Here is a 56,569-nt window from a genome sequence, read left to right on the forward strand (position 1 = left end):
AGATAGCCGCGTCGATCATCGAGTCGCCCTTGACGTTGAGGGCGAAGAACGTGCCGTGCCCCACCATCCCGGCGGAGACGGTGAGGTGGTCCTCGACGTTCTGCTCGGCGAGGATCGGTGTGCCGGCCGCGATGTCGCCGAGCACCGGCACGCTGATCGTCCGGTCGGCCGAGGGGCTGCGCACGTCGACGGCGCGCGACCCGTGCGGCTGTCGCCGGAGGAGACCGTGCCGTTCGAGAACCTTGAGGTGGTGGGTCACCGAGGAGGGCGACACGAGCCCGACGGCGGCGCCGATCTCGCGGACGGTCGGAGGGTACCCCCGGTCGCGGATCGACTCGTGGATCACGGCGAGGATGCGCTCCTGCTTCGCGGTGATGGGGCGCTTCGGCCCGTCACCACTGTCGATGCTCATGTGCCGCACCTTACCCGAATATTAGATCAGATGTACTAACCGTGACCGAAAGTGCTCGTTCGGGGGACGGCCAGGGTGGCGGGGAGAGCAGGCGCGCTCCGGATCGCCGGGCTGAGGGTTGCCGCGGTCGCCGCGCCGAGCATCACCGCGGCGAGCCCTCCGATCACCGCGACCGGGCTCAGGACGGTGAGCAGCAGACCCGCGCCGAGCGACGCGACGGGCATGACTCCCCAGGTCAGCGTCGCCCCGGCGCTCATCACCCGGCCCAGCAGGTCGTTCGGGACGACGAGCGTGGCGTAGCTGAGAATGACCACGTTCCACATCGGGCCGACGAAGGCGCAGAGCGCTCCGACGATCCCGAGCCCGATCGGTCCGGGCGCGACGGTGAAGAGTGGGAGCAGCGCGGCCCACACCCAGTTCATGCCGATGATCACGGTGCGCGGGGTGAACAGCCGGTGCAGCCGGGCCGCGGCGAGCGCGCCGGCCAGCCCTCCGGCGCTGTAGATCCCGAGCATCAGCCCGATCTCGCCGGGCCGGGCGCCGTCCCGCTGGGCGAGCACCACGAGGACCAGCACGAGCGCCTGGAACACCAGGTTGCTGACCGCGAGCAACCCGAGTGCCGCGCGCACGAACGGGTGCCGCCACGTCCACCGCAGACCGGTCAGCGCGGCCCGCCAGAGGGGCTCGGCGGGAGCGACGGGCCGGTCCTGCAGGTCGCGCCGGAGGAAGAGCAGGCTCACCGCGGCGATCAGGTAGGAGACCCCGTCGACCAGGAACGGCAGCGCGCGGTCGACGCCGAAGAGCATTCCGCCGAGCGGCGGGCCGGCCAGGGAGCTGCCGCGGCTGCGGGCTTCGTTGTGGGCGATGGCGGTGGGTACGTCGGAACCCGTCACGACCCGGGGCAGCGCCGCCCGTTCCGCCAGCCCGAAGAAGACGAAGCAGAGTCCCTGGACGAACACGACGACGCAGAGCTGCGCCGTGGTCAGCCACCCGGACCAGATCGCGATCGGCACCGTGAGCAGCGTCAGCCCGGCCACGATCTCGCTGATCAGCAGGATGCGCCACCGGTCCCAGCGGTCGACGAGCGGCCCGGCCGGCAGGTTGGCGAGCAGGTGCGGCAGCGCACCGGCGGCCCCGACCAGCCCGGCGTCGGCGGGCGAGCCGGTGGTGGTGAGCACGAGCAGCGGGGTGGCGGTGGCGCTGATCTGCGCGCCGAGGCTGGACACCACCTGCCCACTCCAGAGCAGCGTGAAGTCCCGGTTGCGCCAGAGCGACGTGCTCACGCCGGCTCGTCGGGGGTCGGGAACGCGTGGAACAGCACGGTGATCGGGCGGCTGCCCTCGGGCAGGTCCTCGGGGCGCCGGTGCCACCGGTTGAGCAGTCGAGGTATTCCGCGCCGAACCGGGCGAGCTCGTCGGCGGTGAGGTGGGTGGCGCCGAACGAGTGCTCGGCCGCGGCGGCGAAGTCCCCGTACGCCGCGCGGTTCGTCAGGTACGCGGTGAGGTCTCGGTCGGCGCCGAACTCGACGGCCAGGTCCGCCGAGGTGGCCGGGCCGCGCTGTAAAACAAACTTTCTAGCGGACGAAGAGCAGGAACAGCCCGGCCCAGGTGCACCCGATCATGAAGATCACCATCGGCAGCTCGTCGGCGAGCGTGGCCAGCACCGGCCGGTCCGGCGACTCGGCGAGCGCCCGGTCGTGGGCGACGATCACCCCGAGCACGTGGCCGGCCAGGATCAGCGCGATCTGCGCCGCCGCCATCGCCCCGGGGATCAGGGCCGGGTTCCAGTCCGGCTCCCGGCCGAGCAGCAGCAGTACGCCGCGCGGACCCTCCACCAGCAGCAACGACAGGTAGTGCGCGAGCGTGTATCCGACCGCGATCGGGATCAGCGAGCCGGTCACGTCGAACCGTCCGGCGACCCGCCGGACGGCGACCAGGATGAGCCCGCAGATCAGCACGAGAGCGGCCGTGGCGAGCAGGCCGGGGTGCCCCGCCCGCTGCACGAAAGCCGCCCAGGCCGGCCCGCCGGCGGCGCTGTCGAAGACGGTCGATCCCCACCAGACGGCGAGGAAGGCGGCGGGCGCGGGCGTGGCCAGGCCGGACAGCCACGGCTTCCAGGCCGGCGGGCTCAGACGCCCGGCCAGCGACGAGTACACCTCGAAGCAGTCGGCCCGGGCGAACCACTCCTCGCCGCGCACCACCGCGCCGGCGAGCTGCATCACCCCGTACCCGCAGAGGAATGCGCCGACCGCGACCGGATCGCCCTGATGGGGCACGACGAGCTCGAACCAGACGAACGCCAGCAGGAACGCCGCCGCGGGCCATGACCCCGCGCCCCGGCCGGGCGGAAGCGGCCGCAGGCCGTGCGGTGGCAGACGGAACGGTGGCCGGCAGAGCAAGGCGAAGAGCGTGCGCAGCGGGTTGACCGCCCGCCACACCGGTCCGAGCACGACGCTGACCGGCACCAGACCGACCCAGAGCCAGACGAAGAGCGCGTGCGCCGCCGGGTTGCGATCGCCGGGCGGCCCGAGGAACGCGATGACGACGACGCAGCCGGTCAGAAGCAGGACCGGATAGCGCAGCCAGGCGAGCGGCGCCTCCCGCGGGACACCGCCGTCCAAGCGCGGCCGGCGCCACAGGAACGCCGAGATCAGGAACGACAGGACGACCGTCGCGGCGCCGGCCTGCAGCACCAGGTCGAGGGGCAACGGCAGATCGGCCGAGGAACCGACACCGTGCGCGACGTTCACCGCACCTCGATCTGCACCAGCAGCGTCGACGGATGCGCCTCCACGTCGAACAGCCCGGCCCGCCCGGCCGCGAACAGCACACACGCCGGCTGGCCCGCCTGCACCGGATAGGCCAGGTCATAGCCGTGCACGTGCACCTCCCCCGCCACGTCCGAGGTGACGCCGAGCAGCACGGTGCTGTTCAGCGGAACGGCCACCCGGTGCGGTGCCGGCTCCGCACGTCCGTCACGCAGAGCGACATTGACGGGTACGGCGTCAGGCGCCGCCGATCCACACGACGTCGTCACGGCCCGCACCGGTTCACCGGCGGTGCAGCCGCCGAGCAGCAGCACCCCGATGATCAGCATGGCCGCCGGCTGCCGGGCGAGTTCGCGCAGGACGCCCGCCCCGGCGACCGCGACACCGGCCCCGAGTCCGAGCGCGACGACCACCAGGACACGCTCGGCGACGGCCGGACCGGCGAACGGCAGCACCGGCCGGTGGAACGAGGTGACGTCCGGCAGCACGAACACCGCGGTGAGCGCCGCGCCGCCGCAGACCGCGAGGACACCGGCGGGACGGCCACGCAGGGCGGTCACCGCGCCACCGATGATCAGCGGCCAGGCGAGCAGGTTGATCCCGGCCGCGCTGAGGAACGTCCCGATCAGCGGCGCGGACTCGACGGCCAGGGTGGACCCGGCGACGTGCGCGATCGAGGCGCCGGCCGCGACCAGGCCGCAGACGCAGAGCAGCAGGTCACCGCGGGGAAGCCGGCGGGCGGCCAGGAGCACCGCCGCGATCAGCAGCGCGGTGGCCGCCCACCAGAGCGGCGAGATCGGGCGCTGCTCCCCGGTGAGCACACCGGTGACCATGACGGTCGCACCGCCGCCCGCGGCCTCCGCGGTCCCGCCGCCTACGGTCAGCGGGATCGACCAGTCAACCGTCTCGCCTGCCGCGACCCTGCGGCCGTCGGGGGTGGCGCGCTGGTCGATCCAGGTGAGTGTCGCGCCCGGAGCGACCACCACCCCCGACCCGTCCGCGGTTCTTGTCCCGCCTCCGGCTTTGGCGCCGCCGATCGTGACCGGCGCGCCCGTGCCGTTGCGCAGCCGCAGGCGGGCGCCGTTCTCGATCGCGACCACGGAGAGCCCCGGCACGGCCGGAACCACGGCGACGACCCGGCTCCGCGCGTCGGTCGCGGTGAGCCCGCCCGCATGCGCCGACGCCGGGGCCGGACATGCCAGAAGAATCGTGAAGAAGGCCAGACAGGCGGCGGCGAGGCGGCTCACGACCGTTGCAGGTACTGCACGCTGCGGGCGACGAGCACGGTGCCCACCCCGGTCAGCGCCGTGTACATCAGCAGCCCGGTCACCATGTGGATGTTGAAGCCGGGGCTGCCCTCCACGATCGTCCCCACGGTCAGCACGGCGCCCCAGGTCAGCGGCGGCGCGAGCAGCCCGAGCAGGATCCACCGGGCGTTCACCGGCGTCCCGGTCAGGAGCCGGTTCGCGATCCGGGAGACGACTTCGAGCACCAGCGCGGCGGCCGCGACCGTGAGCGCCGGCCACCACGCGTCCTGCGAGTCGAACATCAGGTGCATGAGCAGGGCCGGAACGGCGATCAGCGCGGTCGGCAGCCCGAGCGGCAGCGGCCAGCGCCGGCCCAGCACGATCAGCGGGAGCAGCAGCAGAACCGTGCTGAACAGGTAGCCGTGCACGAGCTGCGCGTCCGGCGAGAAGATCGGCACCGGGTCGGCGCCGGAGCCGAGGTGCCGGAAGCCGATCGCCGAGGCGTGCAGCGAGTAGATGTGCACCGGCAGCACCGCGAAAAGCACCGAGATCCCGACCAGCCAGCCGCCGCCGGCGCCCAGGGTCCGGCCGGGCACGGTGGCCTGCATCAGCGCCGGGCCCATCGCCACCAGCACCATGCCGAGAATGATGAACTCGTGGCTCGGGCTGACGAAGATCTCCATGTCCCGCTCGATGCCGAACACGTTGTGCCACAGCGTGTCCATGCCGCCGCCGACCAGCAGCGCCGCCATCCCGGCGAGCGGCAGCCGCAGGGCGTTCGGCAGGGCCAGCACCGACGCGTACGTCGGGATGCCGGGCAGCCGCGACCGCATGATCCAGAGCAGGGTGAACCCGGAGGCGGCGATGCCGGAGTAGAGCACGCCGTGCCACGGGGTCCAGAACGTCTCCAGCTCCGGCGTGGTGGCGTGCGCGTACGCGTCTAGCTGCAACCCGATCACCAGCCAGGCGCTGGCGACGACCAGGACCCAGCGTTCCCGCGCGCTGAACGTCACGGTTTCCGGCGACGATGCCGCAGGCGCCTGTTCCACGGACGTTGTCACGGTTTCCTACCCCCATGCGATCGATGTCAGCGACCGCACCCTACATCGCCGCTGTTAAATTCCTCGATCAACCAGCACCGGTCCGCCGGGCAACGCCTCGATCGGCGACCGCGCGCAACGCGGGCACGACCCCCCGCGGCAGGAACAGCACGCACCCCACCAGCAGCAGCGCGTACACCGCGTACGACAGTACGCTCGGCGCGTAGTCCGGCATGCCCGGCATCGTCCCCAGCGTGTTCAGCACCTGGACCAGCACCACGATCAGGACCGCGCCGACGACCGGGCCGGCCAGGGTGCCGAGGCCGCCGACGACGGCCATCACGACGTACTCGATGGAGAGCAGCACCGGGAACGAGCCCGGCGCCAGATATCCCAGATAGAACGCGTAGACCCCACCGGCCAGACCGGCGAACGAGGCGGAGAGGGCGAAGACGACCAGCCGGTACCCGCCGACCGGGACGCCGCTGGCCGCCGCCGCGATCTCGCTGGTCGCGGCGGCGCGCAGGCCGCGACCGGGGCGGGAGGAGACCACGTTGCGCGACACCAGCAGGGCGATGCCGAGAACCAGGAGCGCCAGGTACGCGTACCCGATGTCCTCACGCAGTGAGAAGTCCCCGACCGAGAACCTCGGTATCCCCTGGAGGCCGATCGCGCCGCCCGCCCACTCGGCCTGTGCGAGCAACGACAGCAGGATGAGCTGCACCGCGAGGGTGGCGAACGCGAGGTGGTGGCCGCGCAGCCGGAGCAGCGGGAAGCCGATGAGGACCGCCGCCACGGCAGCGACGATCGGGGCGGCGAGCAGGGCCGGCACGGGTGGGACGCCGTGCACCGCGAGAAGGCCCGCGGTGTAGGCGCCGATCGCGGAGAAGGAGGCCTGTCCGAGCGAGACCTGCCCGGCGTACCCCATCAGTAATGAGACGCCGACGGTGACCGCGGCAGCGAGGGTGAGCAGCACGAACGTCGCGAGGTGCCGTTCCGGTAGCAGCAGCGGGAGGACCAGAGCCGCGACGGCGGCGACGGCGAGCCTCATGACGCGGTGGCCGGGACGGGACCGCTGCGGGCCGACTGGATGATCATGACGGTGAGCATCAGCACGAGCGCGACCTCCACCTGGTAGGCGCCGCCGCCGTAGCCCGCGACGAGCGTCTGCGCGACGCCGAGCAGCAGGCCGCCGGCGAGGGCGACGACGGGACGGGTCAGTCCGCCGAGGACGGCCGCGGCGAAACCGTTGACGATCAGGGCCACGTCGCTGTCGAACGTGACCTGCTGGACGGGTGTGGTGAGCACCCCGGCGAGACCGCCGAGCGCGCCGCCGAGAACGAACGCGTGGAGGCCCATGCGGCGCACGGAGATGCCGACGACCCGCGCGGCGTAGGGGTTGGAGGCGCACGCGGAGAGCGCCTTACCCAGGTCGGTGCGGCTGAAGAACCACGCCAGCACGGCGAAGACCGGACCCGTCACGGCGAGAATGAGCAGGTAGTGCGCCTGCAGCCGGGCGCCTGCCACCTCGGCCACGCCGGGCACGCCCGGGTAGGAGCGGGGCTGATCCCCCCAGATCAACACCTCGATCGCGTACGCGAGGACACCCAGCCCGAGCGTGACGATCAACGATGTTCCGGGACTGGTGCCGGGCCGGCCGATCGCGACGACCCCGACGATCAGCCCGGCCGCCGCGCCGAGCAGCACCCCGCCGGCCTCGGCGACGCCGTGCGGCAGGCCGGCGCCGAGCAGGGAGCTGGTCAGCATGGCGGCGAGCACCGCGAACGCGCCCTGCGCGAAGTTGACCACCCGGGTCACCCGGTAGATCGCCACGAGACCGCTGGCGACCAGCGCGAACCCGGCGCCCAGGCCGAGCCCGGTGACCAGGTAGCCGACGAGGTCGCTCATGACGCCGCCACGTGCCCGCCGAGGTACGCGGCCGTCACCCGGGCATCCCGGGCCAGGTCCGCCGAGGTGCCGTGCAGCGCGATCCGGCCCGCCTCCAGCACGTACGCCCGGTCGCACAGTTCCAGGGCGAGACGCGCGTTCTGCTCGATCAGCAGCACCGCCAGCCCGCGCGACGCGTGCAGCTGCCGGAGGTGGCCGGCGAGCATCGTCACGACCAGCGGCGCGAGGCCGAGGCTCAGCTCGTCGATCACCAGCACGTCGGGCCGGGCCATCAGCGCCCGGCCGATCGCGACCATCTGCTGCTGCCCGCCGGAGAGCGTCCCGGCCCGTCGCCGCCGGAGCCCGCCGAGCTCGGGGAACAGCTCGTAGACGGCGCTGGTGTCCCGGCCGTGCCGTCCGTTGCGCCAGCCGCCGAGCCGCAGGTTGTCGTCGACGCTCAGATCGCCGAACATCTCCCGGCCCTCCGGGACCTGAGCGAGCCGGCCCCGCACGGCGACCGTCCCGGCGTCCGGCTCGAGCAGGCCGGAGAGCGCCTTGACCAGGGTGGACTTGCCGGCGCCGTTGGCGCCGATCAGGGCCACCATCTCCCCCGCGCCGACGGTGAGATCGACGCCGTCCAGGGCGGTCGCCCCGGAGTAGCGCACGGTGAGCCCGCTGACCTCCACGATGTCACTCATGGGCGGTTCCCGTCGTCTGGGCCGTCTCCTCGGTCGTGCCGTCCTTCTCCGTCGTGCCCGTCCGGGTGACGTCGGCCCTCTCCGTCGTGCCCAGGTAGGCCGCGATCACGGCGGGGTCGGCGCGGACCTCGGCCGGTGTCCCCTCGGCGATGACCCGGCCCAGGTCGAGAACGGTGACCCGGTCGGCGAGGCGCATCACGAACGCCACGTCGTGCTCGACGAGCAGCATCGTGAGGCCCTCCGCGCGCAGGTCGCCGATCAGCGTCGCGAGCCGCTCCCGCTCGCCGGCCCGCAAGCCGGACGCCGGCTCGTCGAGCAGCAGCAGCTTCGGTTCCGCGCAGAGCGCCCGGGCCAGCTGCAACGCGCGCTGCTGACCGAGTGGCAACTCCTCGGCGGGCCGGTCCGCCCAGGCGGCGAGGCCGGTCCGCTCCAGGCAGGCCAGCGCGCGGGAGCGGATCAGGCGTTCGTCGCGGCGATGGGCGGGCAGCCGCAGCGCGCCGGCGAGGAAGCCGGCGCGGGTGGTGGCGTGCGCGCCGACCATCACGTTCTCGCAGGCGGTCATCCCGGCGAAGATCCGGGCCGCCTGGAAGACCACGCCGACGCCGAGCCGGGCCCGCCGGTGCGCCGGGAGCCGCTGCACCGGCACGCCGCCGAGGCTGACCGTGCCGGCGTTCGGGGCGAGCTGGCCGCCGATCAGGGCGAACAGCGTCGACTTGCCGGCGCCGTTGGGGCCGATCACGGCGCGCAGCTCGCCCGGCTCGACGCTCAGGCTGACGTCGCGGACGGCGTAGACACCGCCGAACGCCCGGGAGACACCCTTGACGGCGAGTCTCACGAGAACGCGGCCTTGGAGAACTCGGTGGGCACGAACTTCCCGCCCTCGACCGTGTTGATCGAGATGAAGTCCGTGGTGAGGCCGCTGTGGTTGGTGGCGGCGTAGGCGTACGTGCCGTTCGGGGTGGTCAGCGTCAGCGACTCCAGCGCGTCGCGGACCCGCGCCCGGTCGGTGCCGCCGGCCTTCTCGATGGCGGCGGCGAGCAGTTTCACGCCGCTGTAGCCGTCCTGCGCGAACTGCGGCGGCTGATACCCGTGTTTCGCCTGGAAGGACGTGGTCAGCTCGTCGACCGCGGTCTTCAGCTCGCCGGCCGGAAGGTACGAGCCCACCACGCCGACCGAGCCGGCGATGGTCACGCCCTCGGCGGCCGGTCCGGCCGGGTCGAGGAAGAGCTTGCTCGCCTGCGAGCCGGTCAGCATCAGCGGGATGTCCAGGCCCTGTGCCGCGAACTGCTTGGTGAACGCGACGCCGGGCGCCCCGGTGCCCCAGAACATCAGGGCCTGCGCGTCCGAGGCCCGCACGTGGGTGAAGATCGCGCCGAACTCGGTGGCGGTCGTCTGGAACTCCTCCACCGGACCGAGCGTGACGCCGTACTGCTGCGCCTTGGCCTGCAGACCCTTGGCGCCGGCAACCGCGTAGCTGCTCTTCGTGTCGTACGCGACAGCGACCTTGGTGATCTTGCTGGCCTGGTAGTACTTCAGCGCCGCCTCGGCATAGGTCGCCGACGTGGCGGGGACGACGAAGACGTACGGATGAATGGGGTTGATCTGCTCGTCGGCCGGGGTGAGCGAGACGTAGGGGATCTCCTCGCGGTCGACCAGCGGGATCGTCGCGAGCGCCGAATTGCTGAACGGCGACCCGATGATCGCGTCGGAGTCCTCCTTGAGCTCGTTGAAAGCCAGGACGGACTGGTCGGGCAGGCTCTTGTCGTCACGGACGGTCAGCTCGATCGGGCGGCCGCCCAGGCCGCCGCCCGCGTTGATCGCGTCGACGGCGAGCGCGACGGACTTCTGGTTCTCGGTGCCGAGCGGTGAGTAGTTGCCGGTGAGCGAGACGATCTGGCCGATCCGGATCGGATCGTCGCCGCTGTCGCCGCTGCCGGAGGCGCCGCAGCCGGCCAGGGTGACGGCGAGGACGAGGACGAGGACGCTTCGCACGATTGACCTCCTCAGGAGACTTCCGAGGGGTTACGAGACATTGAAGTTAGGCTCTCTCTACACGGCCGTCAATATTTTGCCTAACATCTGCCTCATGCCGCCCAACCCGCAGACGCTGATGCTGATGCTCCTCGGTGACTTCGTCCTCGACCGGAACGTCTGCGTCTTCTCCGGCAGCGTGATCGACGTGTTCGACCGGCTCGGCATCTCGTCGCACGCGACCCGCTCCACACTGGCCCGGATGGTGAACCGCGGGCTGCTGCGCCGCCAGCGCGACGGCCGCCGGATGTACTTCGGGCTCACCGACCGGTCCACCACGATCCTGCACGACGGGCGGACACGGATCTGGCGTACCGGCGCGGTCAACGACGCGTGGGACGGCGACTGGACGCTGCTCTGCTTCTCTCTGCCCGAATCCTGGCAGCGCCAGCGCCACGACCTGCGGTCCCAGCTGGCCTGGGCGGGATTCGGCCCGCTCCAGGGCGGCCTGTGGATCGCGCCCGGCGCGGTGCCGGCGCAGAACATCGTGACAGGCCTGGGCCTGTCCGCCCACGCACGCGTCTTCCACGCCCGCGCCGACTCGCTCACCGACATCGCCGGGATGGTCCGGGACGCGTACGACCTGGCAGGTCTCGCCGCCCGCTACGCCGAGTTCCTGTCCCGGTGGGACGGCCCGGCGCCGTTCGCGGACCCGCTCGCCGCCCGCCTCAGCCTGATCGCCGAGTGGCTCGGAGCGATCCGCCGCGACCCGCGGCTCCCGGTCGAGCACCTGCCACCGGACTGGCCGGCGGTCCGGGCCCAGAAGGTGTTCCGCGAGCTGGAGTCGTCACTGGTGGAGCCGTCCCGCGCGATCGCGGGCCAGTTGCTGGACCTGATCCCGGACAGCGCCCGCCCCGGCGAGTGACCCGTCGCGGCGCCGCCCGCACTCGCTGGCGTTGCTTGTGCTTCCTCCACGCCAGAGCCCCATGCCGTGCAGTCAAGCGATCACGCATGTCGGCAACGCCCGTTCGCGTGATCAAAGCCGCCGGCCCGACGCTGCGAACCGGCCGGTCCGGCTGGTCCGGCCGGTCCGGGCGGCCCGGCTGGTCCGGCTGGTCCGGCCGGTCCGGGCGGCCCGGCTGGTCCGGCTGGTCCGGCCGGCTCTCAGTGCTGTCCACAATGCCGTCGACAGCACTGAGGCCCAGCTCGTCTCGCCCCAATGCCACTCAGCTTAGGTTGATCATTCGATGACGTGCTGCTTCGCTTGCCCGGGTGAAGCGCCGCGGACCGTCGCATCGACCGGCCGCGCCGCATTCGCGGGGCACGGTCCGAGACGCCCGGCGTCAGCGGTGGCGGCGTGGATGAAGCCACACGCAACGTCCATGCCACGGGGATGAGGTCACACGCAACGCCCGTGCGACAGGGATCAGGTCACACGCAACGCTTGTGTGGCGATCCATCAACGCCAGGGCCGGGATGGAAGCACACGAACCGTTTCCGTGCGACCTCATCGCGGCCGGCGTGAGCTTCGGTGTGCCGCGGCCCTCGCGACAGAGCCGTATCGTGAGCCGCCACCCACGCCGGAGCTCACCGTGAGCCGCCACCCACGTACGAGCCCACCGTGAGCCGCCCTACCGTTCACCGCCCGAACGGGAGATCAACCCGGCCACCGCGATGGGTCACCGCGACGGCGCACCGGTGCAGCTATGCGGCATCCTGCGAACAGGCTGGCCGAAGCCCGTACCCCGCGACGAACAGCCGCAGCTCACCCCGAATATCAACTAGCTAAGCGGCATTGCGTCTCGCCGGGCTGGTTGCCAGCGCTGCCGGCCGTCCGGTTTGTCCGCCCTGAGCGCCAGCCGGCATCGGCGTTTCCAAGATCTGCGAGCCTGGGGGCTGCCAGCCAGGGAGCCGGGAGGGCTAAGCGGGCGGCTGCCAGACGGTGGGGTCGGCGGGTGGGTGCTGCGGGGGCGCCGACACGGCTCGGTGGACGATCTCGTAGACCCGGTCGACCGGGATGCCGTGCTTGCGGGCTATCGCTTCGACGGCGTGACCCTCGCCGTACTCGGCGACGATGGTGTCCTCGTCCGGGACGCCCGGCGGCGCGTAGCCCTGAACCGGGTACCCCGGCGACGCATAACCCTGGACCGGGTAGCCCGGCGGCGCATAACCCTGGACCGGGTAGCCCGGCGGCGCATAACCCTGGACCGGGTAGCCCGGCGGCGCATAACCCTGGACCGGATAGGGCGGCGGTGGGGTCGGCTGCTGGTAGTGGGCGATCGACGGCGGGGCGTAGGGAGGCGGCGGCGCGTAGGGAGGCTGCGGGTAGGCAGGTGCCGGGTTTTCCTGGCTCAGCTCCCGCTCCACCACGGCGTAGACCTCATCGACGGTGAGGCCGTAGCGCAGCGCTATGCCCTGGACGTCGTGACCGTCGCCGAACTCGGCGACGATGCGTTCCTCCGTGGTCGGGTATGCCTCGGACACCTCCTCACGCTACCGGAGGAACGCGAGCCCGGCTCAGCGGCCGGTGCCGACCACCACCGGGCCGGTGGGGTCGGTGGTGAGGCGCAGCCGGTCGCTGGGGCGCTCCCAGATGCGGCTCGGGTCGTTGAGCGGGTCCACGTGCCAGAGCAGCACCGGCACGGTCGGCTTCTCCAGCCGGCCGCCCGACACGACGGCCTGCACGCCGGTGGAGAGCGTCGTCGGGCCGGCGGCGAGGGAGCTCAGCGGCACCGGGTCCGGCGGCAGGAGGGCGTCGGCGAGCAGCACCGCGTCCCAGGCGGGGATCAGGAAGTTGCCCAGGTCGTTGGGGCGGCACGACTGGCTCTGCAGTTTCACCGAGGCATCCAGGGTGCAGGCGTCGAGCAGCTGCCGGTCCCGGGCGCCGGCGGCCCGGTCGGCGCACGCGAACGTCTCCCCGGGACGCAGGCCGAGAACCTCGCGGGACCTGTCCATCTGCGCGACGAGCGTGGTGTACATGCCGGGGTCCAGGTCCGAGCAGCCGGGGCCGCCGACGTAGTAGTCGACCGGCCAGTCGGCGTTGCTGACCGCGCGGAGCTGGTAGTTGGCCATGAACCGGCCGACCGAACCGTCCGCGATCACCAGGTTCGGCCGGGCGTGGCCGCAGGCGTCCTTGATCCGCTGGACGAACTCGGCGAACCGGGTCCAGCGGTCGGCGAAGAAGAGGACCGTGTCCTTGTCGCAGCCGACCCCGTCGAGGGTGGCGACGTGCCGGGCGGTCGAGCCGGGCGCCTGCCGGACGGCCGCGAGCAGGTCGTTGACGAGTGACGTCGTGTAAAGGTCGGTCGGCGCCGGCTCGGCGTAGACGTCGAGGCGGAAGCCGTCCGGGAAGCGCTGCCGCAGGCGGGTCACGGTGTCCTGGGCGTACGCCAGGTTCGCCGGGGCGAGCTGGAGGTAGCCGGGACGGTCGACGAACGGCTTGCCGGGGGCGCCCAGGTCGGCGAGGAGGTTCGGGGCGATGAACGGGATACCGGCGTCGAGCAGCCGGTTGATCGCCCGCTGCGTGGTGTCCCGGCTGTCGCCGCCGCCGATCACCACCAGGCGCGGGCCGAGCGCCGCACGCCGCTCGATGACCATCTTGGCGATGTCGTCGGCGTGCCGGACGTCCTGGGTGGCGTCGGCGATCACCACGTGCAGATGCCCGAGGTACGTCTGTGCGAACAGCAGGGCCCGCAGCTGGTCCCGCTCGGACGGGTAGTCCCGGCCGTCCGCGCAGGTGGCGGGCGCGCCGGGGAGCGGGTCGCAGGAGAGCGCGCCCATCCAGACCACGGTCAGGTCGCCCCTCTCCAGCGGGCGGTTGTTCCGCAGGATCGCCTGCTCGAGCCGGACCGTCACCGGGTCCCGCCCGAACGCGGCCGGGGCGAACACCCCGGGGTCGGCGGTGTCGAGCAGCCCGTAGCAGCGGGAGCCGTCCGCGGTCGCCCGCATCACCGTGATCCCGGTGGAGGTGGGCAGCGTGTAGCAGCCGTGTGTCACGCCGGGCAGCCAGTCCTCGCGGGTCCAGCCGAGGAAGCTGAGCGTCAGCGTGAGCACGGCCAGGGTCACGTTGTGGGCGGCGCTCAGCGACGGCAGCTTGATCAGGCCGGTCAGCTTGTCCGAGACGAGAACCGGCAGGACGACCGCGGCCACCGACACGGCCAGCGCGCGGGCCTCGGCGCTGCCCCGCAACGCGTTCTCGACGAAGACGGTGGCGATCGCGAACACCACGGCGGTGCCGGTGATCAGGGCGACCAGCCGGAGGTTCTCGCTGAGCAGCGCCGCGACGGCGGCCAGCGCGACCGCAACGAGAATCGTCCACACCCCGATGTATCCGGTGATGCCGGCGTGCACCACCAGGATCACCAGCGCGAGCACGGCCAGCAGCCGTGGCCGTTCCGGTTTCGCCAGGATCCGGGGCAGCGGGGAGTCCGGGTCGGCCGCGGCGGCGACCGCGGCGAGGATCGGCCGGGCCGCCCGCACCAGGGACCCGGCGCCGTAGATGACGGTGGCCGTGCCGGCGACCAGGAGGATCGAGTACAGCCCGTCGACGCCGGCGAACAGCACACGCACCACGATGAGCGCGGCCAGCAGCAGGGCCGCGAGCCCGAGCACGCCCTTCGGCGTGAGCAGCGAGCGGGGGATCCGGGGCATCGACACCTCTCTGTCCAACGTGTCCCCACGGTAAGTGACCCCCGCCAGGCTGCTCAGCCCAGCTGCTCCTCCAGGTGGAAGACCTGGTCGAGGACGACCATGCCCTGGTCCGGGCGGGCCTCGCCGAGCGACGGGAAGAAGCCGGCCATCGCCGCCTGCCAGCGGGCGTTCACCTCGGTACGGGCCATCGCCTCCTGGGCCGCCGCGAAGTCCTCGGTCTCGAGGATGCCGACGAGCAGCCCGTCCGGCCGCAGGAAGAGCCGGTAGTCGTGCCAGCCGGTGTCGGCGAGGGCCCGGAGCATCTCCGGCCAGACCGCGGCGTGCGCCTCACGGTAGGCGTCGAGTTTCGCCGGATCGACCTGCAGGGTGAAGCACACACGCGTCATGCCGGGGATTATGGCGGGTGGGTTGAAACGTTTCTAGACCCTTGCGGGTGGAACGCCGCACCTACCGCCCCGCCACCCTGACACCGACGAGCGGTAACCCGATCGAGTGTCGTCTTTCCCTTCGGTCCCCGCGACCCGCAGAATGTGACCGCGTCCGGGAAGACGGGGAGGGGCATTGACGGCCTTCGAGTACATCGGCGCCACCGGCATGGACGAGGTTCTCGACGCGCTCGCGGACGGCGCGGGATCGGTCCTGGCCGGCGGGCAGAGCCTGACCCTGCAGGCCGGCGACACGGAGACGGCGGTCCGGCGGGTCGTCGACATCAACCGGGTGTCCGGGCTGGACACCCTCGCCGCGAACGACGGATCACTGCGGGTCGGGCCGCTCGTGCGGCATCGGACCTTCGAGTCGGCCGGGGTCACCGGGCCGCTCGGCGACCTGCTGCGCGCCGTCGTGTGCCACATCGGGCATCCGCCGATCCGGGCCCGCGGGACCATGCTGGGCAGCTTCGCGTTCGCCCACCCGGCCGCCGAGTGGCCGGTCGTGGCGATGATGCTCGACGCGCGGATGACGCTGACCGGCCGGAACGGCAGCCGGACCGTCGCCGCCGAGAGCTTCTTCACCGGGCCGTTCACGACCGCGCGGCGACCGGACGAGATGCTGACCGAGGCCCAGCTGCGGGTGCTGCCGGCCGGGACAGGCATCGGGTACGCCGAGGACCGCCGCACCACGATCTTCCCGCAGGCGGCGGCGATCGCCGCGATCACGGTCACCGAGGGGGTGGTCAGCGCGGCCTCGATCGGGCTGGTCAACGCCGGTCCCTGCCCGGTGCGGGCGCGCGCCGCCGAGAAGGCTCTGCTCGACGGCCCGCTGTCGGACGCCGCGATCAGCGCCGCCGCCGAGGCCGCGGCCGACGTGGACGCGACAGGGGGTGGCACCGCCGCGGACCGGCTGATGCGGCAGCGCGCGTTCCGGACCCTGGCCCGGCGGGCGCTCAGCCAGGCACGGGACGGGCTGGGCGTGCGGGCGCACCCGTAGCGGAACCCGCGCTGCGGCCGGGACGGACGTGGCGCGGCCGCGCGGCTCTGCGGGGCGTGTCAGCTGCGGTTGTGCGGGGGGCAGGCCGTACCCCTAGATCGAAGTGTGGGGAAAAGCAGAGATCAAGTGACTTCCGCTGCGCGCGTGGGCATACCAGTGTGGACGTGGGTGCCCTATCGCGAGGAGTGAGCATGCGTCATCGTGTCGTGGTCGTGGGGGCCGGGTTCGGGGGCCTCTTCGCCATCAAGGCTCTGCGCCGGGCGGACGTGGACATCACCCTGATCAACGGGACGGCCTATCACCTCTTCCAGCCGCTGCTCTACCAGGTGGCCACCGGCATCCTGTCGGAAGGTGAGGTCGCGCCGCCGATCCGGGAGGTGCTCAAGCGGCAGAAGAACGTGGACGTCCGGCTCGGCTGGGTGCAGGACGTGGACGTCGAGAACAAGGTCGTCTCGGTGAACGGGCCGGGGATCGACTACACCGTGGAGTACGACACGCTGATCGTGGCGGCCGGCGCCTCGCAGTCGTATTTCGGCAACGACGAGTTCGCCGAGTACGCGCCCGGCATGAAGAGCATCGACGACGCGCTGGAGCTGCGCGCCCGGATCTTCGGGGCGTTCGAGGTCGCCGACCTGCAGACCGACCCGGCGGACAAGGAACGCTGGCTCACGTTCGTGGTGGTCGGCGCCGGCCCGACCGGCACCGAGATGGCCGGGCAGATCGCCGAGCTGGCGCACCGGACACTGCCCTCGCAGTACCGGCACATCGACACCCGTAAGTCGCGGATCCTGCTGGTGGACGCCGTCGGGGCGGTGCTGAACACGTTCGGTGACCGACTGTCCGGCCGGGCCAGGGATCAGCTGGAGAAGCTCGGCGTCGAGGTCATGCTGAACACCAAGGTGGTGGGCGTCGACACCACCGGGATCGAGGTGGAGACGTCGTCCGGCCGGCAGCGGATCCCGACGATGACCAAGGTCTGGGCGGCCGGGGTGGCCGCGCCGACGCTCGCCACGAAGCTGGCCGACGCGGCAGGCGCGAAGACCGACCGGGCCGGCCGCGTGCTCGTGGAGAAGGACACCACGGTCCCCGGGCACCCGGAGATCTTCGTGCTCGGCGACATGATGAACCTGGCCGGCGAGGACGGGCGGCCGCTGCCCGGTGTCGCGCAGGTGGCGATCCAGAGCGGGCGGCACGCGGCCGACCAGATCAAGCGGCGGCTGGGCGGCAAACCGGACAAGCAGCCCTTCAAGTACTTCGACAAGGGCAGCCTCGCGACGATCTCCCGCTTCTCGGCGGTGGCCAGCATCGGCAAGCTGCACCTGTCCGGATTCCCGGCCTGGGTGGTGTGGGTCGCCGTGCACCTTTTCTACCTGGTCGGCTTCAAGAACCGGGTCACGGCGGTGCTGCACTGGGCGGTCAGCTTCCTGGGCCGGGGCAGGTCGGAACGAGTGGCCACCCAGCAGCAGGCGTTCGCCCGGCGGGCCCTCCGCCTGTACGGCGACCCCTTCAAACGTGAGGCGGAGGAAAGTCGCTGACACCGCCAGGTAGCGTGTAGCGGCCCCTGCATTCTTGAGGAAGGTTCACGCCTTGGTTCCGGTCACACAACCCGTCGTCGCACCGAGGCAACGGGCGATGGCCCCGGTCTACCACGAGCTGACGCTCTTCCACGGGAGCATGGGTGCGGGCAAGTCGACCCTGGCGTTGCAGAACGCGTACAACCGGCGGCAGGCCGGGCGGCCCGGCGTGCTGCTCACCAGCATGGATCGCGCCGGGTCCGGGGTGCTGTCGTCCCGGCTCGGCGTGATGGCCGACGCCATCGAGGTGACCGACGGGGCCGACCTGGTCACGCTGATCGAGGCGCAGGTGCCGGCCGGCGGGTTCGTGATCGTCGACGAGGCCCAGTTCCTGCGCCCGGAGCAGGTCGAGCAGCTCGCCCTCGCGGTGGACGAGCTGCACGTCGACGTGGACTGCTACGCGATATCGACGGACTTCATGTCGCGGCTGTTCCCCGGCTCGCAGCGGCTCCTCGAGCTGGCCGACCGGATCGTGTCGCTGCAGGTCGAGGTGACCTGCTGGTGCGGGCGTCCGGGCCGGCAGAACGCGCGGATCGAGGACGGGCGGGTGGCCCGGTCCGGCGCTCAGGTGGCGGTCGGGGACATCGACGCGGCGGCCGAGGTGAGCTATCGGGTGCTGTGCCGCCGCCACTGGCGTGAGGGCGTCGCGGGACCCGCTCAGGGGTAGATCTGCCACGCGCGCAGGTCACCCTGCGGGTCGAAGAGGTAGCCGCCGTCGCCGTAGCCGTGGTTGGCCGGGTCGACGTTCGTGAAGATCGGTCCGCTGAGGCCCCAGTACTTGTCGGTGGCGGTGTTCGTGCCCTTGCCGACGTGCACCGTGAGCGTGCCGCCGGCCGGGATCCTGGTGCCCTTCGCGAACGTGTAGCGGCGGTAGGCGGAGTCGCGCACCCACCAGCCGGCCACGCTCACGGCGGTTCTGCCCTGATTTTTCAGGAGAAAGTATTCGCCGTTGAGGTTCGCCGCGTCGGAACCGGCGGGATCCGGGTCAACCGTCAGCGACAGTGAAGCGGCCGGCCCGGCACCACAGCTGTCCGTGTCGTAGAGGCCGCGGTGCTCCTTGGCGGCCGCCTTCGCCGCGGCCAGGTAGCGTTCGTCCCAGGTCCACTCGCCGGCGAACGGCAGCCAGAGGGCGAGGCCCCGGCGTACCAGATCCTGCCCGATGTCCTGCCACCTACCGTTGATCTTCACGGCGGCGGAGCGGAGCGGACGCTCGCCGCTCTTGCTGGACGCCTTCAAAGCGGTCAGGCGCACCTTGTTGCCACCGGCCTTGACCATCTGCTCGACCCGCGCCGTCGCGGCCAGCGCGTGACACTCGCCGCGCCGCTTCGCCGGCGTCGGCGAGTACTTGGTCTGCTCCATCGCCTGAATCCCGATCAGCCGGATCGACTTCAGCGCGCTGGTGCCGTCGCCGTGCAGGTCGACCCGGAGGGTGTCGCCGTCGGCGACCCAGTCGACCGTGCCGGTCCAGGTGAGGGTGGCTGCCTGCGCGGGGGCGGCGAACCCGGCGACACCGAGGGTGGCGGTCACGGCGAGGGTGGCTAGGCGACGCAGCATGCCGGGCTCATCGGCCGGGCAGGCGCCGGCTTGAGCGATCCGGGTCGTCAGCGTGGCCTCGCATTCCGCGCCTCTCCATCTCCGCATCCGGTACGCGCCATCGGCAGTTCCCAACCGCAACCTACTGGTCCCCCGCTCCCCCGGCCACCTGACGGCCCCTCCCGCCGGCGCATCCCGCCGCCGGCCCCGGCGTCCCGTCACCCTCTCCGCGTCCCGTCACCTGGATCCCCGCCTCCGCCCGCCGCAGATCGTGGAGCGTTCGCCGCCGTGGGACCCGCAGATCTTGGAATGCCGCCCGTCGGCTGGCTCGTAGTGCTGCCGAACCGGGCGCGCCGGAGCACTGTGAGCCAGCCGGACCGGGCGAGCTGGTGCTCAGTGCTGTCGACAGGCGCTTCGACAACACTCAGCACCAGCCGGACCGGCCGGTCGTCAGCGCTCCGGCGACAGCACTGAGCACCGGCCGGACCGGCCGGTCGTCAGGGCTATCTCATCTGTCGGACTTCGGCGGGGCTGCTCGAACGGGTTACTACCCCGGGCGATGGATTGCCGTGTCTGCGAGGCTGCACGAAGGTGGGCAACCTCCACGGACGAAGGGTGCATCGATGAGCAATCCCCACCAGATGCCCTATGGGTGGGCGCCGCCGATCACCGACGGCTTCATCCGCGCGCGTCCGCCGGTCACGCCGGGACGGCGGCTGGCGGCGGCGCTGCTCGACGTTCTGCTGATGATCGTGACGCTCGGCGTCGGCTGGCTGGCCTGGGCGATGGTCACCTGGCCCGCCGGTCAGACCCCGGCGAAACGGCTGCTCGGGCAGGTGGTGACCGACAGTGCCACCGGTGTCCCGTTCGGCCGGCGGCGGATGGCGGTCCGGGAGATGTGCCTGAAGCTCGCGCTGAACGTGGTCACGCTCACCGCGTTCGCCTGGGTCGACGGCCTCTTCGCCCTCGGCGACCGCGACCAGCATCGTGCCCTCCACGACCGGATGGCCAACTCGATCGTCGTCGAGCGCTGACCCGGCCGTGGAAGACTCCACAGCCGGGCCCCTCAACGCGCTACCCCGCCGTCCAGAACAGGGCCCGGGCGTACTGCGCGTACAAGCCCTTCGGGTGTGCCCGGAACAACGGCTCGGTCCCGAACAGCACCACATTGCCCCCGCCCGCCGTGGCGCCGGAGACCACCGCTGCCTGCCCGGCGGCCTGTTCCTGCCCGTTGGCGCCGGCCGTGGTCGGCTGCCAGTGGCCGGCGACCAGCGGGTCGGCGCCGTACCGCTGCTCCACGGTGAACCCGGTGCCGGTGAACCAGAGCGGCGAGTAGACGAACGAGTGCGGCAGCGACCCCGCCCCGACGACCGGGCCGGTGTTCACCACGTTGACCACGCCGTTCGCGTCACCGCGTGCGGCGTTCGCGACCGCCGGCAGCAGTTTCGCGGCGGCGTTGAAGGTGGCGCCCGTCGCGCCTCGGGTGACCACGCCGCCGCCGCGGGCGAGGAACGCGTCGACGGTGGCGCGGCCTGTCGCGTTCAGGCCGGTGTACGACAGGCCGGACGAGACGATCAGGGTGTCCACGTCGCTGAGCCCGGCGCCGCCGTTGAGCAGCGCGGTCGAGACGGTCCGGACCGTGAAGCCCATCTCCTTGAGGGCGAACAGCTCGTCGGCCGAGACCGCGCCGGCGATGACCGGCTGATCGAGGACCTCCCCTGCCGGCTTCGTGGGCGCCGCGGTGAACCGTACCCCCAATGATCGGGCCAGCGCGGTGGCCTCGGGCCGCGCCTCGGCCGGGACCACGACGGTGGCCGCGCCGGTACGCCGCAGCTTGATCCCCCGGGCGAGCAGCTCGTTGACCGCCCGCACGTCGTTGCCGTCCTTCAGGGTGAGCTGCAGCGCGCTGCCCTTGCGCGCGTCGACGCCGCCCTGGAGGACGGCTTGCCGGACCGGGGTCGTGGCGACGCGCGGCGCGGCCTTGCGGCTGATGTCGACCTGCGCGCCCCAGAGGAGGCCGAGGCTCCAGCCGGAGATGTCGTACATCTGCGGGACGAGGTCGGAGATGTCCCGGCCGGCCTCCAGAAGCGCGTTCGCGAGGCCGCGCTTCGGCTGGTGCATGTCGACGATGTAGGTGCCGGAGGCGTAGCGCCGCCCGTTCACCGTGAAGCCGTGACGCGCCTTGGTGACCCGCACGTCGTTGGCGATCAGGTGGTTGATCAGGCGGGTCGCGGCGGGTGTCCCGGCCGGGATCACGTAGGCGCGCGGGAACTCGGTCGAGTAACGGTCCTCCGGCCCGAAGCCGTCCACGAAACCGTCCGGGATCTCCGGCGAGGGCGCGCCCACCCAGCCCCGGCGGAACTGTTCGATCTGGCCGGCGAGCAGTGACGACTTGTTGGTGTCCGCGTACGTGAGCGCGGCTTCGATGGTCGCGGCGGCCACGTCCGTGTTGATCTTCGAGCGGCGGCGCAGCTCCTCCACCGGCAGGTTGGTGTAGTCGGCGTTGTTCACCCGCAGCGGGATCTCCACGGTGTGGCCGATGGCGCCCTGGAAGATCGCGTACATCGGGGTGAAGATCGGCGGCCAGTCGTCCCAGTCGCCCGGCGCGTAGTCACGGAACGGGATGTCGGCGCGGGTGGTCTCGGCGTACCCCAGTTTCTGGATCGCCGCCTCCATGCCGAGCGCGTTCGGCAGGGCGTGCTTGATGTAGAGGTCGTACTCGTAGTTCTGCCCGTGCGGCGGGGTGCCCGGCTCGATCAGCGTGGTGCCGGTGTACCCGTGCTCGTCCAGCATCACGAACGGCTGCGTGCCGATCACCACGTCACGGATCGCGCGGGACTCGGGCTGCGAGTTCGTGGCGTAGTCGCGGTTGATGTCGAAACCGGCGCCGTTCGCCCGGGTGCCGGCGACCCGCCCGTCCGGGTTGTTCGTGACCGTCACGTAGACGCGGCTCTTCTTCAGGAACGCGACGGTCTTCGCGTCGGTCGCCGTGGCCAGTCTCTCGATCACGCGGAGAGCGCCGTCGGTGCCCTCCCACTCGTTGCCGTGGATGTTCGCGTTGATCCAGACCGGCGTCTTGTACCCGGCTTTCAGGTGACCGTCCCGCTGGGCCGCCCACGGGTTGTCCTCGATCATCGCCTTCCAGCGATCCTGCCGGGCCGTCTCGGCCGCCGATTCCGGCGCGGTCACCGTGACCAGGTAAAGATCCCGGCCTCCGGCCGATTTCCCGATCACCTCGGCGGAGACCTTGTCGGAGGCCTTCTGCAGGGCGTTCAATTTCGGCGCGATCCCGTGGTACGGGATGAGCCCCAGCTTGATCGACCGATCATCCGGGTTCTCGGGGTAGACGCTGAGGGTGTTCTGGCGCGGATAGCCCCGCTTCCCCGGCTTCCAGCCGGTCCCCGAGCCCGCGCCGGTGATCCCCGCGCCGGCGACCTCCGCGCCGTTGATCGACAGGCTTCGCGCCGACGCGTTCTCCAGCGCGGCGACCTCGTTGCGTTCCGGACCGTTGCCGAAGTCCCTGCTCGCCTGCACCCTGTCCGGGTCGCCCGGTGCGGCGGCAGCAGCAGGATCGGCGAGCAGCGCCGCGGTCAGCAGCGCGGTGCCGAATCCGGCAAGCGTTCGTGACAAGTCCACAAAGCACCTCCGTTGGGATTCCCCTGACCCTCTCCGGAGCAGCAACGGATGCGCAATGATCTATGCGGACGATTCTTGTTCTTAACCGAGTTACCGCAAGATCACATCGAGCCCGCGCTCGAAGATCTCGTCGTCGTCCCGCTCCGGCCCGGCCAGGTGGCGCGACGCCACGAGCGTCGGACAGGCCGCGGTCACATGCCGGCGCGCCGCCTCCCGATCCGCAGCGCTCGACGCCCGCCACGTCGCCTCGGTCAGCGCCGCCCCGATCACATAGTTCGCCAGCAGCCGGGTGGCCACGGTCAATTCGCGATCTTTCAGCCCGCCGCGCGACAGCGCCTCCTGCAGGAACTCGGTGCGCGCCAGCACGTTCGGCCCGAGCATCGGCCGCCCGATCAGCGCGGCCGCCCAGGGATGGTCGAGCATGGCGCGGCGCCAGCCCCGCACGAGGGTACGGGCATCGGCCCGCCACTCCGTCTTCTCCGGGATCGGAACCGCCCCGAAGACGTGATCGACGGCCAGATCGAGGACGTCGTCCCTGGTCTCCACATGCCAGTAGAGCGCGGTGGAGGTGACCCCGAGCGCCGCCGCCAGCCGCCGCATGGTGAGCCCGTCGACCCCCTCGGCATCGAGCAGCCCCACTGCGGCCACCGTGATCGACTCCCGGCTGAGCTGGGGTTGCCGGCGCCGCCGGTCAGGTTCGGGCCGGAGCCATACCGAGGTCATGCCTGTTAGATTAACGTCGGTAAGTCAAATTATCACCGTTCAAGGAGGCGTGTCGTGCCCCTGATACGCGTGCGATTGGAGACCGACCGGTCGACGGCCCGCAAGGTGATGGCCCTGCACCTGGCCGGCCGCGCCCATGCCGAGTCCCGCGAGGCAGCCCGCGAGTGGGTGTGGTCCCACGGCCGCACCCCGGCAGCCGACCCGATCTTCGTGGGAGTCACCAACGGCGAGCCGGTGCACCTGCTCTACGACGTGGAGGTCCACCTGGAGGCCGGTCCCTGAGGCACAGCCGGTTCGAGACGCCCGTCGGGGTACAGCCGATAGTTGAGCCGGAGAAGCACGGATGCCAGCCCGTCCGCCCAATCCATCAGGGACCCGGTGTCGAACTTCGCCGCAAGCGCGACGATGTGCGGGAGGCTCTCCGCGTCGACGGTGGCGACGAGGCGATCTCTCAATTTGCTGCCCGGTATGGAGTAGACGCGGTAGAACGACTCGGGAAGCTCGATCCTCAGCACTCGGCCGACCGTGGCGTTGCACGTGAGCGCGCTCACGACCTCAACGAATCGCTCATCCGACGACGCAAGCACCGGCGTGAATCGCTCCAGCGCCGACCACAGCAAGTCTGCTATCGAGTCGAGCCGCGTATCGGGCACCAGAAGGATGGACCGATACAGGTTGGCGACATCCCGTCCATCGGTCGAATCCGCGGACGAGATGAAGTCAGCAACCTGGTTCACCACGAAGTCGGTGAGCCCGATATCGACAAGCACCCTCGCCTGGCGGCTCACCAGTCCGAAATCCAGGTCCTTGCTCAGCAGTCGCCGCCGGAAGGAGTTCCGGACATCCCGGCGAGCACGGTGGTCACCATCATGAGCGAGTAGCACCGCCAAGGCCTCCGTCATGTCGGCGCGTGCCACGAGTCCGTTCCGCAGGAGGTCCCGGATCAGCTCAGAGCGGGTCGGAGCCACGTCGAGCAGATCGAACGTGTTCCAACTGATCTCTCCTCGGCTCGCAAGGAACCGACTTGTCACCGCGGACTGGATTGCGTCGGTCCAGAAGGGGGCGAGCTTGGATTTCAGCTCCTCCGACGGGTAGATCCGCAATTCAGCGATGGCATCCGCGACAACGGATTCCTCGCCGGGCCTGTGCAGGCCGAGGATCCCCAGCAGATAGTCCGTGCCACCGATAATACTCGCCTGCCCAACCGCCGCGGCTGCCCGTACCGCTTCTGCCAGATCGTAGGCATTCTGCTGCGCTGCCACCTTCGCACACACCGCGCCGACCGCCGCCGTCGCGAAGTCATCTTTACCTTTCTTGGCCTCGAGTACCCGAGGCAATAGCACCCTGACCCAGTCGAGAGCGACCTCACCATCGACGTCACCGAGGGTTCGGAGGAAATCGTCGAGACCATAATGGTAGGCCGGTAGCTCACCGTCGGCTGCCAGCCTCTCCACTCCTTTAAGCGCGAGCACACCCGCCGACCGGAACCCCCGCTCATGGGCACCCTGCAGAATAAAGGACGAAGCCGGTGAGAAATCTCCGCCGATCGCCTGGTCGAGGACACTGGCAACGAACGACTCGTCACCGCATTGCCCTATGACACGGCCGATCGAGAAGCGAGCACCAAGATCCACATCCTTGCTCAGGAAACGGCCCGAGATCTCATTCAATCTATTTTTCTCGCCTAGCACCACCAGAATCCGTAACGCCTGATCGACAGTCTCGGTGTAAGCAGATGACTGCGCGATCTGCCACAGGGATTCCGAGATCCTCCCTCGCAGTTCTGGGTGCCGGATTCGCGGGGCAGCGAGGAGGCATTCGCCCATCAGCAGCAGATCACGGTGGACGACATCGTCGTCGGGGACCAGCGGCACTGTCAGCGGAGCGTCCCGGTCGGTGATCCCGGCGATGCCCAGAAGGAGATCCGTGGCGTCGGACATGCGGCCGGCCAGCAGCAGAAGCACCTCCTCCCACCACGGATCATGGCGGTGTGCCAGGAGGTGGTCGCGCGTCTCGGAGAAGTGCTCGTTGGCCCAGACCGCCGCAAAATATTCCTGGATGGTCAGGTGCCAGAAGCCGTACCACCCGGTCGCCTGCTCCTTGACGAGACCGTAGTTCGCCGCGATCTCCTTCAGCACATCCGCCGGGCTTGCATCGCTGAGACCGATGGTCGGGAGGAAGGCGCGAATCATCGAGAGGACCTCGGACTCGGGAAAGTAGCGTTTGCCCTGGACGTGGAAGTGCCAGGCCAACTCTTCCATCAGGTCGCGCTTACGGTCCGTGGTGAACTGTGAGTAACGGCGAATGCCGCGCTTGGAGTCCCATTCCTTCAGGAGGACCTCCACGCAGCGGTTGTAGAGCTCGGATCTCCGCTCGGGCAACTCGAGATCGTTCTCGTAGACGATCGCGATCAACGACAGGATCAAGGGATTCGCTGCCAGGGTCTTCATCCGCACGTTGCGGTTGAGGGAATTGACCAGGTCGCGGAACTCGGGCTGCCGCCCGGCGAACCAGTTCTCCAGGAAGCGCCGGCTCTGATCCCACGTGAAGTCGAGCACCTCCAGGATCTGAAACCGGTCGAGACCGCCATTGAACCCCGCCCGGCGGCAGGTGACCGCGATCGGCGCCTTCGGGTAGCGCGCGCACAGGCGCGAGATCTCACCTGCCGCTTTGCGGTACGCGTCGGTAGCCTGGGCGGCTTCGGATCCGCCGAGCACCTCGTCGAGGCCGTCGAAGAGCAGCGCTGCCGTCCCGTTGGTGAGCCGCTCACGCACGTAGTCACCGGCGCCCGCGAAGCCGTACTTGTCGGCGCAGTCCTTGATGGCGAACTCCAGGATGTCCGCCATCCCGCTGTCGATGAAACGCCGCAATTCCACGAAGATCGGGACTCCGGTGAGGCCGCTGATCTCGCCCTTGCAGATGCGGAACGCCAGGTGCTTGAGCATCGTCGTCTTGCCGGCGCCGGGGTCACCCAGGACGACAACGTGCTGATATCGGGTCAGCGCGTCCTCCGGCGGCACGGCCTCCGCGTGTTTCGCGACGGTTCGCGCAGCGGTCGCGTCGAGCAGGGCGGCCGGGTGGCCCGCGGCCAACGCCTCTATCTCCTCCTCGGCGACATAGCGCCGCGACTCGTCTTCACGAATCTTGACCTGGACGTAGAGGGCGTTCAGGTCGAGCGGCTTCGCCATGTCCAGGACCCGGAGCGCCTTCAACTCGGAGATCAGCGAGGCCTTGTACTCGAGGGCGGTACGCTCCCGGTCGTCGGCGGCCAGCAGCAGGCGCCGCTGCTTCGCCTCCTCGGTCTTCTGCTCGGCCTCCGCGGCCGCGGTCTGCTGCTGACGGGACTCCCACTTCGCCCGTTCCCGTGCGAGCCGGTCGTCGGCCTCGGCTCGCTCCTGCGCGAGTCGTCGCTGGAAGTGCATGGTGAGGTAGGTGACGAGGAATCCGACAAGCGTGATCGCGCCGATGATGTAGGCGGCAACCACCTCGGGTGACTGCCAGACGGACTCGGTCGCCGGCACGGCACTCCCGCTGGGAGACGGGACGAGGGCATACACGCGGGTCCTCCCGGGGCACGGTCCGCCATGGTCGGCGTAGTGTCCGGCAACGGCACCGTTCGTGGTGTCAGGTAGCGGACACCACCGACAGGGTGCAGCGGGCGTTGCGGACGACGGCCAGGTCGACCATGCGGCCTCGGGCGTCCAGGCACACCCCGCCGCCCGCCGCCTCGAAGCGTTGCACCAGGTCGCGGGCCTCGGCCACCTCGTCCGGGGACGGGGTGAAGACCTCGTGGACCACCGGGATCTGGGCCGGGTGGATGCACGCCCGGCCGCGGAAACCGAGCCGTTTCAGCGCGAGCGTGCTGCGGCGCAGGGAGTCCAGGTCGCGGAAGTCGGTGGTGACCGCTGCGGCGGGCGGTTCGATGCCGGCTGCGGCGGAGGCGAGCACCACGGCGGAGCGTACGAGAAGAAGCTCCCTCTCGTCCTCACCCGGGGTGACCCCCAGTTCCGCCGCCAGATCGGCTTCGCCGATCTGCAACCGGGTCACCCGCGGCGCGCTGGCGATGGCGGCCGCGGCCAGGAGGGCCTGCGGCGTCTCCAGCAGGGGTACGAGTCCGAGCCCACCCGCCGGATCGACGGCATCCAGCACGCCGGCGAGCGCCGCCAGCTGACCGAGATCGGCTTTGGCCACGACCAGCCCCCGCACAGCCGGGCCGGCCGCCGTCACCACCGCGCGCGAGTCCGCCACCCCCTGCGGACCGGCGTTGACCCGGACGAAGACCGGCGCGCCGGGATCCTGATCGGTCAGCCAGGCGGCCACCGCATCGCGGGCGGCGGGCTTCTCCGCGGGCGGGACCGCGTCCTCCAGGTCCACGATCACCGCGTCGGCGCCGCGGCTCAGCGCGGACTCCAGCATCCGCGGGCGGTTGCCGGGCACGTAGAGGAAGGATCTCATCCGATCGACGCCTTCCCGGCGAGCAGCGCGCGGGCGATCACGACGCGCTGGATGTCGTTGGTGCCCTCGCCGATCATCATGAGCGGGGCGTCCCGGTAGAGGCGTTCCACCACGAACTCCTTGGAGTACCCGTACCCGCCGTGCACCTGCATCGAGGTGAGCGCGCAGAACACGGCCGCCTCGGAGGCGAACGCCTTCGCCATCCCGGCCTCCATGTCGACCCGGTGGCCGCCGTCGGCCCGTGACGCGGCCCAGTAGACGAGCAGCCGGGCCGCCTGGACCTGCGCCGCCATCTCGGCGATCTTGAGCTGGATCGCCTGGAAGCCGCCGATCGGCTTGCCGAACGCGTGCCGCTCACCGGCGTAGCGCAGCGCCTCGTCGTAGGCCGCCTGTGCGATGCCGAGCGCGCGGGCCGCCACGTTGATCCGGCCGGTCTCCAGGCCGGAGAGCACCTGCTGCATGCCACGTCCCTCGACGCCGCCGAGCAACCGGGTCGCCGGGACCCGCGCGTCCTCGAGCAGCACCTCGCAGGACTCGGTGCCCTTGTATCCCAGTTTGGGCAGGTCACGCTCGACGGTGAAACCGGGTGTGCCGGCCTCGACCAGGATCACCGACATGCCCTTGTGCGCGGGTTCCGCGGAGGCGTCCGTCTTGCAGAGGACCGGCAGCGGATCGGCGTGCCGGGCGTTGGTGATCCACGTCTTGCGGCCGTTCAGCACGTAGTGGTCGCCGTCCCGGACCGCCGTCGTCGTGATGCCCTGCAGGTCGGTGCCGGCGTCCGGCTCGGTCAGGGCGATGCCGGTGCGGCGCTTCCCGGTCGCCAGGTCGGGGAGATAGCGGGCCTTCTGGTCGGCGGTGCCGTGGCGGGCCACGAGCCAGCAGGACAGGGAGTGACTGCCGAGGATTCCGGCGATCCCCATCCAGCCCTTGGCGATCTCCTCGAAGGTGAGCGCGAAACTCACCATGTCGGCGCCGAGGCCGCCGTACTCCTCCGGCACCGTGAGACCGAAAAGGCCCATCTCCCGCATCGTCTCGACGATCTCGGTGGGGTACCGGCCGGACGCCTCCCACTCGCCGGCCACCGGGCGGATCTCCCGGTCGACGAAGTCGCGCAGCACGTCGCGGAACATCCGCTGCTCGTCGGAAAGCTCGAAATCCATGATCACTCCGGAGGGGCGAGAGGACGGAACACGGCAAGTCCGTCGCGCCAGGTGAGCCGCACCGGCTGGTCACAGCGCGGCTCATCGACGTCGACCAGGTGGGTGAGGACGATCGGGCCCTCGGCGAGGCGGACCCGGGCGAGCATGTACGGCACGTCGGCGCGGTGGACGACCGTGAAACTGTCCACGGTTCCGGTCCCGGCGGCCTCCACGGACCAGAGGTCGTCACCGCCGCACGAGACGCAGATCGGTCGCGGGTAGTGCTGATATCTCCGGCACGAGCGGCAGAACTGCAGGACGAGCGTCACCGATCCACCCCCAGCAGCACGGTGGCGTGACTGGAGAAGATCCCGCCGGTGCCGTGCGCGAGCGCCACCGACGCGCCGGGCACCTGCCGCGCCCCGCACTCCCCGCGCAGCTGCCGCACCGCCTCCACCAGCAGCAGCACCCCGAACTGCCCGGGGTGGCAGTAGGCGAGCCCGCCGCCCTGCGTGTTGTGCGGCACGGTCGCGCCGAGTCCGGCGCCCGGCTCGGCGAACCCGAGGGCCTCCAGCCCCAGCGGCACCGAGACGGTGAACGCGTCGTACAGCTGCACCACGTCGACGTCGGATGGCTGGAGACCGGCCCTCGCGAACGCCCGCTGACCGGAGTCGATCGCGCCGGTCCGCAGCAGGTCGGCGGCGGTCGCCATCCCGGTGTGCGTGAGCGACTCGCCGTACCCGAGGACGACGACCGGGGGCCGGGGCAGGTCGCGGGCCCGGTCCAGGGACGTCAGCACCACCGCGCCGCCACCGTCGGTGACCAGGCAGCAGTCCAGTTTGCCGAGCGGGCTGGAGATCATCGGCGAGGCCAGGACGTCGTCGACGGTGAGCGGGCCCATCCGGTAGGTCCAGGCCGCCGGATTGCGCCGGGCACGCTCCCGGGCGGCCACCGCGACGGTCGCCAGGTCGGCCCGATCCAGCCCGTAGGTGTGCAGGTATCGCTGGGCGGTCATGGCGTAGTACGAGATCGGGTAGAGCGGCCGGTAGGGCGCCTCCCACTCCGCCTCCGGGGTGCCCTCCTCGTGGACCCCGGTCACCGAGCGGCTGCGGGCGGAGCGCTGGTTGCTCGCGTAGGAGATGACCACGGTGGCGCACTGGCCGGCCTCGATGGCCTGGACGGCTCGGGCCACGTACATCTCGAAGACCGCGCCGCCCGCGAAGCTGGAGTCGCTCCACGCCGGCTGCAGTCCCAGATGGTCCGCGAGCTGGGTCGCCGAGAAGCGCGAGATGCCGTTCGTGGCGATGCCGTCGACGTCGGCCAGGGTCAGCCCCGCGTCGGCGAGGGCGCGCGTGACGGCCTGCGTCTGCAGTTCGAGGATCGACTTCCCGGTACGGCCGAGGTCGCACTCGGCCGCGCCGGCGATGGCGACGCCGGTCATGGCAGGGTCAGCGTGGCCGAGGCCGGGGCGACCGCGATCCGCCCGTCCTCGACCACCTCGACGCGCAGGTCCACCTCGACCCGGGAATCGGCACGCACGAAGGACCCCAGGCAGCGGATCGTCTCCCCGGCGAAGACCGGGTTCGTGAAGCGGAACGACAAGGCGCTGATCACCGCCTCCGGGCCGAACCACTCCCGCAGCGCGATCGCCAGATAGGCCCCGAAGACCTGCCCGTCCACCACCGGCCGGTCCAGGCCGCGCTCGGCGAGATAGGCGGGGTCGTAGTGCAGCCGGTGCCAGTCCCAGGTCGCCCCGGCGTAAGCGATCATGTCCGGCAGCTCGATGCGGCGGACGAACAGCAGCTCATCGCTCGACATGGATCAGCGACTCCTCGTTCACGGCGAGCACCAGGTCGTGCTGGTCGGTGTAGGTGGCGACCGAGGTGACCACGAGCATCCGCCGGCCGCCGCCGGTGACCCGCTCGGTGATGCCGGCGAGCCGCCAGCGGGCGGTCACGACCGTGGTCGGCAGGACCGGCCGCTCGAACCGGTAGGAGTTGCCGCCGCGGACCAGGCGGGTGCCGGGCACGTCGAGGTGCCAGCCGTGACCGGCGTACCCGTCGGCGTCCCGAGGCAGGTTCGCGTACTGGTTCGTCTCGCAGATCAGCGTGGGCGGCGCGACGTCGCCGGCCAGGTGCGCCGGATCGGTGTCGCCGGTGGCGAGCGCGAAGTACCGGATCGCGGCCCGGCCCAGCGGCTCGGGCGCGGTGTAGACCACCTCCTCGCCGATCCGGGCGATCAGCGCGTCGGTAAGCAGGGGCACGGCAGCATCAGTCGCGGCAGGATCACCCATGGCAGCATCACTCATGACAGCACCGCCGTCGGCACGGTCTCCAGGAGGAACTCGGCCCGCAGCAGCGCCGAGCAGACCACCGCGGTGACCGCCGCGTTCGGGAAGTGCTTCTCGCGCAGCGCCCGGGTGGCGTCGTAGGAGCCGGCCGCGGCCGGCGTCAGGTACTCGACGAGCGCCGTCACGTGCTCCCCGGTCGCGCCCGCCTCGGCGAGGACGGTCTCGATGCTCGCGTAGACGAACGCGGTCTGCGCGGCCAGGTCACCGTCGTGCAGCGCGACCTGGGTGACCGGGTCGAGCGCGCCGAACCCGGCGAGATAGATCGTGTCGCCGGCCCGGACCGCGGGCTTGTAGGTGAGCGTGTCGTACCGCTGCCAGCCGGGATTGAGCACGGTCAGCTCGCCGGTGGCGGCCACCGCGTCCAGGGAGACCCGGGCGCCCCGGGCCACCGGCACGTCCACCAGGATCCCGGCCGCGCCCGGGTGCACCGGACCGGGCAGCAGTTCCCTGCGGGGCCGCCCGCACCGCGGGTACTCCGCGCGGGTGGCGGTGGCCGTGTAGTCGACGGTCCGGACCAGCGCGTCCAGGCCGAGACCGGCGACGGCCAGCAGCTCACCGGTCCGTTCCAGGCACCATCGGTACTGCTCGCGGAAGTCCCCCGACGTGGTGTGCACGCTCGGCAGGTGGACGACGCCGCCGGCGACCCGCAGCACGTCGTCCCCGGATTCCAGCAGCTCACCGCCTCCGGGATGGGCGATGACCCCGACCGCGTAGGGCGCGTCGGCGCCGACCACCGCCTCGACCGGCACCCGGGACACCGGCACACGGTCACCCCCGAGAGCCTGCGCCCGCTCGCTGTCCAGGGTCAGCGAGCTGAGCGTGACGTACTCGGTCACGTGGACGATGTCCCGCACGGTGAGCCCGGCCGCCTCCAGCGCGGCGCCCACCAGCGGGTAGCCGGGCACCGCCGGCAGATACACGGTCATGTCAGGCACCCTTCGACAGCGTCCAGCAGGGCGACCGGGCCGGTGGCCTCGCGGACGGAACGGAAACCGGGTCCGAGGTTGGCGGCGGCCTTGGTGTGCGCTCCCCCGCCGGTCGAGCGCTCCACCCGGGACACCCGGCCGTCCGCCTCGACGATGCCGGGGGCGTCGGCCGCGACCACGCCGGGATCGGCGGTCAGCACGGTGATCCGGGCGGCCAGACCGAGCACGTCCGGCCGGTCCAGGTCGGTGAACGTGTCCAGGTCCACCCAGCCGTCCACGATCATCGCGGCGACGCACCAGTAGACGCTGAACTTGGCCTCGTAGGCGCTGCGTGGGCGGCGCTTCTCCGGCCCGGCGACGATCGGCACGGCGTCCGGGTGCAGCGTGACGGTGAGCGCGGCCGGGGCGCTGCCGGTGAACTCGCCGGCCGCGTCGATCGAGGCGTGGGTGAGCCGGCAGGCCGGATAGGGCTTGATCTCGATCCGGGTGGTCTCCCAGCGCTCGCCCAGCCCGCCGGTCAGCACGCCGGCGTCCGGGTCCCGGCCGGCCAGGGCCCGGAACAGCCCGTAGGCGCCGTCGAGAGCGCCGGCCGGTCCGCTCGCGCCGGCCGCGGCGAGCCGCGCCGCCATGATGCCGTTCGCCACCGCGGTGCCCGGGTGCAGCTGTTTGGTGGCGGCCGGGCTGTGCAGGAACTCCAGCAGCCCGCTCGCGCCGCTGGCCGCGATGCCGATCGCGCTGGTCAGCGTCGCGGCGTCCAGGCCGAGCAGCTTCCCGGCCGTGACCGCCGCCGCGACCGGTCCGCAGATCGCCGTGGCGTGCAGGCCCCGCGCGTGGAACGCGTGCGGCGCGGCGGCGCCGAGCCGGCAGACCACCTCGAGGCCCGCGACCAGGGCGGTGATCATCTCGCTGCCGCGCGCCCCGGTCTGTTCCCCGACAGCCAGGGCCACGGGTACGGTCACCGCGCTCGCGTGGACCAGGCCGCCCGCGTGGGTGTCGTCGAAATCGAGCGCATGCACGGCGACCGCGTTGCCGAACGCGGCGGCGACCGCGCTCAGCCGTTCCCCGGTGAACAGGCGCGCCTCGGGTGGGCCGCCGAGCCCGCGCGCGACGGTGAGCGCGGGATCGGCGGCGGCTCTGCGGATGCCCGCGACGGCGCATCCCACGGCGTCGGCGAGGTGGTCACGCGCCGCCTCGGCAACGGGTCCCGGCAGGTCGTCGTGGGTGAGTCCGGCGACCCACCCGGCCAGCGTGACAGCGGCCGGGGCGGTCACCCGTCCTCCCGGCCGAACGCGCCCGCCGCACGGAGCGCGGCGAGGTGCTGCGGCGAATAGCCGAGCAGCTCGGACACGTACCCCAGATCCTCTCCTCGCCGGGGCGCCCGGCGATGAGCCGGCGGCTGATCGCCGACCCGGACCGGCGAAGCGACCTGGCGCACGGTGCCGTAGCGGGGGTGCTCGGTCTCCACGATCAGGTCACGGGCGAGGGTGTGCGGGTCGCGCAGAGCGGCCGGCACGTCGTTGACCGGCCCGCACGGGATGCCGGCCGGTTCCAGGACGGCCAGCCAGTCGGCGGTCACCCGGGTCGCGAAGACGCCCTCCAGCAGCGGCAGCAGCTCGGCCGCGTGCTCGCGCCGGGCGGCGAACGTGGCGAACCGCGGCTCGGAGAGGATCTCCACGTTCAGCACGGTGACCAGCCGCTGCCAGAACTTCTCCTTGGCGCAGCCCACCACCACCCAGCCGTCGGCGGTCGGGAAGAGCTGGAACGGCACGAGCGACGGGTGCGCGGAGTACCGGGTGCGTTCCGGGGCGAACCCGGCGTTGAGGTGCCAGGTGGCGGGGTAGGTGAGCATGCCGATCGCGGTGTCGAACAGGCTCAGGTCGCAGTCCATGCCGCGGCCGTCCCGGCGGGCCGCGTGCACCCCGGCGAGCAGGGCGATGGCGGCGACGAACCCGCCCGAGTAGTCCACGATCGACAGCCCGGACTTGGCCGGCGGCCCGCCCGGCTCGCCGGTCAGGTCCATCCAGCCGGCCAGGCCCTGCAGGATGTAGTCGTAACCGGGCTGGCCGGCGCGCGGCCCGGTCATCCCGAAGCCGGTCAGTGAGCAGCAGACGATGCTCGGGTTGAGGTGCTGGAGCTGGTCGTAGGTGATGCCGATCTTCGCGGGGACGTCGCCGCGCAGGTTGGAGTAGACCGCGTCGGCGTGCGCCACCAGGTCCTCGAAGACCTCGCGGCCGGCCGGGGTGGCGAGGTCGAGCGAGAGCGACCGCTTGTTCCGGTTGAACGTCTCGAAGAAGAGCGAGTCCTCGCCCTCGGCGTACGGCGGAACGTACCGGCCGACGTCGCCGCCGGTGCCCGGCTCCTCGATCTTGATGACGTCGGCGCCGAGGTCGGCCAGGTGCACCGAGCCGAACGGCCCGGCGCCGTACTGCTCGACCGCGATGATCCGGATGTCCTCGAGTGGTCTCATCGCAGGCTACCTACCAGGGTGAGCAGGCCTTCCTGAGCGTGCCGGGTCTCGTCGGCCGGCAGGCCGTAGGAGGGCGCGGACAGTTTGAGCGCACCGGCCAGGCCGTCGTAGGCGGCGATCCTGGAGCGGCACTGGCCGGGGGTGCCGGCGATGGTGTACGCGTCGACCATCGCTTCCGGGACGAGGTCACCGAGGTCGTCGGCGGAGCGGCCGCCGCGCAGGGCCGCTGACGCCTTCTCGGTGACGGCGCCGAACCCGGCGTGCCGGAACATCTCGGCGTATGACCTGACCGAGGCGTAGAAGCCGACCACGTTCGCGGCCCGGCGGCGTGCCTCGCGCGGATCGTCGTCGACCGAGCAGCAGGCCGCCGCGACCACGTCGAAATCGTCCCGGCGCGCGCTCCGCAGGGTCGGCAGGATGCGGTCACGCAGGTCGGCCGGCGGGCACAGCTCGTGGCCGATCCACCCATCGGCGGTCTGCGCCGCGAGGGCCACCATCGCCGGGCCGACGCCGGCCAGGTAGATCGGGATGTGCTCGCGGACCGGCGGGTAGGGCCGGCGCCACCCCCGTACCCGGATCGACCGGACGCCCTTGTGGGTGACCGGGTCGCCGCCCGCCAGCACCTTGCGGACGATCTCCACGGTGTCCCGCAGCCGGGGCAGCGGGCGCTCGAACGGCACCCCGTGCCAGTCCTGGTTGAGCCGGGCCACGCCGGTGCCCAGCCCGAGCCGGAACCGGCCCTCGGCGAGCTCGTCCAGATCGGCCGCGGCGATCGCGGTGAGCATCGCGGACCGGGCGAACGCCAGCGCGATCCCGGTGCCGACCCCGATCCGGGACTCGCCGCCGGCCGCCTTGCTGGTGCCGGTGGCCAGGGCGGCGGCCGTGGTGAACGCGCTGCGGTGCAGCTCCGGCGCCCAGACCACGCCCGCGCCGGCCGACTCGGCAGCCCGGGCCGCGGTGACCAGCTCGGCCATCGTCTCGCCCCAGGGCTGCAGGTCCAGCCTCATCGGTCCGCGGCGGGTCCGTGGCCGCGTTTGTAGGTGAGCATCGTCCGGGTCCAGGTGATGACGTCGACGCCGTCCTGGTTGAAGCCGGCGGTGGACACCGTGACGATTCCCGCGTACGGCCGGGACCGCGACTCACGCAGCTCGAGAACCGTGGATCGGGCGTAGACGGTGTCGCCCACGAAGACCGGGTGGGGCATCCGGATCTCTTCCCAGCCCAGGTTGGCGAACGCGTGCTGGCTGACGTCCGGCACCGACAGGCCGGTCACGATCGCGACCGTGAGCGTCGAGTTGACCAGGAGCTTCCGGTACGGCGTACCCGCCGCGTAGTCGGCGTTGAAGTGACTCTGATTGGTGTTCAGCGTCAGGAGCGTGAACCACGTGTTGTCGGCCTCGGAGATGGTGCGGCCGAGCGGGTGGCGGTACGTGTCGCCGACGGTGAAGTCTTCGTAATAGCGGCCGAGCATGGGGCGAAGCTAGCACTTGTTTCGCACAGTGGAAAGGTGTTTCCATCTAGGCCATGCTCGAAGCGTTCCTCTACCTGCACATCGTGCTCATGGTCTTCTGGCTCGGCGGGGACCTCGGCGTCTTCTACTCCAGCCGTTACGTGATCAAGCCCGACCTGCCGCCCGCCGCCCGGCTCACCGCGCTGAAGATCATGCTGGGTCTGGACCTCGGGCCGAAGATCTGCCTGATCCTGTTCCTGCCCAGCGGCCTCACGCTGATCTCGCTGGACGCGCACGGCGGCTCGCTCTGGGGCGTGAAGCTGCTGCCCTGGTGGCTGCTCGTGCCGCTGTGGATCGGGGCGTTCGCCTGGGTGTGGCTGATGTGGACCGACCACCACGAGCCGGGAGAACACCCTCTGGTGCGCCGGGTGGACCACGCGATCCGGATCGCGGTGATCGCGGGCATGGCCGGGGCGGGCGTCTTCACGCTCGTCGTCAGCGAGCCGTTCGGGGTGACCACCGATCCGAAGTGGCTCGGCGCCAAGGTGCTGCTCTACGCGATCGCCATCGCGGCCGGGCTCGGCATCCGGCGCACGCTCAAGCCGTTCGGCCCGGCGTTCGGGGCGGTCATGGCCGGGAAGCCGGACACCCGGGTGGAGGCAACCGTGACGAGCAGTGTGAACGGCTGCCTCCCCTACGTCTGGGTGATCTGGGGGTCGGTGCTGCTGGCCGGCCTCCTCGGTGTCGCGAAGCCGCTCGCGAACCTCTAGCGGGGCTGGTAGCCGAGCTGGGCGGAGATGCGGGCGGCCGCCTCCTGGAGGTCGGCCACCGCGCCGGCGTCGCTCTCCGGTTTGAAGCGGAGCGCCGGCCCGGCCAGGCTGATCACGGCGACCACCCGGGCGTCGTGGTCGAAGATCGGGGCGGCGATCGACGCCGCGCCGGCCTGGCGTTCGCCGAGCGACGTCGCGTATCCCCGCTTGCGGACCGAGGCCAGGTCCTTGCGCAGTTTGGCCGGGTCGGTGATCGTCTTGTCGGTGACCGCTTCGAGGGGGTGCCGGGAGAGATAGGCCTCCACCTCGAAGTCCGGCAGGAACGCGAGGAACGCCTTCGACGAGGCGCCCGCGTTGAGCGGGAACGGGATGCCGAGGCTCACCTCGAGTCGCAGCTCCTGGTCCGGCACGACCTGGTCGACGTAAAGGCGGGTGTCGCCGCGCCGCAGCGACAGGGTGGCCGTCTCCTGGGTGCGCCCGGAGAGGTGTTTGAGCTCCGGCGCGGCCATCGCGCGCACGTCGGTGCGGGCCAGGTAGGCCCGGCCGAGCGCGACAGCGGCGTGGCCCAGCGCGTACCGCCGGGTGGCCGGGTCGACGGTGATCAGCTCGCGGCTGCGCAGCGCGGTGAGGATGCGGTGCACCGCGGCCTTGGTCAGGCCCAGCGCGGTGGCGATCTCGGTGACGCCGAGATCCGGCTGATCGGCGCGCCCGAAGTAGAGCAGGACGTCCATGGCGCGCTCGACGGCGGCGATGGAACGCGACTGACCCTCGTCCTCGGCCGCGGCCGGCGCGGCCGGCGGCACGGTTCGGCTGGACACTGGTCGGCTGGGCACTGGGAAATCCCCCCGGAACAGGAACGGAACAAACTTGGCCGAAGCCTAGCCTGCCATTTCGCACCGCGAAACGCTGTACCGCTCCGATGTTGACAGCACTCCCGACCGTCGTTACGTTCGGTGTAACACCGTTTCCCAAGGCGAAACAGCGAGCAAAGGGGAGCACGAAGTGCCGGTCGACAGCACGACGTTCCGTTCCGTGCTCGGGCAGTGGCCCAGCGGCGTCTGCGTGGTGACCACCGCCGGCCCGACCGGTGTGCACGGAATGACCGCCAGTTCATTCTCCTCGGTGAGCCTCGATCCCCCGCTCGTGTCGGTCTGCCTCGGCAACCATCTGCCCAGCCGGGCACTCCTGGGCGAGGCGGGCAAGTTCGCCCTCAGCTTCCTCGGCAAGGACCAGGCGCACATCGGGCGCCGGTTCGCCGGGCAGGAACGCGGCATCAGCGACCGGTTCGCCGGGCTGGACTGGACCATCACGCCGAACGGCTGCCCGGTGCTCAGCGACGCGGTGGCCTGGCTGGACTGCCGGGTCGCGCACGCGTACCCGGGCGGCGACCACACCATCTTCGTCGGCGAGGTGACCGAGGCCGCGCTGCCCCGGATCATCTCGCCGCTGCTGTTCCACTCGCGGAACTGGGGCCAGGTCGCCCAGCCGCTGCCGGACACCGTCCAGGTCCGCGACCTCGCCTCTCCCCCCGACGGCCTGCGGTTCGAGTTCTTCGCCGCCGGGCGCGACAGCCTGCCCTCACCGGAACGGGTCATCGCGGCGCGGAAGGCCGGTGACTGCGTCGTCGGGTACGTCACCGACGCGTTCGACCCGGACCGCGAGGACGAGGTGCTCGCCACCGTGGCCGCCCTGCGCGCGCTCGGCTGCGACGAGATCGGCTGCGTCGAGTCCGACGTCGCACCCGCCTCGCCGCTGCAGGTCGCCCGGATCCTCCAGGACGCGAGCGTCCTGGTCCGCCCGGCCGTGCTCCGCGTCCGGCTCGCCGGGCACAACCGTCTCGCCCTGGTCAACGCGCTCGTCGCGATGAAGAACGGGGTCTCGCACTTCGACGTGGTCGCACCCGGCGCCGGCTCGCCCGGCCTGCCGCTCGACGACCTGCTCCACCTGTCCCGCCAACTCGAGGTGGCCGGGCCCGTCGACCAGCGGCCCAGCGACGCCGACCTCGCCCAGATCAGGGAGTGACAGCATGGCCGACCGACTCATCGGCGAGAAACTCGTCGACGACATGACCGTCGAGGAGAAGTCCCGCGCGGCCCTCGTCGAGCAGGTCCTGCCGGCACTGCGCGCCAGAGCCGAGCAGGCCGACGCCGACGGCGCCTTCCCGCGCGAGCACATCGACGTGCTCCGCGAGGCCGGGCTGCTCGGGCTGATCGTCCCCGAGGAGTACGGCGGTCTCGGCGGCACGCTGCGTGACCTCGCCGCGGCGACGTACGCGATGGGCAGCGCCTGCCCGTCCACCGCGCTCGCCTTCTTCTTCCACAACACCTCGGCCTCCCGCGGCCTGCTGCCGCTGGAGGCGATCGAGGCCGGCCTCTTCGCCGACGAGGAGGTCCCGGTCGTGACGGCGTTCGCCGAGCGGGTGCTGCGCCTGATGTCCGGCGGCACCTGGCTGGCGAACTTCGCCAGCGAGTCGGTGAAGAGCAGCGGCGCGAACATCGCGATCGCCACCACCGCCGTGCCGGCCACCCGCGACGGCGTCGCCGGCTGGGAGCTCACCGGCGAGAAGTCGTTCGGCTGCGCCACCGGCATCGCCGACTACTACCTGGTCACCGCCCGCCTGGACGGCTACGACACGGCCGAGGGCCTGGTCATGTTCCTGGTGCCGCGGGAGGCGCCGGGTGTCACCGAGCGCCCGTTCTGGGACGGCCTCGGCATGCGCGGCTCGGCCAACCACGGCATCAAGCTGAACGGCGTCTTCATCCCGCAGGAGGACGCGCTCACGGTCCCCGGCGCGTTCGTGAAGATGCTGCAGTGCAGCCGGGGCAGCTTCGTCGGCAACCAGCTGGCGATCACCGCGGTCTACGTGGGCGCGGCGCAGGGCGTCTACGACGACACCCTGGAGCGGCTCACCACGAAGACGTTCGCCGACACCGGACGACCGGTAGCCGAGTCGCCGATGCATCAGGTGATCATCGGCGACATGACGGAATCCCTGGAGCGCGCGTACCTGTGGCTGCGCCGGCAGCTGCTGCTGGAGACGGTCGAGCCACCCATCGCCACCAAGTCCGAGGTGTACGCGCAGTGGCGCATCGCCAAGGGCTCGATCTGCCAGGCCGCGTTCGACGTGGCGCTCGGCGCGTTCAAGGCGTCCGGGACCTCCGGCGCCACGATGAACGGCGTGGTCGGCCGTGCGCTGCGGGACCTGGCGATGGGCCTGGTCATGACGTTCCCGCCGGAGCGGGGGCGCCTGGAGGCCGCCTCGGTGATCACCAGCAACAAGGCGAACGAGCTGTTCACGAGCGTGGCCTCATGAGAGATCTGGTCGACGGGGCGTGGGCCTCCTGCGACATCGAGATCGGCGTCCACCTGGAGAACCCGGCCACCGGCGAGGTGATCGGCCCGGCGCTCGCCTCCGGCGCGGAGCGCGTGGAACAGGCGATCGCGGCAGCCGACCGGCTCGGCGCGTGGACTGCCGGGCCATCCGAGCGAGCGGACATCCTGGAGAAGGTGGCAGCCGCCGTCGCCGGCGCCGCGCCGGAGATCGTCGCCCTGGAGAGCCGGGCGACAGGCGTGCCGATCCGGCAGACCACCCCGCTCGGCATGATCCTGGCCGGGGCGTTCGCGCTGGCCGCCGACCAGCTCCGGACCGGCCTGCTGACCAGCGCCACCACCCGCGAGGACGGACGCGAGGTGCTCGTCGAGCGCCTGCCCTGGGGACCGGCCGCCTGCCTGGTCCCGTGGAACGCCCCGGCGCCGATGGCCGCGCACAAGGTCGCCAACGCGCTCGCAGCCGGCTGCCCGGTGATCCTCAAGCCCAGCGAGTACGCGCCGTTCGGCGCCGAGCGGCTCGCCGTCGCGATCCACGGGGCGCTGCGCGAGGCGGGCGCTCCGCCCGCGCTCTTCCAACTGCTGCACGGCGGCGCGGGCGTCGGCGCCCGGATCGTCGGCGACCCGCGGATCCGGGCCGTCTCGTTCACCGGCGGACTCGCCGGCGGGCGGGCCGTCGCCGCCGCCTGCGCCTACGACATCAAACCCGTCCAGCTGGAACTCGGCGGCAACAACGCGCTGATCGTGATGCCGGACGCCGACGAGGACGCCGCCGCCCGCGCCGCCGCCGACCTGCTCACCACGCTGAACGGGCAGTGGTGCCGGGCCCTCGGCCGCCTGATCGTCCCGGCCGGCCGGGAGCAGGCCCTCGTCGACGCGATCCTGCGCAGAGTCGAGACCCTGGTGACCGGCGACCCCGCCGACGAGGCCACCGACTACGGCCCGCTGATCCATTCCGGGCACCGCGCCACGGTGATCAAGGCGCGTGACGGACTGGGCGGCACGGTGCACGAGGCCACCCTCGACGGACCGGGCAACACCCTGGCGCCGGCGCTGGTCACCGGCGCGGATCCGGCGGACACCGTGGACGAGATCTTCGGCCCGGTCGCCGCGGTGCACGGCTATCGGGATCTCGACGAGGCGGTCCGGCTGGCCAACGGCACCCGGTACGGCCTGGAGGGCTACGTGATCGGCGCCGACGAGGAACAGGCCCTGGCGACCGCGCGGCGGGTCCGGGCCGGCGAGGTGAAGGTCAACGGCTCCTCGATCATGAGCCTGCACCTGTTCACCCCGCGCCCGGCCTGGGGCATCTCCGGGTACTCCGAGGAGGGCACCGCCGAGACCCTGCTCTTCTTCACCAACCCGCGGGTCGTCGGCGTCGAGGGCGGCTTCGCGCTGCACTCCCGCCAAGAGCCGCACTCCCGCGAATGACGGCGAGAGCCCTGCGGGCGTTGCTCGCCCAGAAGACGGTCACCCACATGCCGGGCGTCTACGACCCGGTCACCGCGGCGCTCGCGGTCCGGGCCGGGCACTGCGGCGTGCACCTGTCCGGCGCGGCCGTCGCGGCGGTCGCGCTGGGCCGGCCCGACCTCGGGTACGTGCACGGCACGCAGATCGCCGAGCGGGCCGCCACCCTGATCCCCGCGCTGACCGGGGTGCCGCTGCTGGCCGACGCGGACACCGGGTACGGCAATCCGCTGCACGCGGTCTGGACCGGTCTCGCGTACGCCCGGGCCGGCATCTCCGGCCTGCACCTGGAGGACCAGGTCAACCCGAAGCGCTGCGGGCACCTGGCCGGCAAGGAGGTGATCGACGCGAGCCTCGCCGCCGCCAAGATCTCCGCCCTGGCCGATCACGTGCCGCACCTGGCGCTGATCGCGCGGACCGACGCCTACACCGGTCACGGGCTCACCGAGACGATCGGGCGGCTCCGGCAGTACGCCGAGGCCGGGGCGGACGCGATCTTCCCGGAAGGTGTCGACGATCTCGGCGAGCTGGCCGCGATCCATCGGGCGCTTCCCGGCGTACCCATCGTCGTCAATCGGTCGGAAGCCGGCGGCGAACCACCCGCGGTGACCGACGACGAGCTTGCCGCCGCCGGTGTCCGCCTCGTCCTGCATCCGGTCGCCGCGCTGCTGGCCGCCATGCGCGCCGCGTCGCTCGCCTACCGGGCCATCGCCGAGGAGGGCACCGCCGCGGCGGTCGAGCGGATGCCCTGGTCCGGCTTCACCGCGCTGGTCGGCCAGGACGAGGCCCTCGATCTCGACGCCCACTACGTCCCCCGGGGAGCACATCCGTGAAACGCATCCTGGTCGCCGGCGCCGGACCGGTCGGGCTCACCGCGGCCCTCGCGCTCGCCCGGCGAGGGTTCGCGGTGACCGTCCTGGAGGCCGGTGACGAGCTCGCCGCCGAGTCCCGGGCCTCCACCTTCCACCCGCCGACCCTGGAGATGCTCGACGAGCTCGGGGTCGGCGCGGAACTGCAGGCGCTCGGGCTGGTCTCGCCGACCTTCGCCTACCGTGACCGGCGGGCCGGGCTGGTCGCGATGCTGGACCTCGCGGTGCTCGCCGGGGACACCCGTTACCCCTACCGGGTGCAGTGCGAGCAGTCCAAGCTCACCCCGATCCTGCTCGGCCACCTCCTGCGCCTTCCGCAGACCGAGATCCGGTACGGCTGGCCGGTCGCCGAGCTGATCATGAATCTGGACGGTGTGGTCGCCATCAGCGCGGACGGCCGGACGGCCGAGGGCGACTGGCTGATCGGCGCGGACGGCGCCCACTCGGCGGTCCGCAAGGCCACCGGCGTGACGTTCGACGGCATCACGTACCCGGAACGGTTCCTCGTCGCCTCGGTCGACGAGGAGCTCACCGGCTGGCTCGACGACCTGGCCGCGGTCAACTACGTCTTCGACCCGGTCGAGTGGTGCGTGCTGCTGCGCACCCCGGACCACTGGCGGGTGCTGCTGCCCACGCCCGTCGACACACCCGACGACGAGGAGCACGCCCGCCTCGACAGCAGGCTGCGCGGTGTCGTCGATCCGGGCCGGCCGTGGCGGATCGCGCACGCCAGCATGTACCGGGTCCACCAGCGGGTCGCCACGTCCTTCCGGACCGGCCGGGTGCTGCTCGCCGGCGACGCCGCGCACGTGAACAACCCGCTCGGCGGGCTCGGCATGAACTCCGGCATCCACGACGCGATCGCCTACGCTTCCGCGATCGCCACCGGTGACGACGCCGCGATCTGGGACACGGCGGCCGGCCGCCGCCGGATCGCCCTGGAATACGTGCAGAGCGTCTCGCACCAGAACTACGAGCGCCTGCGCGCCACCGACCCGGACGCCCGCGCCGCCCACCTGGACTCGCTGCGCGCCATCGCCGCCGACCCGGCCAAGGCCCGCGCCGCCCTGCTCCGCAGTTCCATGATCGCCTCCCTGCGCCCGGTGGCCGCATGATCGCCTCGCTTCGACGGGAGAACCCCGCACGTTTCTCCGAGATCGTCGGAACCGTGCCGGTGTCCTCGCCGGACGCCGTGGACGAGGTCGTGCGCTGGGCCGACGCGGAACAGCGTGCCTGGGCCGCCCGGCCGCTCACCGATCGGCTCGCCGCGCTGACCCGCGCCGCGGCGGCGATCGAGGACGCGATCGAGGAGCTGGCCCCGCTGCTGGCCCGCGAGTCCGGCAAGGTGGTCGGCGACTGCCGCGGTGAGCTGGGCTTCGCGGTCCGCTATCTGCGATGGGTGGTCCAGCACGCCCCCGAGGTGTACGGGGACCGCGAACTCGACGACGACCTGGGCCGGCTCGTGGAGCGGCGCAGACCGTTCGGCGTCGTCGCCGCGGTCACACCGTGGAACGCCCCGGTCATCCTCGCCATGCTGAAGATCGCGCCGGCCCTGGCCGCCGGCAACGCGATCGTGGTCAAGCCGTCGCCGCTGGCGCCGCTCACCGTCGACCGGGTGATCGCCCTCTTCGACGCGCCGATCCATGCCGTCCACGGTGGTGCGGAGACCGGGGCGGCGCTGGTCGGGCACGAGCTGGTCCGCAAGGTGGCGTTCACCGGCGGGACGGCCGGCGGGCGGGCGGTCGCGGCACTCGCCGGCGACCGGCTCACCCCGACCGTGATGGAGCTCGGCGGCAACGATCCGGCCGTCCTGCTCGACGACGCGTCCTTCGACGACGACGCCATGGACCGGCTGGTCATGGCGAGCTTCGCCACCAGCGGGCAGGTGTGCATGGCGGCGAAACGGCTCTACGTGCCGCAGTCACGTCTCGCGGCGTTCGTCGACGCGTACACCCGCGCCGCGGACCGGGTCCTGACGACCGGCGACCCCCTCGCCCCCGGCGTCACGATGGGCCCGGTGATCTCCGCCGCCGCGCAGCGTGCCGCGCAGGCGCTGACCCCGCCCGGCGCGATCCCGCTCGGCCGCTTCGAGGCGGACCCGGCCACCGGCTACTTCGTACGTCCCACGCTTGTCGCCGCCCCCGATCCGGACGCGCCGCTGGTCATCGAGGAGCAGTTCGCCCCGGTCGTGCCGGTCCTCGGCTACCCCGACGAGAAGACCGTGCTGACCTGGGCGAACGCCGGCGAGCTCGGCCTCGGCGCCTCGGTGTGGAGCGCCGACGAGGAGCAAGCGTTCGCGTTCGCCCGCCGGTTCGAGGCAGGCTTCACGTTCGTCAACACCCACAACCGCACCGGGATGAGCCTGCGCGCCCCGTTCGGCGGCGTGAAGCGGTCCGGCTGGGGCCGCGAGTACGCGCACGAGGGCCTCACCGAGTACGTCCAGACCTGCGTCATCCACGCCCCCGCCGCGTTCCGCCCGGGCACCGCCACACCCCCGGGCGGCCCCTCCGCCTACCCCACCGGGTGAGCCCCGGCCCACCGGGTGATGCCCGGCCTGCCCGCTGCGGCCGGCCCGCACCCGGTGATGCCCGACCCACCCGCTGCGGCCGGCCCCACCGGGTGATCAGACCCCGCGGACCGGGACCGGGTGTCCGGCGCCGGTGAGAGGGCGGCCGCCACACCCGCCCGGTCCGCGGCCCACCGTGCCGGCAACGCCCGTTCTCGTTGATCAATTGCCGCCACTGCCGGGCACCACTGGCTTTTGCAAGATCCGCGAACCCGAGCACCGCAGAACTCCACCCGCGGGCGCACCCCCGCCCGTGCGCCCGGGCGTGCCGTCAGCCGATCTCGTCGAGCTCGGCGGCGGCCGCCAGCAGCGTGCTCCGGAAGTTGGCCTCGTCGGTGGTGTTCTGAGCCTTCCGGTAATCCATGGTGAGGACCACATCACCCTGCGCCACTAGAACCGTGATGCCCCGGTTGACGAGCGCTCCGGTCGAGTCGGTGCGCTCGTAGAGCAGACCGACCGAGGCGTCACCCAGCGCGGAAGATCCTCGTCATCCGCTCACGGCAACGACGCACCACCGGCGGGAAGGGGCGAAATCGCAGGCCGTACCCCTCAGGGCTGGGTGTAGTCAATGACGGCGCGTGAGGTGAGCAGCGGGCGCAACCACGCGCCCAGCTCCTGATGTGCCGGGTGCGCCTGATATGCCCGCAGATCCGCCTCGTCGTGGTGGGTTGTGCGCAGATGCAGATCCCAGGAGACCTCGGTGTGCAGCTCGTCGAGATCTGCCCGTAGCGAGCGGATCTCGGGAACGACACCGGCCAGCTCTTCCAAACGCACCTTGGCCTTGGCAGCATCGGCGCCATCGGCAAACCTCATCAGCACGACGTGCACCAACAAGTCGACCCCCTGAATATCTTCACCATCAAGAAACCCCTGTTGCGAACGGGGCTCCCGAGTGTAGTTTTGGGAAACGCCGTTTCGCTAGGGGGAACCGGATGCCCGGTGTTGTTCGCGTCGCCGCAGCCCAGATCGAAGCCGGTCAGGACGTCGCTGCCAATCTGGCCGCCTGCCTGCGCGTCATCGACGCCGCTGCGGAGCAGAAGGTCCAGCTCGTGGTCCTGCCCGAGTTCTCCAACCACCTGTCGTGGTATGCGTCGCGCGCGCAGGCCCACGAGCTCGCCACCCGGCCCGGCGACGCGTTCCTGACCGCCGTCGCGGACCGCGCCCGCCGGCACGGCATCTGGATCAAGATCAACGTCACCCACGGGTACGCCGATGGCCGCACCGGAGGCACCAACTTCCTGGTCTCCCCGCACGGCGAGACGGTCGGATCGTGCGACAAGCAGACCCTGATGGGCGCGGAGAACGACTTCCTGGATCCGGCGCCCACGGCCGGCCCGGTGCTGGACACCCCGCTGGGCCGCCTCGGCATGTACGCCTGCATGGAGGGCGTGATCAACGAGGTGGCCCGCGGACTCGCATTGCGCGGCGCCCAGGTACTGCTGAACAGCCTGAACAGCTTCGCGCTGGACGAGGCGGATCTGCACATCCCGGTGCGTGCCGCGGAGAACAAGGTGTGGGTGGTGGCGGCCAACAAGGTCGGCCCGCTCCTCCCCCGCGACCAGCTGCCGGCCATCGCGGAGCGTCTCGGTGTGCCGCCGGAGTGGCTGCACGGCGCCGGCGAGAGCCAGATCGTCGCGCCGGACGGCACGGTGGTCGCGAAGGCGCCGCGCACCGGCGAGGCCGTCGTGGTCGCTGACATCGATGTGTCGCTCGCCGACGACAAGCGCCGCCCGGACGGCACGGACATCCTGGGCGGCCGGCGGCCGGCGCTGTACGCGCCGATCGCCGCCGAACCGGTGGGCCGCCGGCGGCCACCGGGCGCGCCCACGCTGGACGTCGCGGTGGTCCGCTCACTGGACCTGGTCTCCACGATCGCGCAGACCGCCCGCCTGCTCGTCCTGCCCGAGGCGGCCGGGTCGGCCGCGGAGATCGCCGCGGCGTTGGCCGGCACCGGAGCGCATGCGGTGACCAGCGACGACACCGGCGGCCTGCTGATCGACAGCAGCGGGATCGTCGCGCGCCAGCCGCGGCTGCACGGCCCCGCAGCGACCGGCAAGGAGATCGTGCCGGTCGACCTGGAGTGGGGACGGCTCGCGATCGTGGCCGGTGACGACGCGCTCTACCCGGAGACGTTCCGGCTGGCCGCGCTCCTGGACGCGGACGTGGTGGCGGTGCCCTACCGGGCGCAGGAGCCGTGGGAGCTGTCCCTGGGCCTGCCCGAGCGCGCCGCCGAGAACCGTCTCAACCTGGTCGTCGCGACACCGCTCGGCCAGCCCGCCGCGATCTTCGCGATGACCCCCGACTTCACGCTCTGGACGAAGTGGGAGGGGCCGTTCACCGGCCGCATCTCCACCCCGATCCGCACCGACATCGCGGCGGGCGACCCGGCCGGCACCGGCACGGTCAACCCGGCGCAGGCAGCGAACCGTCAGGTCTCGCGCAACACCGATCTCGTCGACGGCCGGCCGTGGCGGCTGGTCGGCGCACTTCTATAAGGGAGTTCTCAGTGGCGGAGACGATCCAGCACGTGGAGGACATGGTCGACGGCTCACCGGTCGTCGACGTACACGACACGTTCACCTATTACCGGCAGCTCCTCGCCGACCTGAAGGCGAAGATCGACGCCCGGTTCGAGCTCACCCGCGACCCGTCGACGGTGGACCTGGACACCTACGGCACGTACCCGGACGGGCCGGGCGGGTCGCTGGAGGCGTACTCCGGGCCGGAGATCGACTGGATGGTCCACTCCTGGATCGGCAACCCCGGCGCCAGCTTCGCCAACCTGCACCTGACCGCGTGGCTCGGCCCTCAGGTGAAAGTCCCACACCTCGGCATCGCGCTGCTGGTCTGGCCGGGCGGCTGGTTCTACCTCGACTCGGTGCCGCGGACCAACATGGTGGAGGACGCCTCCTACTTCGACGACTACTACGCGGATCTGGACGAGGAGTGGCTGGAGCTGCGGGCGGACCCGCAGTTCGAGTACTTCGTGAGCCGCGCCGGGTTCATCCGGGCCAGCCTGTCGCCGACCGCGTACTGCTACTCGTTCGAGCGCTCGCAGCGCAACCTGGAGATCGTGTCGCAGCGGGCGCACGCGCACGTCGACAGGTGGCTGCGCTGGGTGGACGAGGCCACCCCGGTCCCTGCCGGGGAGCGGGCCGCGCTGGCCGCCACCGACGAGACGATTCGCCGCAACATCGCCGAACGGGATCCGGCGAACGTGATGGGCGTCCGGTTCTTCGGCGAAGAGACCACGAACAAGCTGGTCCGGGCCCTCTGGGGCGGGGACCGGGTGCTGCCGAGGCCCGGGGTCGAGTGATGGGCGTCAGGTCGGTCTGGTGGGCCGCGGCCATCCCCGGCGCCGAGGCGCCGTTCGACACCGCGCACCTGCGGGTCTTCTATCCGGCCACGCCGACCGGATCGGACGCCGAGCGGCTCTCCGGGGTGTTCCCGGCGGACCCGGCCCAGGCCCCGTACCCGGTGGTGGTGATCGTCTCCGGGGTCAACGTGGGCCAGGAGGCCTACCGCTGGCTCGCGGTCGAGCTGGCCTCGCGCGGCTATGTGGCGGTGACCTACGACTGGGTGGGCGAGCTGTTCGGGGGCCTGAAAGGGATCACTCCCGGTGTGGAGCTGGCGGCCGCGAGACCGGATGCCTACGGGACCCGGGCCACCACGCCGTCGGTCCCCGCGATCCTCTCCGCCCTGGCGGACATCTCCGGGCCGGTCGCCGGGCTGCTCGACCTCGGCAGCGTGGGCCTGATCGGGCACTCGGCCGGCGGCACGGTCATCCTGCAGAGCGCCCGGTTCTTCCCGAGCGTCAAGGCGGTCGCCGCCTACGGCACCCACACCATGGTCGCCACGATGCTCGGCTGGCCGGCCGGCACCGTGCTCCCGGCTCAGGTCGACTGCCCGGTGCTGCTCATGAACGGTGAGAACGACGGCGTCATCAACGGCTCCGCCGACCGGTACGGCGAGGACGTCGCGACCCGGCGCGACCCGATCAGCCGGACGTTCGACGAGGCGCTGCCCGAGGCCGGCGGTGACACCGTGCAGGTCACGTTCGCGGGCGCCAACCACTTCGGGATCGTGCACCCGGTCGACGAGACCGCCGCCCGGGCCTTCCTCGATCTGCCGCACGCAACCGATCCGGCCGCCACCCGCGCGGCCCTGGCCGACGTCACCGCGGCGTTCCTCGACATCCACCTGCGCGGCGCGTCGCGCGACGCGCTCGACAAGGCCCTTCAGTCCCCCGACATCGCCGGGATCCGGCGGAGGTAACTGCCATGCTCAAGAACTTCTGGTACGCGGTGGAGTTCTCCGCTCACGTCACCACCAAGCCGGAACGCATCACCGTCCTCGGTCAGCACCTGGTCGTCTACCGCACGCCCCGGCAGGGCCGGGTGGTGGCGCTGAGCGACCTCTGCGTGCATCGGGGCGCGGCGCTCTCCGGCGGCTGGCTGAAGGATGACAAGATCGTCTGTCCCTATCACGGCTGGGAGTACGAGCCGGACGGCGCGTGCACGAAGATCCCGGCGAACCTGCCCGGACGGGGCATCCCCAAGAAGGCACGGGTCGATTCGTACCCCGTACAGGAGAAATATGGTTTTGTCTGGGTCTTCATGGGCGATCTCCCGGAGTCCGAGCGCCCGCCGATCCCGGTCTGGCCGGAGTTCGACGACCTGGTGGAGAACGGCGGCAAGTTCCGGGTCGTGACCGGCGAGTTCCTCTGGAACGCCAACTACGAGCGGATCCTGGAGAACGGCTGCGACATCGCGCACGCGCCGTTCGTGCACGCCGGCCGGTTCGGCAACCCGGAGATGCCGCAGGTGCCGGACTACGAGGTCGAGCACCCGGACGAGTGGTCCGCGTTCGCCACCGTCGACCTGCACCCGCCGAAACCGTCCGGTCTCTGGGGCAGGTTCGGCAGGCTGGTCGGCAACGACCTGAAGAAGCGGCCGCCGGTCGCCACGTCGGCCGGCTGGATGCTGCCCAACATGATCAAGCTGCACGTGCGGCTGCCGATCGGCGACATGGTCATCTACGACACCAACATCCCGATCGACGAGACGCACACCCTGGTCAAGTGGGTCGCGCTGCGCACCTTCTTCACCGGCAGGTGGGCCGACAAGGACGCGGTCAACCGGACCCTGCGGATCTTCTACGAGGACGCCGCGGTGGTCGACAAGGTGCGGCCCGAGCTGCTGCCGTTCGACCTCGGCGCCGAGCTGCACATCAAGAGCGACCTCATCGCGGTCGAGTACCGGCGGCGCCGGCAGGAACTGGCGGACAAGGGCTGGCTGCTCAACGAGGAGGACTTCATCACCGGTGACGTGCCTCGCCGGACGGCGACGGTCATCCCCTCACCGGCCCGCCGGGAGAGCCCGGAACTGGCCCGCGCCTGGGTGCACAAGGCCCGCGGCGAGCATCCGACGGTGGCCGCCGCCCGGCTGATGGGCCAGGACGATTCCGAGGAGACCCCGTGAGCCTGCCCGGCGCTCTTTCCGATCGCACCCTCGCCGCGATCCTCGACCGGTTCCCGGTGACCCTGGACGAGGACCGTGCGCTCACCTCGCCGATGAGCCCCGACCCGGTCGGGCGGATCCGTGTCTGGCGCAGCGCCGGGCCGGTCGTCAAGGTGGTCAACGTCAGCCTGGTCGTCCCGCCGATCGGCCTGGACAGCCACATGATCTTCGCGTTCACCGCGCCGGAGTCGGGCGTCCCGCACTTCACGCTGGACTCGGTGGCGAACGGGGAGAACCACGCGTTCCACCTCGACCTGATCCCGCGGATCGACCTGGCGACGTCGCTGCCGTACCTGGACGAGGTCTACGAGCCGCTGACCGGGCTCTACACCGAGGTCTCGGGCCGCGACGGGCTCACCCCCGCTCATCTGACACCTCGGCAATATGCCCTCATGTCGCCCTGGATGCTCGTGAACCGGGCCACCGCGACGGCCTTCGAGGGCATCGGCGAGGCCGTCGACGGCTACCTCACCCACTGGGCCGGGCTGGTCGAGAAGGGCGTCGCCGCCGGCGGCTCGGCCGAGCGCGACGCGGCACACCGGACGCTGCTGTTCAGCCCGGAGATCGACCCGGTGTGGAAGCAGACCGTCCGGCTCCTCGGCGAGGAGCAGAGCGAATCGGTGCGCCTGGCTCTGGTGAGCAATGACTGAGCCCAGCGTCTGGCAGAAACGGATCGCCGGGGAGTGGCACGGGCGGCCGTCGCTCTTCGACGCCACCGGGACCTGGTGCGGCTTCGAGGAGATCCGGCGATCCTCGGACTTCGTGGACGGCGTCACCACGTACCGGATGGATGGGGGTTTGATCGGTGGCGGGCCGCTCGCGGGGCAGTTCCGCCTCGGCGCGCCGTTCTCGTTCGGTGTCGTGGACTCCGACCAGAACCGGGTCTACACCGGTCCGGACTTCTTCGGGACCGGGCAGCCCTACGGCGGTTTCGTGGACTCGCACTACTACGGGCCGGGCTGGCAGGTCGACCTGTTCACCTGGAACCAGGTGCTGCCGGACGGCGAGACCCAGGTCTACTCCTCGGTGCTCCACCAGGGCTGGTCGGTGGTGGGGTGCTTCAACGGGCTCTACACCCGCGTGCCGTCCGAGGTCGACGCGCTGATCGAGGCGGAGACGCGCAACGGCCCGGTCCCCTACATCCTGCCGACGAAGGAGTCCGGCGCTTTCGCCGGCGAGCTCGAGCTGTGGGGATCAGACCAAAAATTACGGGGTACGGTGTCCGCGTCGCTCGCGCTCGACCCGATCGACCTGCTGCGGACCCGTCGCACGATCAGCTGGCGGGGCGCCGGGCTGGACCGCTCGTTCACGGTGGAGACCCGCCGGGACGGCAACCGGCTCTTCTTCGAGGGCCCCGAGGCGTGGGGCAACGCGATCGGTTTCGGACGGGCGTCGTTCCAGTCGGTACACCTCACCGACGTCGGGAAGATCAGGGGCCGGGAGTTCTCAATCGACGCGTCCCCGGGGATGTCGGCGGGGACCCGGCTGGCCGTGGTCTACGAGTTGTTCGACGGCGGGCAGCTGGACTCGGTGCTGCACGGGCTCTTGGAGTGGCACTCATGACCGTCGTCGTGGTGACCGGTGGGACGCGCGGGATCGGTCAGGGTCTGGTTCGTTCCTTCCTCGCACTCGGTGCGCAAGTGGCCTACTGCGGGAGGTCGGCTCCCGTTGACGGGCCTTCGGAGGCGCTGTTCGTCACGGCTGACGTGACGCGGCGCGGCGACGTCCGCAGCCTGTGGGACGCCACCGTCGACAAATACGGAAAAGTCGACATCTGGGTGAACAATGCCGGGCTGTCGAACTCGCGCAAGCCGCTCTGGCAGCTCGACCCCGCCGAGATCGACGCCGTCGTCGACGTCAACCTCCGCGGAACCCTGCAGGCCGGCGCCGTCGTCCTGGACGCGATGCTGGCGCAGGGCCACGGCGCGCTCTGGAACATGGAAGGACTCGGCTCCAACGGTCAGATCGTGGCGGGCCTGACGCCGTACGGCTCGACCAAGCGCGGCCTCACCTACGCCACCCTCGCGATGGCCAAGGAGCTGACCGGCACGCCCGTGAAGGTCGGGCTCCTCTCCCCCGGCATGGTCGTCACCGACCTGCTCACCCGCGACTACGAGCCGGCCGAGCTGGAGAAGGCGAAGAAGATCTTCAACATCCTCGCCGACCGGGTCGAGACGGTCACCCCCTGGCTGGCCCGCCGCGTCCTGGCGGGCACGCGCAACGGCGGCCGGGTCGCCTGGCTGACCAGGCGCAAGGCGGCGTACCGGTTCGCGACCGCCGCCTTCACCAGGCGCGACCTGTTCGGGGACTCCTGATGGACTATCCGATCGCGCTGGCGCTCGAGGATTTCGTGCCGGTCATCTTCGGCACCGCCGGATTCGCGCTGCTCAGCCAGACCGCACCCACGCCGGCGGCCCGCCGTGCCGGGTTCACGGGCGCGATGCTGATCGGCGCGGGCGGCATCGCCAAATGCGTGTGGAAACTCGGATACGCGGCCGGGGCGGGCGACTGGAAGCTGTTCGAACAGGCGCTGTTCCCGCTGATGGCGGCCGGCGCGACCCTGCTGGCCTGGGCTCTCGCGGTCACGGTGCGGCGCGGGAGACGTACCCGTGCCTGGCCTTTTGCTCTTGTCCTCGGCCTCTGCGCGGCGGGCTCGATCCTCGCGGAAAGCCTGAACCCGCTGTTCGTGGCGGCCACCCTCGGGGTGACCGCGATCAGCGTGCTCGGAGCGATCATCGCGGCCCGATACCAGCAGTGGTGGGCCGTCTCCCTCTACGTCCTCGGCCTGGTGCTGGTCATGGGGCTGGTGCCGCTGCGCGGGTCGGACAGCCACCACACCGTCGCCTTCCAATGGCTGGAGCAGGGCATCAACACCTCCGCCCAGGCCGCGTTGCTGGTCGCCGCCTGGCTCACTCTCCGGGCGGTCCGTCGCCCCGTACTCGTTGGAGCCACGCAATGACCGACGCCCTCGGCTGGCGCCGCAAGTTCGGCGTCATCGCCCCCTCGACGAACACCATCGTCGAACCGGACTTCTACGCCATGACGGTGCCCGGCGTGACCGCGCACTTCTCCCGGATCCACATCCGCAACCAGGACCTCTCCGACGACGCGAACTTCGAGAACCTGCTCGTCCAGATCCGCGCCGAGATCGGCTTCGCCTGCGAGCGGGTGCTCACCTGCGAACCCGACTACATGGTGATGGGCATGTCCGCGGAGACCTTCTGGGGCGGCGTGGAGGGCAACCGCGAATTCGTCTCCCAGATCAAGGGGATCACCGGCCTGGACGTGGCGACCGGGGCCGAGGCGTGCGAGCGGGCGCTGAAGCTCTACGGCGCCCGGAAGATCGGGGTGGTCACGCCGTACCAGCCGGTCGGTGACGCCAACGTGGTCCGCTTCTTCGGCGAGATCGGCTTCGAGGTGACGGCCATCGAAGGGCTCAAGTGCCCGACGGCGGTGTCGATCGCGCACGTGACCGAGGACGAGCTGCGCGCCGCGATCCTGAACGTGAACGATCCCGAGGTGGACGCGATCGTCCAGTGCGGCACGAACCTCTCCATGGTCCGGCTCGCCGACGAGGCCGAGCGCTGGCTGGGCAAGCCGGTGATCGCCATCAACGCGGCGACGTGGTGGATGGCTCTCCGCGAGAACGGCATCAAGGACAAGGTGTACGGGGCCGGAAGCCTCCTCCGCGACTACTGACCCGCCCTCGCCCGCCCACTCAGCTCCCGCGTGAGGGGCGCTCGCCGCGTGCGGTGACCGCCCCGCCGATCGCAGGGTCCGGCGGTCCGGTCCGGTGGGGCAGGACGCTCCCGGCCCGGCCCGGCCCCGCCGTTTGTTGCACGCATCGCCGGATCGGGGGTGTGGGACCTGCCCCGCGCAAAGCCGGCCCCACACCCCTGAACCGCCCCCTGTCCCGCGGAGAGGGCGCGAGACCGGGCCTCTACCGGAATCCCGCCATCCGGCGCCGACGGGCCGGCAGCATCGCCAGCACCCCGGCCCCGGGAAGCAGCAGACCGGTTCCGATCAGCACGACGGTCGCCCACTCCATCCCCGGGCCGGTCTTCGGCAAGGCGGAGCCGGAATCGGAATCGGAGTCGGGGTCATCAGCCGCAGCCGCCGTCGTGGTAGCAGCAGCCGCCGAGGACTTGCTGGTGACAGGCTTGGCAGTGCCACCGGAGGAGCCGAACACGATCTTCACGGAGACCGCGTTCGCCGCCACCGTCGCCGCGTCGTGACTGGACGGCAGCAACTGCGCCGCGATCACACAGCCGTCGCTTCCACATTCCTTGCCGCTGAACGACGTCGCCAGCTTGAGCGTCACCGTGTCGGTCTTCCCGCTGCCGTCGGTCTTGGCGAACACCGCCCCACCGGCCAGGTTGCAGTCGCTCGGGCCCTTCGGGTTCTTGACGCACTGGCCGAGCGCGAGATCGGTCAGGTTCTTGGTGAACCCGGTGCCGGACACGGTCACCGAGTCACCGCTCTTCAGTCCGGTGGTCTTGGAGACTTTCAGGGTCGCCTTGGCGGCGGCCGGGGTGACCCCGACGGAGAGTGCGCAGAGAAGTCCGGCAGCCGCAGCGGCCGCGAGACGCCGGTAAAGCACGGGTTACCTCCAGAGTGAGTGTCAGGAACGGGCCACGGCAGCCTCATCGGTGCCGAGGTAGGACAGGACGACCGCGGGATGCGAACGGACCTCGTCGGGTGGTCCGGTGGCGATGACCGTTCCGGCGTCCATCGCGATGAGACGGTCGGCGACCCGGGACAGCAGCGGCAGATCATGCTCGATGACCAGCACCGTCGTGCCGAGTTCGGCGCGGACCCGCAGCATCAGCTCGCCGAGGGCCACGCCGTCGGCCTGGGTGAGGCCGGACGACGGTTCGTCGAGCAGCAGCAGCCGGGGTTCCAGGGTGAGCAGGCAACAGAGCTCCACGATCCGCCGGGTGCCGGTGGACAACTCACCGACCGTCCGATCGGCGAGGTCCTCCAGCCCCATCGCGCGCAGCGCCGCCAGGGCACGCGCGGCCTTCGCGGCGGACGGACGCCTGTCGCCCAGCACGTCGACCACCAGGCTGGACGGGATGAGCTTCTCCCCGGCGACCATCAGGGTCTCACGCACGGTCAGCGCCGGGAAGAGCCGCGCGTCCTGGAACGACCGCGCCAGCCCGTCCCTCGCCCGCCGTTCCGGGGTCCAGCCGGTGACGTCCCGACCCTGGTAGCGCACCATTCCACCATCAGCGGACGTAAATCCCGCGAGGATCTCGAAGAGCGTCGTCTTCCCCGCGCCGTTCGGCCCGATGATCCCGACGATCTCACCCTCGGTGACGGCGAACGTGGCGTCCTGCACGGCCTTGACCCCGCCGAACGACCGCCGGATCCCGGCCACCTCCAGCAGCGGCGACGTCCCGATCATCGGCGCGAGCCGCTCAGCCGGCAGATCACGCACCCGCCACTGCCCCGGCCACGCCGGTCCGGCCGGCAGATCCGCCGCCGGCTCCGGCCCCGACTGCGGAGGTACGCCGGAAACCCCGCCCCCACCAGCAGATTCCCCGTCCCGGGAAGCAGACCGCCACCGTCCCACCGGGAAAGGCGTCAGCCGCCCCGCAGGAACAGCCGGCAACCGCCCCGCCGCCCCCGCCAGCAACCCACCCAGCCCCTCCGGCAGGAAGATCACCACGAGCAGCCAGCCGAGCGTGAGCACCGCCTG

At 71.4% G+C, this 56,569-nt stretch carries 54 protein-coding genes (2 of these 54 running past the window's edge); 22 read left to right on the forward strand and 32 right to left on the reverse strand.

Annotated features, from left to right (window positions below):
* The 10 genes from lexA to AMIS_RS27990 all read right to left on the reverse strand — a co-directional run.
* Window positions 1–412, reverse strand: the 5' portion of a protein-coding gene (gene lexA / locus AMIS_RS27940; RefSeq protein ID WP_014445787.1) for a transcriptional repressor LexA. It extends 212 nt beyond the left edge of the window; only the first 412 of its 624 coding nucleotides appear in the window; it begins with the start codon at window positions 410–412; the stop codon falls past the left edge of the window.
* Window positions 413–447: 35 nt separating this feature from the next.
* Window positions 448–1,695, reverse strand: coding sequence for an MFS transporter (locus AMIS_RS27945; protein ID WP_014445788.1), 1,248 nt, complete (start codon window positions 1,693–1,695; stop codon window positions 448–450).
* 290 nt (window positions 1,696–1,985) lie between these two features.
* The gene (locus AMIS_RS27950) at window positions 1,986–3,161 is read right to left on the reverse strand and encodes a hypothetical protein (RefSeq protein ID WP_014445789.1); all 1,176 of its coding nucleotides are present in this window, start codon (window positions 3,159–3,161) and stop codon (window positions 1,986–1,988) included.
* On the reverse strand, window positions 3,158–4,426 hold the full coding sequence (locus tag AMIS_RS43745) for a fimbrial biogenesis chaperone (protein ID WP_014445790.1): 1,269 nt from the start codon (window positions 4,424–4,426) through the stop codon (window positions 3,158–3,160). The genes AMIS_RS27950 and AMIS_RS43745 overlap by 4 nt, the downstream gene beginning before the upstream one ends.
* Complete coding sequence (locus tag AMIS_RS27965; protein WP_014445791.1) at window positions 4,423–5,487, reverse strand: hypothetical protein; 1,065 nt, start codon at window positions 5,485–5,487, stop codon at window positions 4,423–4,425. Before AMIS_RS27965 ends, AMIS_RS43745 begins: the two co-directional genes overlap by 4 nt.
* A gap of 67 nt (window positions 5,488–5,554) precedes the next feature.
* Window positions 5,555–6,517 (reverse strand): branched-chain amino acid ABC transporter permease, encoded by a 963-nt coding sequence (locus AMIS_RS27970; protein ID WP_014445792.1) that lies wholly within the window; start codon window positions 6,515–6,517, stop codon window positions 5,555–5,557.
* Window positions 6,514–7,374 (reverse strand): branched-chain amino acid ABC transporter permease, encoded by an 861-nt coding sequence (locus tag AMIS_RS27975; RefSeq protein ID WP_014445793.1) that lies wholly within the window; start codon window positions 7,372–7,374, stop codon window positions 6,514–6,516. Before AMIS_RS27975 ends, AMIS_RS27970 begins: the two co-directional genes overlap by 4 nt.
* The gene (locus tag AMIS_RS27980; RefSeq protein ID WP_014445794.1) at window positions 7,371–8,051 is read right to left on the reverse strand and encodes an ABC transporter ATP-binding protein; all 681 of its coding nucleotides are present in this window, start codon (window positions 8,049–8,051) and stop codon (window positions 7,371–7,373) included. Before AMIS_RS27980 ends, AMIS_RS27975 begins: the two co-directional genes overlap by 4 nt.
* A complete protein-coding gene (locus tag AMIS_RS27985) occupies window positions 8,044–8,886 on the reverse strand; it encodes an ABC transporter ATP-binding protein (protein WP_014445795.1) in 843 nt (280 codons plus the stop codon). The genes AMIS_RS27980 and AMIS_RS27985 overlap by 8 nt, the downstream gene beginning before the upstream one ends.
* On the reverse strand, window positions 8,883–10,043 hold the full coding sequence (locus AMIS_RS27990) for an ABC transporter substrate-binding protein (RefSeq protein ID WP_014445796.1): 1,161 nt from the start codon (window positions 10,041–10,043) through the stop codon (window positions 8,883–8,885). Before AMIS_RS27990 ends, AMIS_RS27985 begins: the two co-directional genes overlap by 4 nt.
* 94 nt (window positions 10,044–10,137) lie before the next feature.
* On the opposite strand from AMIS_RS27990, the gene AMIS_RS27995 reads away from it, so the two are divergent.
* The gene (locus tag AMIS_RS27995; RefSeq protein WP_014445797.1) at window positions 10,138–10,947 is read left to right on the forward strand and encodes a PaaX family transcriptional regulator; all 810 of its coding nucleotides are present in this window, start codon (window positions 10,138–10,140) and stop codon (window positions 10,945–10,947) included.
* A 995-nt stretch (window positions 10,948–11,942) separates the two neighbouring features.
* On the opposite strand, the gene AMIS_RS43750 is transcribed toward AMIS_RS27995, so the two are convergent.
* Genes AMIS_RS43750 through AMIS_RS28015 form a run of 3 tightly spaced genes read right to left on the reverse strand, consistent with a single transcriptional unit; the run spans window position 11,943 to window position 15,058 of the window.
* A complete protein-coding gene (locus tag AMIS_RS43750; RefSeq protein WP_014445799.1) occupies window positions 11,943–12,506 on the reverse strand; it encodes a hypothetical protein in 564 nt (187 codons plus the stop codon).
* Between the two features lie 33 nt (window positions 12,507–12,539).
* Window positions 12,540–14,672, reverse strand: coding sequence for a hypothetical protein (locus tag AMIS_RS28010; protein ID WP_014445800.1), 2,133 nt, complete (start codon window positions 14,670–14,672; stop codon window positions 12,540–12,542).
* Between the two features lie 53 nt (window positions 14,673–14,725).
* Entirely contained in the window at window positions 14,726–15,058 is a 333-nt protein-coding gene (locus AMIS_RS28015; RefSeq protein WP_014445801.1) for an L-rhamnose mutarotase, read from the reverse strand.
* A gap of 175 nt (window positions 15,059–15,233) precedes the next feature.
* On the opposite strand from AMIS_RS28015, the gene AMIS_RS28020 reads away from it, so the two are divergent.
* From AMIS_RS28020 to AMIS_RS28030, 3 genes are all read left to right on the forward strand, one after another.
* Complete coding sequence (locus AMIS_RS28020) at window positions 15,234–16,097, forward strand: FAD binding domain-containing protein (RefSeq protein ID WP_014445802.1); 864 nt, start codon at window positions 15,234–15,236, stop codon at window positions 16,095–16,097.
* A 191-nt stretch (window positions 16,098–16,288) separates the two neighbouring features.
* Entirely contained in the window at window positions 16,289–17,632 is a 1,344-nt protein-coding gene (locus AMIS_RS28025; RefSeq protein ID WP_014445803.1) for an NAD(P)/FAD-dependent oxidoreductase, read from the forward strand.
* Between the two features lie 97 nt (window positions 17,633–17,729).
* Window positions 17,730–18,338 (forward strand): thymidine kinase, encoded by a 609-nt coding sequence (locus AMIS_RS28030; protein ID WP_014445804.1) that lies wholly within the window; start codon window positions 17,730–17,732, stop codon window positions 18,336–18,338.
* Here AMIS_RS28030 and AMIS_RS28035 read toward each other — a convergent pair.
* Window positions 18,329–19,225, reverse strand: a complete 897-nt coding sequence (locus tag AMIS_RS28035; RefSeq protein WP_014445805.1) for a lamin tail domain-containing protein — start codon at window positions 19,223–19,225, stop codon at window positions 18,329–18,331. The genes AMIS_RS28030 and AMIS_RS28035 overlap by 10 nt on opposite strands.
* A 602-nt stretch (window positions 19,226–19,827) precedes the next feature.
* Here AMIS_RS28035 and AMIS_RS28040 point away from each other — a divergent pair.
* Window positions 19,828–20,238, forward strand: a complete 411-nt coding sequence (locus AMIS_RS28040) for an RDD family protein (RefSeq protein ID WP_014445806.1) — start codon at window positions 19,828–19,830, stop codon at window positions 20,236–20,238.
* Window positions 20,239–20,278: 40 nt separating this feature from the next.
* Here the strand turns inward: AMIS_RS28040 and AMIS_RS28045 are convergent, their stop codons facing one another.
* Both AMIS_RS28045 and AMIS_RS28050 read right to left on the reverse strand, forming a co-directional pair.
* Entirely contained in the window at window positions 20,279–22,840 is a 2,562-nt protein-coding gene (locus AMIS_RS28045) for a M14 family zinc carboxypeptidase (RefSeq protein WP_014445807.1), read from the reverse strand.
* 90 nt (window positions 22,841–22,930) lie between these two features.
* Window positions 22,931–23,563 (reverse strand): TetR/AcrR family transcriptional regulator C-terminal domain-containing protein, encoded by a 633-nt coding sequence (locus AMIS_RS28050; protein ID WP_014445808.1) that lies wholly within the window; start codon window positions 23,561–23,563, stop codon window positions 22,931–22,933.
* Between the two features lie 54 nt (window positions 23,564–23,617).
* Between AMIS_RS28050 and AMIS_RS28055 the strand changes: the two genes are divergently transcribed.
* The gene (locus tag AMIS_RS28055) at window positions 23,618–23,845 is read left to right on the forward strand and encodes a hypothetical protein (RefSeq protein ID WP_041830110.1); all 228 of its coding nucleotides are present in this window, start codon (window positions 23,618–23,620) and stop codon (window positions 23,843–23,845) included.
* Here the strand turns inward: AMIS_RS28055 and AMIS_RS28060 are convergent.
* The 12 genes from AMIS_RS28060 to AMIS_RS28115 all read right to left on the reverse strand — a co-directional run bounded on the left by AMIS_RS28060 (window position 23,809) and on the right by AMIS_RS28115 (window position 36,371).
* Window positions 23,809–27,084: an NACHT domain-containing protein gene (locus AMIS_RS28060; RefSeq protein WP_157435113.1), complete on the reverse strand. Its 3,276-nt coding sequence runs from the start codon at window positions 27,082–27,084 to the stop codon at window positions 23,809–23,811. The genes AMIS_RS28055 and AMIS_RS28060 overlap by 37 nt on opposite strands.
* Window positions 27,085–27,187: 103 nt before the next feature.
* Window positions 27,188–28,018, reverse strand: a complete 831-nt coding sequence (locus tag AMIS_RS28065; protein WP_014445811.1) for an HpcH/HpaI aldolase/citrate lyase family protein — start codon at window positions 28,016–28,018, stop codon at window positions 27,188–27,190.
* Window positions 28,015–29,178 (reverse strand): acyl-CoA dehydrogenase family protein, encoded by a 1,164-nt coding sequence (locus AMIS_RS28070; protein ID WP_041830111.1) that lies wholly within the window; start codon window positions 29,176–29,178, stop codon window positions 28,015–28,017. Before AMIS_RS28070 ends, AMIS_RS28065 begins: the two co-directional genes overlap by 4 nt.
* 2 nt (window positions 29,179–29,180) lie before the next feature.
* Window positions 29,181–29,486 carry a Zn-ribbon domain-containing OB-fold protein gene (locus tag AMIS_RS28075; protein WP_014445813.1) on the reverse strand — a complete coding sequence of 102 codons (306 nt, stop codon included), beginning with the start codon at window positions 29,484–29,486 and terminating at the stop codon, window positions 29,181–29,183.
* Window positions 29,483–30,598 (reverse strand): thiolase C-terminal domain-containing protein, encoded by a 1,116-nt coding sequence (locus AMIS_RS28080; protein WP_014445814.1) that lies wholly within the window; start codon window positions 30,596–30,598, stop codon window positions 29,483–29,485. Before AMIS_RS28080 ends, AMIS_RS28075 begins: the two co-directional genes overlap by 4 nt.
* Complete coding sequence (locus tag AMIS_RS28085) at window positions 30,595–30,975, reverse strand: MaoC/PaaZ C-terminal domain-containing protein (RefSeq protein WP_014445815.1); 381 nt, start codon at window positions 30,973–30,975, stop codon at window positions 30,595–30,597. The genes AMIS_RS28080 and AMIS_RS28085 overlap by 4 nt, the downstream gene beginning before the upstream one ends.
* Window positions 30,962–31,465: an FAS1-like dehydratase domain-containing protein gene (locus tag AMIS_RS28090; protein WP_014445816.1), complete on the reverse strand. Its 504-nt coding sequence runs from the start codon at window positions 31,463–31,465 to the stop codon at window positions 30,962–30,964. Before AMIS_RS28090 ends, AMIS_RS28085 begins: the two co-directional genes overlap by 14 nt.
* Window positions 31,462–32,433, reverse strand: a complete 972-nt coding sequence (locus AMIS_RS28095) for a RidA family protein (protein ID WP_014445817.1) — start codon at window positions 32,431–32,433, stop codon at window positions 31,462–31,464. The genes AMIS_RS28090 and AMIS_RS28095 overlap by 4 nt, the downstream gene beginning before the upstream one ends.
* On the reverse strand, window positions 32,430–33,704 hold the full coding sequence (locus AMIS_RS28100) for an MmgE/PrpD family protein (RefSeq protein ID WP_014445818.1): 1,275 nt from the start codon (window positions 33,702–33,704) through the stop codon (window positions 32,430–32,432). The genes AMIS_RS28095 and AMIS_RS28100 overlap by 4 nt, the downstream gene beginning before the upstream one ends.
* A complete protein-coding gene (locus AMIS_RS28105; protein ID WP_014445819.1) occupies window positions 33,701–34,900 on the reverse strand; it encodes a CaiB/BaiF CoA transferase family protein in 1,200 nt (399 codons plus the stop codon). Before AMIS_RS28105 ends, AMIS_RS28100 begins: the two co-directional genes overlap by 4 nt.
* A complete protein-coding gene (locus AMIS_RS28110) occupies window positions 34,897–35,907 on the reverse strand; it encodes an LLM class flavin-dependent oxidoreductase (RefSeq protein ID WP_014445820.1) in 1,011 nt (336 codons plus the stop codon). Before AMIS_RS28110 ends, AMIS_RS28105 begins: the two co-directional genes overlap by 4 nt.
* The gene (locus AMIS_RS28115) at window positions 35,904–36,371 is read right to left on the reverse strand and encodes a MaoC family dehydratase (RefSeq protein WP_014445821.1); all 468 of its coding nucleotides are present in this window, start codon (window positions 36,369–36,371) and stop codon (window positions 35,904–35,906) included. The genes AMIS_RS28110 and AMIS_RS28115 overlap by 4 nt, the downstream gene beginning before the upstream one ends.
* 53 nt (window positions 36,372–36,424) lie before the next feature.
* On the opposite strand from AMIS_RS28115, the gene AMIS_RS28120 reads away from it, so the two are divergent.
* Window positions 36,425–37,120: a hypothetical protein gene (locus AMIS_RS28120; RefSeq protein ID WP_014445822.1), complete on the forward strand. Its 696-nt coding sequence runs from the start codon at window positions 36,425–36,427 to the stop codon at window positions 37,118–37,120.
* Here AMIS_RS28120 and AMIS_RS28125 read toward each other — a convergent pair.
* On the reverse strand, window positions 37,117–37,953 hold the full coding sequence (locus tag AMIS_RS28125) for an IclR family transcriptional regulator (RefSeq protein ID WP_231859111.1): 837 nt from the start codon (window positions 37,951–37,953) through the stop codon (window positions 37,117–37,119). The genes AMIS_RS28120 and AMIS_RS28125 overlap by 4 nt on opposite strands.
* Window positions 37,954–38,122: 169 nt before the next feature.
* Between AMIS_RS28125 and AMIS_RS40875 the strand changes: the two genes are divergently transcribed.
* From AMIS_RS40875 to AMIS_RS28155, 6 genes are read left to right on the forward strand one after another with little or no spacing between them, the layout of a single operon-like run.
* Window positions 38,123–39,142, forward strand: a complete 1,020-nt coding sequence (locus tag AMIS_RS40875; RefSeq protein WP_014445824.1) for a flavin reductase — start codon at window positions 38,123–38,125, stop codon at window positions 39,140–39,142.
* A 4-nt stretch (window positions 39,143–39,146) separates the two neighbouring features.
* Window positions 39,147–40,433, forward strand: a complete 1,287-nt coding sequence (locus AMIS_RS28135; protein WP_014445825.1) for an acyl-CoA dehydrogenase family protein — start codon at window positions 39,147–39,149, stop codon at window positions 40,431–40,433.
* Window positions 40,430–41,878: an aldehyde dehydrogenase family protein gene (locus AMIS_RS28140; protein ID WP_014445826.1), complete on the forward strand. Its 1,449-nt coding sequence runs from the start codon at window positions 40,430–40,432 to the stop codon at window positions 41,876–41,878. The genes AMIS_RS28135 and AMIS_RS28140 overlap by 4 nt, the downstream gene beginning before the upstream one ends.
* Window positions 41,875–42,747: an isocitrate lyase/PEP mutase family protein gene (locus AMIS_RS28145; protein WP_014445827.1), complete on the forward strand. Its 873-nt coding sequence runs from the start codon at window positions 41,875–41,877 to the stop codon at window positions 42,745–42,747. Before AMIS_RS28140 ends, AMIS_RS28145 begins: the two co-directional genes overlap by 4 nt.
* Window positions 42,744–43,898 (forward strand): FAD-dependent oxidoreductase, encoded by a 1,155-nt coding sequence (locus AMIS_RS28150; protein WP_014445828.1) that lies wholly within the window; start codon window positions 42,744–42,746, stop codon window positions 43,896–43,898. The genes AMIS_RS28145 and AMIS_RS28150 overlap by 4 nt, the downstream gene beginning before the upstream one ends.
* Window positions 43,895–45,310, forward strand: a complete 1,416-nt coding sequence (locus tag AMIS_RS28155) for an aldehyde dehydrogenase family protein (protein WP_014445829.1) — start codon at window positions 43,895–43,897, stop codon at window positions 45,308–45,310. Before AMIS_RS28150 ends, AMIS_RS28155 begins: the two co-directional genes overlap by 4 nt.
* A gap of 588 nt (window positions 45,311–45,898) precedes the next feature.
* Here the strand turns inward: AMIS_RS28155 and AMIS_RS28160 are convergent.
* Window positions 45,899–46,177: a Dabb family protein gene (locus tag AMIS_RS28160; RefSeq protein ID WP_051042161.1), complete on the reverse strand. Its 279-nt coding sequence runs from the start codon at window positions 46,175–46,177 to the stop codon at window positions 45,899–45,901.
* A gap of 104 nt (window positions 46,178–46,281) precedes the next feature.
* On the opposite strand from AMIS_RS28160, the gene AMIS_RS28165 reads away from it, so the two are divergent.
* Genes AMIS_RS28165 through AMIS_RS28205 form a run of 9 tightly spaced genes read left to right on the forward strand, consistent with a single transcriptional unit; the run spans window position 46,282 to window position 54,567 of the window.
* Complete coding sequence (locus tag AMIS_RS28165) at window positions 46,282–47,844, forward strand: nitrilase-related carbon-nitrogen hydrolase (protein ID WP_014445832.1); 1,563 nt, start codon at window positions 46,282–46,284, stop codon at window positions 47,842–47,844.
* An 11-nt stretch (window positions 47,845–47,855) separates the two neighbouring features.
* Window positions 47,856–48,665, forward strand: coding sequence for an oxidoreductase (locus AMIS_RS28170; RefSeq protein ID WP_014445833.1), 810 nt, complete (start codon window positions 47,856–47,858; stop codon window positions 48,663–48,665).
* Window positions 48,665–49,624 (forward strand): dienelactone hydrolase family protein, encoded by a 960-nt coding sequence (locus AMIS_RS28175; protein ID WP_041830113.1) that lies wholly within the window; start codon window positions 48,665–48,667, stop codon window positions 49,622–49,624. The genes AMIS_RS28170 and AMIS_RS28175 overlap by 1 nt, the downstream gene beginning before the upstream one ends.
* Window positions 49,625–49,629: 5 nt before the next feature.
* Window positions 49,630–50,829, forward strand: a complete 1,200-nt coding sequence (locus AMIS_RS28180) for an aromatic ring-hydroxylating dioxygenase subunit alpha (RefSeq protein WP_014445835.1) — start codon at window positions 49,630–49,632, stop codon at window positions 50,827–50,829.
* Entirely contained in the window at window positions 50,826–51,518 is a 693-nt protein-coding gene (locus AMIS_RS28185; RefSeq protein WP_014445836.1) for a hypothetical protein, read from the forward strand. Before AMIS_RS28180 ends, AMIS_RS28185 begins: the two co-directional genes overlap by 4 nt.
* Entirely contained in the window at window positions 51,511–52,431 is a 921-nt protein-coding gene (locus AMIS_RS28190; RefSeq protein WP_014445837.1) for a hypothetical protein, read from the forward strand. Before AMIS_RS28185 ends, AMIS_RS28190 begins: the two co-directional genes overlap by 8 nt.
* On the forward strand, window positions 52,428–53,183 hold the full coding sequence (locus tag AMIS_RS28195; RefSeq protein WP_014445838.1) for an SDR family oxidoreductase: 756 nt from the start codon (window positions 52,428–52,430) through the stop codon (window positions 53,181–53,183). The genes AMIS_RS28190 and AMIS_RS28195 overlap by 4 nt, the downstream gene beginning before the upstream one ends.
* Complete coding sequence (locus tag AMIS_RS28200; protein WP_014445839.1) at window positions 53,183–53,827, forward strand: hypothetical protein; 645 nt, start codon at window positions 53,183–53,185, stop codon at window positions 53,825–53,827. Before AMIS_RS28195 ends, AMIS_RS28200 begins: the two co-directional genes overlap by 1 nt.
* On the forward strand, window positions 53,824–54,567 hold the full coding sequence (locus AMIS_RS28205; protein ID WP_014445840.1) for a maleate cis-trans isomerase family protein: 744 nt from the start codon (window positions 53,824–53,826) through the stop codon (window positions 54,565–54,567). Before AMIS_RS28200 ends, AMIS_RS28205 begins: the two co-directional genes overlap by 4 nt.
* A 241-nt stretch (window positions 54,568–54,808) precedes the next feature.
* Here AMIS_RS28205 and AMIS_RS28210 read toward each other — a convergent pair whose 3' ends face one another.
* Together AMIS_RS28210 and AMIS_RS28215 are read right to left on the reverse strand one after the other, a co-directional pair.
* The gene (locus AMIS_RS28210; RefSeq protein ID WP_014445841.1) at window positions 54,809–55,468 is read right to left on the reverse strand and encodes a neocarzinostatin apoprotein domain-containing protein; all 660 of its coding nucleotides are present in this window, start codon (window positions 55,466–55,468) and stop codon (window positions 54,809–54,811) included.
* A 21-nt stretch (window positions 55,469–55,489) separates the two neighbouring features.
* Window positions 55,490–56,569, reverse strand: partial view of an ABC transporter permease subunit gene (locus AMIS_RS28215; protein WP_014445842.1) — the end only. 1,734 nt of this gene lie beyond the right edge of the window; only the last 1,080 of its 2,814 coding nucleotides appear in the window; the start codon falls outside the window, past its right edge; its stop codon occupies window positions 55,490–55,492.

The sequence above is a fragment of the Actinoplanes missouriensis 431 genome, assembly GCF_000284295.1.
GTDB classification, from domain to species: domain Bacteria; phylum Actinomycetota; class Actinomycetes; order Mycobacteriales; family Micromonosporaceae; genus Actinoplanes; species Actinoplanes missouriensis.

What these genes read in the sequence shown, in the direction of transcription:
- AMIS_RS28070 (WP_041830111.1), bottom strand. Translation starts at nt 29,178, where the DNA reads ATGGATTTCGAGCTTTCCGACGAGCAGCGGATGTTCCGCGACGTGCTG.
- AMIS_RS28080 (WP_014445814.1), bottom strand. Translation starts at nt 30,598, where the DNA reads ATGACCGGCGTCGCCATCGCCGGCGCGGCCGAGTGCGACCTCGGCCGT.
- AMIS_RS27975 (WP_014445793.1), bottom strand. Translation starts at nt 7,374, where the DNA reads ATGAGCGACCTCGTCGGCTACCTGGTCACCGGGCTCGGCCTGGGCGCC.
- AMIS_RS28065 (WP_014445811.1), bottom strand. Translation starts at nt 28,018, where the DNA reads ATGAGATCCTTCCTCTACGTGCCCGGCAACCGCCCGCGGATGCTGGAG.
- AMIS_RS28155 (WP_014445829.1), top strand. Translation starts at nt 43,895, where the DNA reads ATGATCGCCTCGCTTCGACGGGAGAACCCCGCACGTTTCTCCGAGATC.
- AMIS_RS28050 (WP_014445808.1), bottom strand. Translation starts at nt 23,563, where the DNA reads ATGACCTCGGTATGGCTCCGGCCCGAACCTGACCGGCGGCGCCGGCAA.
- AMIS_RS28015 (WP_014445801.1), bottom strand. Translation starts at nt 15,058, where the DNA reads ATGACGCGTGTGTGCTTCACCCTGCAGGTCGATCCGGCGAAACTCGAC.
- AMIS_RS28010 (WP_014445800.1), bottom strand. Translation starts at nt 14,672, where the DNA reads ATGCCCCGGATCCCCCGCTCGCTGCTCACGCCGAAGGGCGTGCTCGGG.
- AMIS_RS28090 (WP_014445816.1), bottom strand. Translation starts at nt 31,465, where the DNA reads ATGAGTGATGCTGCCATGGGTGATCCTGCCGCGACTGATGCTGCCGTG.
- AMIS_RS28105 (WP_014445819.1), bottom strand. Translation starts at nt 34,900, where the DNA reads ATGAGACCACTCGAGGACATCCGGATCATCGCGGTCGAGCAGTACGGC.
- AMIS_RS27970 (WP_014445792.1), bottom strand. Translation starts at nt 6,517, where the DNA reads ATGAGGCTCGCCGTCGCCGCCGTCGCGGCTCTGGTCCTCCCGCTGCTG.
- AMIS_RS28085 (WP_014445815.1), bottom strand. Translation starts at nt 30,975, where the DNA reads ATGTCGAGCGATGAGCTGCTGTTCGTCCGCCGCATCGAGCTGCCGGAC.
- AMIS_RS28040 (WP_014445806.1), top strand. Translation starts at nt 19,828, where the DNA reads ATGAGCAATCCCCACCAGATGCCCTATGGGTGGGCGCCGCCGATCACC.
- AMIS_RS28135 (WP_014445825.1), top strand. Translation starts at nt 39,147, where the DNA reads ATGGCCGACCGACTCATCGGCGAGAAACTCGTCGACGACATGACCGTC.
- AMIS_RS28115 (WP_014445821.1), bottom strand. Translation starts at nt 36,371, where the DNA reads ATGCTCGGCCGCTATTACGAAGACTTCACCGTCGGCGACACGTACCGC.
- AMIS_RS28180 (WP_014445835.1), top strand. Translation starts at nt 49,630, where the DNA reads ATGCTCAAGAACTTCTGGTACGCGGTGGAGTTCTCCGCTCACGTCACC.
- AMIS_RS28145 (WP_014445827.1), top strand. Translation starts at nt 41,875, where the DNA reads ATGACGGCGAGAGCCCTGCGGGCGTTGCTCGCCCAGAAGACGGTCACC.
- AMIS_RS28165 (WP_014445832.1), top strand. Translation starts at nt 46,282, where the DNA reads ATGCCCGGTGTTGTTCGCGTCGCCGCAGCCCAGATCGAAGCCGGTCAG.
- AMIS_RS28175 (WP_041830113.1), top strand. Translation starts at nt 48,665, where the DNA reads ATGGGCGTCAGGTCGGTCTGGTGGGCCGCGGCCATCCCCGGCGCCGAG.
- AMIS_RS28190 (WP_014445837.1), top strand. Translation starts at nt 51,511, where the DNA reads ATGACTGAGCCCAGCGTCTGGCAGAAACGGATCGCCGGGGAGTGGCAC.
- AMIS_RS28030 (WP_014445804.1), top strand. Translation starts at nt 17,730, where the DNA reads ATGGCCCCGGTCTACCACGAGCTGACGCTCTTCCACGGGAGCATGGGT.
- AMIS_RS28095 (WP_014445817.1), bottom strand. Translation starts at nt 32,433, where the DNA reads ATGACCGTGTATCTGCCGGCGGTGCCCGGCTACCCGCTGGTGGGCGCC.
- AMIS_RS28120 (WP_014445822.1), top strand. Translation starts at nt 36,425, where the DNA reads ATGCTCGAAGCGTTCCTCTACCTGCACATCGTGCTCATGGTCTTCTGG.
- AMIS_RS27995 (WP_014445797.1), top strand. Translation starts at nt 10,138, where the DNA reads ATGCCGCCCAACCCGCAGACGCTGATGCTGATGCTCCTCGGTGACTTC.
- AMIS_RS28195 (WP_014445838.1), top strand. Translation starts at nt 52,428, where the DNA reads ATGACCGTCGTCGTGGTGACCGGTGGGACGCGCGGGATCGGTCAGGGT.
- AMIS_RS27980 (WP_014445794.1), bottom strand. Translation starts at nt 8,051, where the DNA reads ATGAGTGACATCGTGGAGGTCAGCGGGCTCACCGTGCGCTACTCCGGG.
- AMIS_RS28140 (WP_014445826.1), top strand. Translation starts at nt 40,430, where the DNA reads ATGAGAGATCTGGTCGACGGGGCGTGGGCCTCCTGCGACATCGAGATC.
- AMIS_RS28110 (WP_014445820.1), bottom strand. Translation starts at nt 35,907, where the DNA reads ATGAGGCTGGACCTGCAGCCCTGGGGCGAGACGATGGCCGAGCTGGTC.
- AMIS_RS28205 (WP_014445840.1), top strand. Translation starts at nt 53,824, where the DNA reads ATGACCGACGCCCTCGGCTGGCGCCGCAAGTTCGGCGTCATCGCCCCC.
- AMIS_RS28200 (WP_014445839.1), top strand. Translation starts at nt 53,183, where the DNA reads ATGGACTATCCGATCGCGCTGGCGCTCGAGGATTTCGTGCCGGTCATC.
- AMIS_RS28025 (WP_014445803.1), top strand. Translation starts at nt 16,289, where the DNA reads ATGCGTCATCGTGTCGTGGTCGTGGGGGCCGGGTTCGGGGGCCTCTTC.
- AMIS_RS28035 (WP_014445805.1), bottom strand. Translation starts at nt 19,225, where the DNA reads ATGCTGCGTCGCCTAGCCACCCTCGCCGTGACCGCCACCCTCGGTGTC.